The organism is Abiotrophia sp. (assembly GCF_057275535.1).
Genome location: NZ_DBHIRJ010000011.1, coordinates 1 through 57671, shown reverse-complemented (window position 1 = coordinate 57671; position 57671 = coordinate 1). Strand labels below are relative to the sequence as shown.

General features: G+C 45.9%; 53 protein-coding genes, 1 tRNA gene and 1 riboswitch (1 of these 55 running past the window's edge). Of the genes, 45 read left to right on the top strand and 9 right to left on the bottom strand.

Annotated features, from left to right (window positions below):
• From ACO53F_RS08710 to ACO53F_RS08590, 25 genes are all read left to right on the top strand, one after another.
• Positions 1-215, top strand: partial view of a MurT ligase domain-containing protein gene (locus tag ACO53F_RS08710; RefSeq protein WP_485138112.1) — the 3' portion only. It extends 1126 nt beyond the left edge of the window; only the last 215 of its 1341 coding nucleotides appear in the window; its start codon lies off the left edge, out of view; the stop codon is at positions 213-215.
• Between the two features lie 19 nt (positions 216-234).
• Positions 235-906 (top strand): type 1 glutamine amidotransferase, encoded by a 672-nt coding sequence (locus ACO53F_RS08705; RefSeq protein WP_485138111.1) that lies wholly within the window; start codon positions 235-237, stop codon positions 904-906.
• A 264-nt stretch (positions 907-1170) separates the two neighbouring features.
• The gene (locus tag ACO53F_RS08700; protein ID WP_311465576.1) at positions 1171-2262 is read left to right on the top strand and encodes a PTS sugar transporter subunit IIC; all 1092 of its coding nucleotides are present in this window, start codon (positions 1171-1173) and stop codon (positions 2260-2262) included.
• A gap of 28 nt (positions 2263-2290) precedes the next feature.
• The gene (locus ACO53F_RS08695) at positions 2291-3322 is read left to right on the top strand and encodes a branched-chain amino acid aminotransferase (RefSeq protein ID WP_023391101.1); all 1032 of its coding nucleotides are present in this window, start codon (positions 2291-2293) and stop codon (positions 3320-3322) included.
• A 199-nt stretch (positions 3323-3521) separates the two neighbouring features.
• Complete coding sequence (locus ACO53F_RS08690) at positions 3522-4097, top strand: thymidine kinase (protein ID WP_485138110.1); 576 nt, start codon at positions 3522-3524, stop codon at positions 4095-4097.
• An 11-nt stretch (positions 4098-4108) separates the two neighbouring features.
• Entirely contained in the window at positions 4109-5188 is a 1080-nt protein-coding gene (gene prfA / locus ACO53F_RS08685) for a peptide chain release factor 1 (protein WP_485138109.1), read from the top strand.
• Entirely contained in the window at positions 5172-6035 is an 864-nt protein-coding gene (gene prmC, locus ACO53F_RS08680) for a peptide chain release factor N(5)-glutamine methyltransferase (protein WP_485138108.1), read from the top strand. Before prfA ends, prmC begins: the two co-directional genes overlap by 17 nt.
• Before the next feature lie 19 nt (positions 6036-6054).
• Positions 6055-7077 (top strand): L-threonylcarbamoyladenylate synthase, encoded by a 1023-nt coding sequence (locus ACO53F_RS08675; protein ID WP_485138107.1) that lies wholly within the window; start codon positions 6055-6057, stop codon positions 7075-7077.
• Between the two features lie 50 nt (positions 7078-7127).
• Positions 7128-8357 (top strand): serine hydroxymethyltransferase, encoded by a 1230-nt coding sequence (locus ACO53F_RS08670; RefSeq protein ID WP_485138106.1) that lies wholly within the window; start codon positions 7128-7130, stop codon positions 8355-8357.
• Between the two features lie 30 nt (positions 8358-8387).
• A complete protein-coding gene (gene upp, locus ACO53F_RS08665; protein WP_070755235.1) occupies positions 8388-9026 on the top strand; it encodes a uracil phosphoribosyltransferase in 639 nt (212 codons plus the stop codon).
• Positions 9027-9191: 165 nt separating this feature from the next.
• The gene (locus ACO53F_RS08660) at positions 9192-10367 is read left to right on the top strand and encodes an ATP-grasp domain-containing protein (protein WP_485138105.1); all 1176 of its coding nucleotides are present in this window, start codon (positions 9192-9194) and stop codon (positions 10365-10367) included.
• 3 nt (positions 10368-10370) lie between these two features.
• Positions 10371-11111: an esterase family protein gene (locus ACO53F_RS08655; protein WP_070755237.1), complete on the top strand. Its 741-nt coding sequence runs from the start codon at positions 10371-10373 to the stop codon at positions 11109-11111.
• Positions 11112-11413: 302 nt separating this feature from the next.
• On the top strand, positions 11414-12298 hold the full coding sequence (locus ACO53F_RS08650) for an ROK family protein (RefSeq protein WP_485138104.1): 885 nt from the start codon (positions 11414-11416) through the stop codon (positions 12296-12298).
• 12 nt (positions 12299-12310) lie between these two features.
• Entirely contained in the window at positions 12311-13144 is an 834-nt protein-coding gene (locus tag ACO53F_RS08645) for a MurR/RpiR family transcriptional regulator (protein WP_070755239.1), read from the top strand.
• Positions 13141-14439 (top strand): ABC transporter substrate-binding protein, encoded by a 1299-nt coding sequence (locus ACO53F_RS08640; RefSeq protein WP_485138103.1) that lies wholly within the window; start codon positions 13141-13143, stop codon positions 14437-14439. The genes ACO53F_RS08645 and ACO53F_RS08640 overlap by 4 nt, the downstream gene beginning before the upstream one ends.
• 221 nt (positions 14440-14660) lie before the next feature.
• A complete protein-coding gene (locus tag ACO53F_RS08635; RefSeq protein ID WP_070755241.1) occupies positions 14661-15542 on the top strand; it encodes a carbohydrate ABC transporter permease in 882 nt (293 codons plus the stop codon).
• Positions 15543-15561: 19 nt separating this feature from the next.
• Entirely contained in the window at positions 15562-16395 is an 834-nt protein-coding gene (locus ACO53F_RS08630) for a carbohydrate ABC transporter permease (RefSeq protein ID WP_023391088.1), read from the top strand.
• Positions 16396-16403: 8 nt separating this feature from the next.
• On the top strand, positions 16404-17090 hold the full coding sequence (locus tag ACO53F_RS08625; protein WP_023391087.1) for an N-acetylmannosamine-6-phosphate 2-epimerase: 687 nt from the start codon (positions 16404-16406) through the stop codon (positions 17088-17090).
• A gap of 32 nt (positions 17091-17122) precedes the next feature.
• Positions 17123-17446: a hypothetical protein gene (locus tag ACO53F_RS08620; RefSeq protein ID WP_485138102.1), complete on the top strand. Its 324-nt coding sequence runs from the start codon at positions 17123-17125 to the stop codon at positions 17444-17446.
• A 29-nt stretch (positions 17447-17475) separates the two neighbouring features.
• Positions 17476-17919, top strand: coding sequence for a NanQ anomerase/TabA/YiaL family protein (locus ACO53F_RS08615; protein WP_485138101.1), 444 nt, complete (start codon positions 17476-17478; stop codon positions 17917-17919).
• Between the two features lie 17 nt (positions 17920-17936).
• Positions 17937-18854, top strand: a complete 918-nt coding sequence (locus ACO53F_RS08610; RefSeq protein ID WP_485138100.1) for a dihydrodipicolinate synthase family protein — start codon at positions 17937-17939, stop codon at positions 18852-18854.
• A gap of 114 nt (positions 18855-18968) precedes the next feature.
• Positions 18969-22370, top strand: coding sequence for a sialidase domain-containing protein (locus tag ACO53F_RS08605; protein WP_485138099.1), 3402 nt, complete (start codon positions 18969-18971; stop codon positions 22368-22370).
• Positions 22371-22522: 152 nt separating this feature from the next.
• Positions 22523-23170, top strand: a complete 648-nt coding sequence (locus ACO53F_RS08600; RefSeq protein WP_485138098.1) for a hypothetical protein — start codon at positions 22523-22525, stop codon at positions 23168-23170.
• A gap of 16 nt (positions 23171-23186) precedes the next feature.
• Positions 23187-23948, top strand: coding sequence for a purine nucleoside phosphorylase YfiH/LACC1 family protein (locus tag ACO53F_RS08595; protein ID WP_485138097.1), 762 nt, complete (start codon positions 23187-23189; stop codon positions 23946-23948).
• Between the two features lie 16 nt (positions 23949-23964).
• Positions 23965-24549, top strand: coding sequence for a uracil-DNA glycosylase family protein (locus ACO53F_RS08590; protein WP_303885824.1), 585 nt, complete (start codon positions 23965-23967; stop codon positions 24547-24549).
• Positions 24550-24577: 28 nt separating this feature from the next.
• On the opposite strand, the gene ACO53F_RS08585 is transcribed toward ACO53F_RS08590, so the two are convergent.
• The gene (locus ACO53F_RS08585) at positions 24578-25093 is read right to left on the bottom strand and encodes a NusG domain II-containing protein (protein ID WP_485138096.1); all 516 of its coding nucleotides are present in this window, start codon (positions 25091-25093) and stop codon (positions 24578-24580) included.
• A gap of 163 nt (positions 25094-25256) precedes the next feature.
• On the opposite strand from ACO53F_RS08585, the gene ACO53F_RS08580 reads away from it, so the two are divergent.
• The 3 genes from ACO53F_RS08580 to serS all read left to right on the top strand — a co-directional run bounded on the left by ACO53F_RS08580 (position 25257) and on the right by serS (position 27731).
• A complete protein-coding gene (locus ACO53F_RS08580; protein ID WP_070755248.1) occupies positions 25257-25535 on the top strand; it encodes a hypothetical protein in 279 nt (92 codons plus the stop codon).
• 87 nt (positions 25536-25622) lie between these two features.
• On the top strand, positions 25623-26150 hold the full coding sequence (gene trmL, locus ACO53F_RS08575) for a tRNA (uridine(34)/cytosine(34)/5-carboxymethylaminomethyluridine(34)-2'-O)-methyltransferase TrmL (RefSeq protein ID WP_070755249.1): 528 nt from the start codon (positions 25623-25625) through the stop codon (positions 26148-26150).
• A 300-nt stretch (positions 26151-26450) separates the two neighbouring features.
• Entirely contained in the window at positions 26451-27731 is a 1281-nt protein-coding gene (gene serS / locus ACO53F_RS08570) for a serine--tRNA ligase (protein WP_070755250.1), read from the top strand.
• Between the two features lie 100 nt (positions 27732-27831).
• On the opposite strand, the gene ACO53F_RS08565 is transcribed toward serS, so the two are convergent.
• Positions 27832-28338: a PTS sugar transporter subunit IIA gene (locus tag ACO53F_RS08565; RefSeq protein WP_291431221.1), complete on the bottom strand. Its 507-nt coding sequence runs from the start codon at positions 28336-28338 to the stop codon at positions 27832-27834.
• A gap of 131 nt (positions 28339-28469) precedes the next feature.
• On the opposite strand from ACO53F_RS08565, the gene ACO53F_RS08560 reads away from it, so the two are divergent.
• Positions 28470-29312 carry an undecaprenyl-diphosphate phosphatase gene (locus ACO53F_RS08560; protein WP_303885828.1) on the top strand — a complete coding sequence of 281 codons (843 nt, stop codon included), beginning with the start codon at positions 28470-28472 and terminating at the stop codon, positions 29310-29312.
• Positions 29313-29361: 49 nt separating this feature from the next.
• Here ACO53F_RS08560 and ACO53F_RS08555 read toward each other — a convergent pair whose 3' ends face one another.
• Positions 29362-30387, bottom strand: coding sequence for a lactonase family protein (locus ACO53F_RS08555; protein WP_485138095.1), 1026 nt, complete (start codon positions 30385-30387; stop codon positions 29362-29364).
• A gap of 119 nt (positions 30388-30506) precedes the next feature.
• On the opposite strand from ACO53F_RS08555, the gene ACO53F_RS08550 reads away from it, so the two are divergent.
• The 10 genes from ACO53F_RS08550 to ACO53F_RS08505 all read left to right on the top strand — a co-directional run bounded on the left by ACO53F_RS08550 (position 30507) and on the right by ACO53F_RS08505 (position 43101).
• Complete coding sequence (locus tag ACO53F_RS08550; protein WP_485138094.1) at positions 30507-31712, top strand: AI-2E family transporter; 1206 nt, start codon at positions 30507-30509, stop codon at positions 31710-31712.
• 7 nt (positions 31713-31719) lie between these two features.
• Entirely contained in the window at positions 31720-33150 is a 1431-nt protein-coding gene (locus ACO53F_RS08545) for a hypothetical protein (protein WP_485138093.1), read from the top strand.
• 183 nt (positions 33151-33333) lie between these two features.
• Positions 33334-33876, top strand: a complete 543-nt coding sequence (locus tag ACO53F_RS08540; RefSeq protein WP_424617415.1) for a biotin transporter BioY — start codon at positions 33334-33336, stop codon at positions 33874-33876.
• Positions 33877-33972: 96 nt separating this feature from the next.
• On the top strand, positions 33973-35136 hold the full coding sequence (mutY, locus tag ACO53F_RS08535) for an A/G-specific adenine glycosylase (protein ID WP_485138092.1): 1164 nt from the start codon (positions 33973-33975) through the stop codon (positions 35134-35136).
• On the top strand, positions 35133-36824 hold the full coding sequence (locus ACO53F_RS08530) for an ABC transporter ATP-binding protein (protein ID WP_485138091.1): 1692 nt from the start codon (positions 35133-35135) through the stop codon (positions 36822-36824). Before mutY ends, ACO53F_RS08530 begins: the two co-directional genes overlap by 4 nt.
• On the top strand, positions 36821-38539 hold the full coding sequence (locus ACO53F_RS08525; RefSeq protein ID WP_485138090.1) for an ABC transporter ATP-binding protein: 1719 nt from the start codon (positions 36821-36823) through the stop codon (positions 38537-38539). Before ACO53F_RS08530 ends, ACO53F_RS08525 begins: the two co-directional genes overlap by 4 nt.
• 129 nt (positions 38540-38668) lie before the next feature.
• On the top strand, positions 38669-39220 hold the full coding sequence (gene ntdP / locus ACO53F_RS08520; RefSeq protein WP_023391066.1) for a nucleoside tri-diphosphate phosphatase: 552 nt from the start codon (positions 38669-38671) through the stop codon (positions 39218-39220).
• Between the two features lie 657 nt (positions 39221-39877).
• Complete coding sequence (glmS, locus tag ACO53F_RS08515; protein WP_485138089.1) at positions 39878-41683, top strand: glutamine--fructose-6-phosphate transaminase (isomerizing); 1806 nt, start codon at positions 39878-39880, stop codon at positions 41681-41683.
• A gap of 332 nt (positions 41684-42015) precedes the next feature.
• Positions 42016-42522, top strand: a complete 507-nt coding sequence (locus ACO53F_RS08510; protein ID WP_485138088.1) for a hypothetical protein — start codon at positions 42016-42018, stop codon at positions 42520-42522.
• 114 nt (positions 42523-42636) lie between these two features.
• Positions 42637-43101 (top strand): hypothetical protein, encoded by a 465-nt coding sequence (locus ACO53F_RS08505; protein WP_268445006.1) that lies wholly within the window; start codon positions 42637-42639, stop codon positions 43099-43101.
• 69 nt (positions 43102-43170) lie between these two features.
• On the opposite strand, the gene ACO53F_RS08500 is transcribed toward ACO53F_RS08505, so the two are convergent.
• A complete protein-coding gene (locus ACO53F_RS08500) occupies positions 43171-43857 on the bottom strand; it encodes a YggS family pyridoxal phosphate-dependent enzyme (protein ID WP_485138087.1) in 687 nt (228 codons plus the stop codon).
• A 129-nt stretch (positions 43858-43986) separates the two neighbouring features.
• On the opposite strand from ACO53F_RS08500, the gene ACO53F_RS08495 reads away from it, so the two are divergent.
• Both ACO53F_RS08495 and ACO53F_RS08490 read left to right on the top strand, forming a co-directional pair.
• Positions 43987-45264 (top strand): hydroxymethylglutaryl-CoA reductase, degradative, encoded by a 1278-nt coding sequence (locus tag ACO53F_RS08495; protein WP_485138086.1) that lies wholly within the window; start codon positions 43987-43989, stop codon positions 45262-45264.
• 90 nt (positions 45265-45354) lie between these two features.
• Positions 45355-46527: a hydroxymethylglutaryl-CoA synthase gene (locus ACO53F_RS08490; protein ID WP_485138085.1), complete on the top strand. Its 1173-nt coding sequence runs from the start codon at positions 45355-45357 to the stop codon at positions 46525-46527.
• Positions 46528-46573: 46 nt separating this feature from the next.
• Here the strand turns inward: ACO53F_RS08490 and ACO53F_RS08485 are convergent, their stop codons facing one another.
• Positions 46574-46822, bottom strand: a complete 249-nt coding sequence (locus ACO53F_RS08485) for a hypothetical protein (protein WP_485138084.1) — start codon at positions 46820-46822, stop codon at positions 46574-46576.
• Between the two features lie 210 nt (positions 46823-47032).
• Here ACO53F_RS08485 and malQ point away from each other — a divergent pair, with 210 nt between their 5' ends.
• Complete coding sequence (gene malQ / locus ACO53F_RS08480; protein ID WP_485138083.1) at positions 47033-48643, top strand: 4-alpha-glucanotransferase; 1611 nt, start codon at positions 47033-47035, stop codon at positions 48641-48643.
• A 108-nt stretch (positions 48644-48751) separates the two neighbouring features.
• A complete protein-coding gene (locus ACO53F_RS08475; RefSeq protein ID WP_485138082.1) occupies positions 48752-51031 on the top strand; it encodes a glycogen/starch/alpha-glucan phosphorylase in 2280 nt (759 codons plus the stop codon).
• Positions 51032-51113: 82 nt separating this feature from the next.
• Here ACO53F_RS08475 and ACO53F_RS08470 read toward each other — a convergent pair whose 3' ends face one another.
• On the bottom strand, positions 51114-52604 hold the full coding sequence (locus tag ACO53F_RS08470) for an AcpB/EbpR/MafR family transcriptional regulator (protein WP_485138119.1): 1491 nt from the start codon (positions 52602-52604) through the stop codon (positions 51114-51116).
• Between the two features lie 163 nt (positions 52605-52767).
• Entirely contained in the window at positions 52768-54258 is a 1491-nt protein-coding gene (locus ACO53F_RS08465; protein WP_485138081.1) for a flavocytochrome c, read from the bottom strand.
• Positions 54259-54544: 286 nt separating this feature from the next.
• Between ACO53F_RS08465 and ACO53F_RS08460 the strand changes: the two genes are divergently transcribed.
• A complete protein-coding gene (locus ACO53F_RS08460; protein ID WP_485138080.1) occupies positions 54545-55897 on the top strand; it encodes an FAD-dependent oxidoreductase in 1353 nt (450 codons plus the stop codon).
• Between the two features lie 103 nt (positions 55898-56000).
• Here the strand turns inward: ACO53F_RS08460 and ACO53F_RS08455 are convergent, their stop codons facing one another.
• On the bottom strand, positions 56001-56552 hold the full coding sequence (locus tag ACO53F_RS08455; protein WP_485138079.1) for a GNAT family N-acetyltransferase: 552 nt from the start codon (positions 56550-56552) through the stop codon (positions 56001-56003).
• Positions 56553-56632: 80 nt separating this feature from the next.
• A complete protein-coding gene (locus tag ACO53F_RS08450; RefSeq protein ID WP_485138078.1) occupies positions 56633-57196 on the bottom strand; it encodes a folate family ECF transporter S component in 564 nt (187 codons plus the stop codon).
• A gap of 59 nt (positions 57197-57255) precedes the next feature.
• Positions 57256-57357, bottom strand: a riboswitch (THF riboswitch).
• Between the two features lie 138 nt (positions 57358-57495).
• Here ACO53F_RS08450 and ACO53F_RS08445 point away from each other — a divergent pair.
• Positions 57496-57583 (top strand) — tRNA-Ser (locus tag ACO53F_RS08445).
• Positions 57584-57671 lie beyond the last annotated feature (88 nt).

Sequence of the window (57671 nt, the reverse complement as noted above, 5' to 3'; positions counted from 1 at the left end):
AAGTCTATACAGCAGGGATGCGGGTTAAGGATATGACCAAGCGTCTTGAGGTAGCAGGGCTTGATTCAGAACGCATCCATGAGTTAGATAGTCTTGAGGCGGTTGTTGCGGCTATCGAAGCGAGCACGACACCACATATTCATATCTTGGCTACCTATACCGCCATGTTAGATTTACGTAAATTACTAGTAGCCAAGGGCTACCTGAAACAATAAAATGGGAGGGCTAGATTGAATGAAAACTTTACGAATCTGCCATCTCTATGGCAATCTCTTGAATACCTATGGAGATAATGGTAATCTCCTCATGCTGCAATACCATGCCAAACAAGCCGGCTATCAAGTAGAAACAAAATTGGTCAGTCTAGGTGATGATTTTAAGGCGGATGACTACGATATCGTCTTTATCGGTGGTGGTCAGGATTACGAGCAGGGGATTATTGCGCGCGATATTGGCCGTCTAAAGGATGAATTAGAGCGTTATATTGAATCAGATGGTGTCTTGCTTGCCATTTGTGGTGGCTTCCAATTTTTGGGTCAATACTATATGACAGCAGAAGGGCAGAAAATTGAATGCCTAGGTATTTTTCCCCATAAGACAGAACGCCAAGAAGGCACTCGCTTCATCGGGGATATTGAAATCTATGATGAAGTCAATCAAGTGACTTATTATGGCTTTGAAAATCATAATGGGGTGACCACGCTAGGTCCCAATCAAGCACCGCTTGGTCGCGTAGTGACCGGTCATGGGAACAATGGCCAAGACAAAACCGAGGGTATGCACTATCGCAATACTTATGGTAGCTATTTCCACGGCCCGCTTCTAGTACGGAATGAAGGTTTAGCAAAACATTTGGTAGCATTGGCTATTGCCAATCATGAAGCTAAGAAGGCTTCAAAAGTCTGAGCCAGCTATAAAGGATTAAAGAGAGACTAGTTGCCTAGTCTCTTTTCTTGTGCCTTAAGTAAGAGGTGATGGCGGATCTCTGAAGAAATTTCACAAAAATAATCTCAGGATGTAGGTAATTAAATGAGAAGTTCGTGATAACTATTTACTAGCTTTGACTTCTGTGTTTGTCCTTCTAAGGATTATTTTCAGAAAAATGAAAAACTACCTTGCAATAAGATTAGAAATAAGTTAAAATTATGGCATCCTAAAAAGAAACGAGGTATCTCTATGACGAATGAAAAGACCAAATCGTCTGCCTATAATTTTATAAACAATGTATTGAATGGGACAGCCATTGCTATCGTAGTAGCTTTGATTCCTAATGCAGTCTTGAAGGCTGCCCTCACAGCCCTTCAGAGCAATTACCCTGCCATTAAGCCATATTTAGTGGACTACTTAAATATTATTACCATCTTCCAGTTCTTCATTCCTGTTATGGCGGGGTTCTTGATTGCACATCAATTCAATATGAAGCCAATGCAGATGATTGCGGTCGGTGGGGCTACCTTTATCGGGTCCGGTGCTTGGAAAGCGGTAGAAGCTACTATCGGTGACAAGACAGGCCAAATATTCCAACTTGCTGGGACCGGGGACTTAATTAATGCCATGGTAACGGCAGCCCTTGCGGTAGCGGTAATCCAATTAGTGGGTCATCACTTCGGTGCGCTAGAAATTATCCTTTTACCAATTGTAGTAGGTTCCGGGGTAGGTTTACTTGGCTACAAGCTTCTTCCTTATGTTAAACAAGTGACAGATACGATTGGTCACGTAATTGAAACCTTCGTACAATATCAACCATTCGTAATGAGTATCTTAATTTGTATGTCTTTTGCTATCTTAATCTTAACCCCAATTTCAACCGTCGCAATCGGCTTAGCCATTTCATTATCCGGCCTATCAGCTGGGGCGGCCTCTATGGGGGTCGGGACTACGGCTCTGTACTTAGTCTGGGCAACTCATAAGAAGAATAAGCCAGGTGTTCCAACTGCAATTGCTTTAGGTGCTATGAAAATGATGATGCCTAACTATCTGACTCACCCTATTATGTCAGCCGGGCTTCTCTTATCTTCAGCTATTACAGCTGTTTTGGTCCCAGTCTTTAACTTAACAGGGACGCCACAAACCTCTGGTTTCGGTTTAGTTGGTTTGGTTGGTCCAATCGCTTCCTTACCAAGTTTAGGAAATAACTTCTTGCTAATGCTCCTAATCTGGGTGGCTGTGCCAGCAGTTGTGACTTTCCTAGTTCACTTCCTCTTCACCAAAGTCTTGAAACTCTATGATGAAGAAATTTTCGTATTCAAAGGTTCTAACTAATCTCATTATTATATTGGAGGAATAGACAATGACAACACCAGAACAAATGGATTGGAATAACTTAGGTTTTGGCTATACTGATACGGGAAAACGTTACCGTGCGTACTACCGTAATGGTGCTTGGGAAAAGGGTGGCATTACAGAAGATGCCACCATTACCATGAGTGAAGCGGCTAACGTTTTACACTATGGTCAAACATGTTTTGAAGGTTTGAAGGCTTACCGCACCAAATCTGGTGAAATTAACCTTTTCCGCGTTGATCAAAATGCGGCGCGTATGCGCCGTTCTGCTGAGCGTCTTTTGATGCCGGCTTACCCAGAGGATTGGTTTGTTGAAGCAGTTAAAGAAGTGGTAGCAGCTAATGCGGATTGGGTGCCACCTTATGAATCAGGCGCGACACTTTATATCCGTCCTTTCCTCATCGGCTTAGGTGCATCAATTGGGGTTTCACCTGCAGATGAGTACCTCTTCGGAATTTATGTATCTCCTGTAGGTGCCTACTTCAAGGGTGGCTTAACGCCAAGTAACTTTGTTGTATCGGATTATGACCGTGCAGCGCCACAAGGGACAGGGGCTGCTAAGGTAGCAGGTAACTATGCTGCCAGCCTCTATCCAGGTAAGAAGGCTAAATTAGATGGATATACTGACGCTATCTATTTGGACCCAGCAACCAAGACTAAGATTGAGGAGGTTGGGGCAGCTAACTTCTTCGGGATTACTAAAGATAACAAATTCGTTACGCCATTATCTCCTTCAATCTTGCCATCTATTACCAAGTATTCACTCTTATACTTAGCCAAAGAACGCTTGGGCTTGGAAGTAGAAGAAGGCGATGTGTATGTTGATCAATTAGATCAATACGTAGAAGCTGGCGCTTGTGGGACGGCTGCCGTTATCAGCCCAGTTGGCTCAATCACAGTTGGTGATAAGAAGTATGTCTTCCATTCTGAAACAGAAGTGGGGCCAATCACTAAACGTCTTTATGATGAATTAGTGGGCATCCAATACGGAGATGTTGAAGCTCCAGAAGGCTGGATTCAAAAAGTACCAGTTAAATAATCAGGATTAAGGGGCAGGAAGTCAAGTTCCTGTCTTTTTGTTATGGAAAAATTATAGGTTCAGAAGGATAGAATTTTAGATGGGCTGAGCTAGCTAGCTTTGCTGATTCTTTGATTGACTATTGAGCTCTTTTCCCTTATCATTACTAGTTGGGACAGTGAAATTTGCGCTTAAAAATACCCAAGAAAGGATGCTTAGTGTGGCACAGTTTTATTTTAAGTATGGCGCCATGAATAGTGGGAAATCGATTGAGATTATTAAGGTGGCCCATAACTACGAAGAACAAAATAAACCGGTTGAACTTTTTACCAGTGCCATTGATACGCGCGTTGAGGTAGGGATTGTCAATAGTCGGGCTGGTTTCCAACGCCAGGCTACGCCTATTACGGAGGATATGGATCTATTCGAAACCATTAAGTCCTTGACACCTAAGCGTTATTGCATCTTGATTGACGAATCGCAATTTCTCAGCAAAGAACACATTTTGCAGCTAGCGCGAGTAGTGGATGAACTTGATATTCCAGTCATGTGCTTTGGCCTCAAAAATGACTTCACCAATGAACTTTTTGAAGGGTCAAAATATCTCTTGCTCTACGCTGATAAGATTGAAGAAATTAAAACCATCTGTTGGTTCTGCCACCGCAAGGCCATAATGAATTTGCGGATTTCAGATGGCAAGCCTGTTTATCAAGGTGAACAAATTCAAATCGGGGGCAACGAGTCTTACTACCCGGTTTGCCGTCGCTGTTACAAGAATCCTGGATTAATTAAGTAAAGGAGACCACTATGTTTGAACAATTGGATGCCCTCATTTTTCGTTTTGAGGAATTACACGAATTACTCAGTGACCCAGAAGTCATCTCGGACTCCAAACGTTTGCGGGAACTGACCATTGAAGAAGCTGACCTGAGCCCTAAGGTAGCAAAAATTAAACGCTACAAGCAGGTCCAACAAGAAATTAAGGATACTGAAGAGATGCTAGGCGAAGGCCTAGACGCTGATATGGCTGAATTGGCTAAAATGGAATTGGCTGAATTGAAGGCTGAAAAACCTCGTTTAGAAGAAGAAATTAAGGTTATGATGTTGCCTGAAGACCCAAATGATGGCAAAAACATCATCATGGAAATCCGCGGGGCAGCGGGTGGGGACGAAGCCCAGCTCTTTGCTGGTGATCTTCTCAATATGTATACGCGATACGCTGACAGCCAAGGTTGGAAGGTTGAAGTATTAGATGCTAATATTACCGGTATCGGGGGCTATAAGGAAGTCAGCCTCATGATTACCGGGCATAAGGTTTATAGCAAGCTTAAGTTTGAGAACGGAGCCCACCGTGTGCAACGGGTGCCGGAAACAGAATCTCAAGGTCGTGTGCATACCTCTACCGCAACTGTAGTCGTGATGCCTGAAGCTGAAGAAGTCGACTTAGATCTTAAGGATGCTGATATCCGGGTAGATATCTATCATGCTAGTGGGGCCGGCGGTCAGCACGTCAACAAGACTGCCTCAGCAGTTCGTTTGACTCACTTGCCAACTGGGGTAGTCGTTGCGATGCAAGATGAGCGGAGCCAACTTAAGAACCGGGAGAAGGCTATGAAGGTCTTGCGTGCCCGAGTCTATGACATGCTCCAATCAGAAGCCCAAGCAGAATATGATTCTAACCGTAAATTAGCAGTTGGTACTGGTGATCGTTCAGAGCGTATTCGGACCTACAACTACCCACAAAACCGGGTAACTGACCACCGCATTGGTTTAACCATTCAACAACTCGATGCCATTATGTCGGGGAAATTAGATGAAATTATCGACGGGTTAGTTCTCTTCGACCAAACCCAAAAATTGGAGGAGCTCAATGGCTCTCAAATCTAATGCAAGCCTGGCTGAAGTACTCAAGAGTGCTTCAGTTTTTTTGGAAGAAAGAGGTTTTGATGGAAGTCTGGCCCAGTCATATTGGCTGCGAGTCTTTGATTGGACTCTAACTGATTTGGTCAGACAGCTTCAACAGACTCCTAACCAGGAGGTCTATGAGACCTTTCAAGAGGTTTTAGAACGCCTAGTGAGGCATGAGCCCTTGCAGTATATTTTAGGTTATGAAGACTTTGATGGTCGCCGTTTTAAGGTGACACCTGCTGTCTTAATTCCACGGGAAGATACAGCTGGCATCTTAGATTTAGCGGCTTCCTGGTTAGAAAAGCATCCAGAAGCTAGTCAAGCTCTGGATTTAGGGACGGGATCCGGTATTCTAGCCATTAGTTTGGCTTTGCGTTATCCGCAACTTCAATTGACCGCGGGTGATTTATCGCCTGAAGCCTTAGCTATTGCCAAAGAAAATGGCATAAGCCTTCAAGCCGCTGTGGATTGGCTGGTGACGGATGTCTGTCAAGGTTTGCCTCAAGATAGAGCTTATGATTTAGTAGTATCAAATCCACCTTATATTAGTGAGGCAGAATTAGATTTAATGGATGAGTCAGTTAAACGTTATGAGCCGTCTATGGCTTTGTTTGCTGAGCAAGAGGGCTTGGCTTTCTATCGCCAACTGGCTAATCAAATTAGGGCCTATCTCAAGCCATCTGCTTGCTTGATTCTAGAGATTGGTTTCCGGCAAGGACAGGCGGTTGCAGCTATTTTCAGTCAAGCCTTCCCACAAGCCAAGGTTAGCTGCCATCAGGATTTGAATGGGCATGATCGTTATGTCCAAGTAGAGATTAATGAATGAAAGGAGATGATCGCCTAAAATGTTAACCCAGAAATTTCGTTTGGGAGAATTGGATGAAGCGGCCGCTCTCTTAAGAAGAGGTGAGCTAGTCGCCTTTCCTACCGAGACAGTTTATGGTTTAGGCGCCATCGCGACTAAGGAACAAGCAGTTGCTAAGGTCTTTCAAGCTAAAGGTCGTCCTAGTGATAACCCACTCATTGTTCATGTCAAGGATGCCCAACAAGTCTTGGACTATGCGGCAGAGGTGCCTAAATTGGCTAAGGATTTAATGGAGCGCTTTTGGCCGGGTCCTTTGACTATTATTTTGCCTGTCAAAGCAGGTGTCTTTCCGGCAAACGTTAATAATGGCCAAGAAACGGTTGCCTTTCGTATGCCTAACCAGCATTCAGCCTTACGTCTAATAGACTTAGTGGGGGCGCCGCTAGTTGGGCCAAGCGCTAACTTATCTGGTAAGCCTAGTCCAACAAGCGTCGACCATGTCATGCAGGATTTTGATGGAGTCATCGCTGGCGTAGTGGCGGGGGATACGGATCAAGCCCAAATCGGAGTGGAATCGACGGTGGTTCGCCCTATGTCAGACCGCTTAATCATTCTACGGCCAGGTGCTATCACCCAGTCCATGCTGAAGCAAGTATGTCCAAAGGTTCAAGAATTTTCAGTAGCAGAGCAATTAGCTGCTCCTCAGCTCCAATCACCAGGCGTTAAGTATCGCCATTATAGCCCTAAACAAGCTGTGTTTTTGTTTGAGTCTTCTGAAGGTCTCGCCAACCTTCATGCAAAGCTAGTTGCTAAGGGAGGAAGAGTCGGTTTGTTGGCAGATGAGTCTATTATCCAAGCCTTAGGTCAGCAAAGTCCAGTTGTAGCGACCTACTCTTTAGGTCAGCCCAATGATGCGGACAGTGCTACTCGTCAACTATATGCCGGCCTGCGGGCTTTGGAAGCGAGTGATTGTGATTGGATTTTAGCTCAAGCAGTGCTAGAATCAGAAAAATATCACGCCTACATGAATCGTTTGAACAAAGCGGCTACAAGTATGTTATAATAGAAGGCAGAACATAGGTTGGCAGGAGCCAACCAAAAAGGAGGTTACCTATGACTGAAAGTTTACATGATACCTTGGTTTTTGAAACCATCGAGCGTGAAGAACGGCGACAATTAGAAGGAATCGAGTTGATTGCCTCAGAGAACTTTGTTTCACCTGCAGTCCTTAAGGCACAAGGAAGTGTCTTAACCAACAAGTATGCTGAAGGCTATCCTGGCCGACGCTATTATGGTGGCTGTGAATACATTGATGTCATTGAACAAGCAGCGATTGATCGAGCGAAAGAACTTTTTGGTGCGGAATACGCCAACGTACAACCTCACTCTGGTTCATCTGCCAACCTTGCTGTTTACCGGGCTTTCCTCAATGTTGGCGACCGTGTCTTGGGCATGGATTTGTCACAAGGTGGTCACTTAACACATGGTTCGCCTGTTAATTTCTCTGGTCAGTCTTATGAGATGCATGCTTATGGTGTAGACCCTGTTACTGAATTGATTGATTATCAAGCGCTAGAAGCTCAGGCTGAGGCTGTAAAACCTAAGATGATTATTGCAGGGGCATCTGCTTATTCCCGTACTATTGACTTTGAACGTATTGGTCAAATTGCTAAGAAAGTAGGGGCTATCTACTTTGTGGATATGGCCCATATTGCTGGCTTAGTTGCGGCAGGTCTCCATCCTAACCCAGTGCCTTATGCGGATGTGGTAACAACGACGACCCATAAAACCTTACGGGGCCCTCGTGGCGGCTTGATTTTAGCTAAGGCACAGTATGCTAAACAACTCAATATGGCTATTTTCCCAGGCATTCAAGGGGGGCCACTGGAGCATGTAGTAGCCGCTAAGGCGGTTGCCCTCTTGGAAGCCTTGCAACCAAGTTTCAAGACTTATGCAGCGCAGGTGATTAAGAACGCTCAAGCCATGGTGGAGGTTTTCTTAGAAAGTCCTCTGCGTGTCGTATCTGGTGGGACGGATAACCACCTCTTCAATCTTGATGTGACACCACTGGGTGTGACAGGGAAAGAGGCCCAAGAGCGTCTGGATCAAGTAGGGATTACCGTTAACAAGAATTCGATTCCTAACGACAGCCGTTCCTTTATCGATCCAAGTGGTATTCGGATTGGGACATCTGCTATTACGACGCGCGGCATGAAGGAAGCGCAAGCTCAGACTGTTGCCCGTCTGATTCTCAAGACCTTAACAGCTTCTGACGACCAATTGGCGGCTATCCGTCAAGAAGTCAAAGAACTCGTTGCTGGTTTACCACTTTATCAAGCTTAAATTGATTGACTCAGAAAAGGAGAGACTAAGATGGCAAAATGCGTAGTAATTAACCACCCACTGATTCAGCACAAACTAACCATTATTCGTGATAAAAATACCTCTACCAAGGCTTTTCGCGAAGTAACCAACGAAATCTCTATGCTTATGGCTTATGAGATTACACGTGATTTGCCAGTAGAAGATGTGGTCATCGAAACGCCCTTAGTTGAAACCACTCAAAAGCGGATTGCCGGGAAGAAAATGGCGATTATTCCAATCCTAAGAGCTGGCTTGGGCATGGTCGATGGGATTTTGGATTTGGTGCCTGCTGCACGTGTGGGGCATATTGGTCTCTATCGTGACCACGAAACCTTAGAGCCAATTGAGTACTTTGCTAAATTACCTCAAGATATCGAAGAGCGTCATGTCTTTGTGGTGGATCCAATGCTAGCGACAGGAGGCTCAGCAATTGCAGCCTTAGACCTTCTGATGAAAAAGTATGGCGTTAAGCCAGAAAATATCACTTTTTCTTGTTTGGTTGCTGCACCAGAAGGGGTAGCAGCTTTACAAGCGGCGCATCCAGATGTGGATATCTATATGGCGGCGCTAGATGAGCGACTCAATGAACACGGCTATATCTTGCCAGGGCTTGGAGATGCGGGTGATCGTATTTTTGGTACTAAATAAGGAAGAAAGGCTAGGAAGAGATTTCCTGGCCTTTTTATTATGCCATTTGTTACGCGTTCCGAACATTTGGATCAAGAAATTGGCCTTTTCTTACTTTAATACTTGTATTCATTCAAAATACATGATATTCTAATTTATATTTAATAATTATGTTGAGGTGAAACTATGAATTACTTGATGATGTCCCCCCATTTCCCTAAAAACCTCCAGAATTTCGCAATTCGACTTAAAGAGCGTGGTGTGAATGTATTGGGGATTGGCACAGAGCCTTACGACTGGCTCTCACCAGAGTTACGTGAAAGCCTCACTGAATACTACCGTGTCGAGGATATGGAAAACCTTGATGAAGTGAAGCGTGCGGTAGCTTTCTTAATTTATAAGCATGGGCCAATCGATCGTCTGGAATCTAATAACGAATACTGGCTAGAGTTAGACGCTGCCTTGCGCGAGCAATTCAACGTACCTGGGGTCAAACCTCGTGACTTAGAAAAAACCAAGTATAAGTCAAAAATGAAGAAGTTATTTGAGAAAGCTGGCGTTCCAGTGGTGCCAGGTTATCTAATCAAGAATGAAAGTCAACTCAATAAAGCTTTGAAGGAAGCTGGCCTCCCCGCAGTAGCAAAACCTGACCGTGGAGTAGGGACAGCAGCAACTTATCGACTTGAGACCAAAGAAGATGTCGCAACCTTCTTGTCCGAGTGGGACCAATCTATTCCCTATTTTGTGGAGCCTTATGTCTTGGATGCGGAGCTCTGCACATTTGATGGCTTAGTTGATGAAAAAGGACAGATTGTCTTCTCAACGAGCTTTGTCTATTCCTTGCCGACCCTAGAATTGATTGAGGGCCAGTGCGATTATACTAATATTGTTCAAAAGGATGTAGAAGCTCAGTTGGCTGCATACGGCCAAGCGGCAGTCAAGGCCTTTGGTATGAAGGAACGCTTCTTCCATATCGAATTCTTCCGTCGTAAAAAGGGAGACTACGTAGCCATCGAGTATAATAACCGACTGGCTGGCGGTTATACAATCGATCTCTATAACTATGCTTATGGTTGTGATCTCTATGCTATCTACGCCGATATCGTAACTGGGAGGCTAGAAGAAAGCCCAAGCTATGATCGACATTACGGGGTCGGTATCTCACGTCGTGACGAGTTGGCATATGCACATAATATCGATGAAATCCGAGCAAAATACGGTGACCGTGTGAAAATGGTCGATCGCTTGCCAGATGCTTTTTCGGCTATTATGGGGAATGAGTTCTTAGTCATTCTAGCGGATACGCAAGAAGAAGTTGAAGAAGTAAGTCATTATGTACACAAGAAACAAGGAGGACAATAATAAATGCACGTAGAATGGTTAAGTCACTGGAGTGGTCAACTCAATCGCGAAATGCCCCTCAACCGCTATGGTCACGCGGGTTTACCGATTGTGGTTTTTCCTTCATCAGGCGGAACTCACAATGAATATGCCGACTTCGGCATGATTGATGCCTGTCGCGATTCCATTGAAGCAGGACGGGTTCAATTTTTTACCTTGGCTAGTGTGGACAGTGAGAGCTGGTTGGCTGACTGGAAATACCCTCACGATCGGGCTGAAATGCATCGGGCTTATGAGCGTTATGTTATTAGCGAGGCGATTCCTTTTATTAAGCATAAAACGGGCTGGTTTGATCCAATGATGACGACAGGTTGTAGCATGGGTGCCTACCATGCGCTTAACTTCTTCTTACAGCATCCAGATGTTTTCCGCGGGGTGATTGCCTTGAGTGGGGTCTATGATGCACGTTTCTTTGTAGGGGAATATGGCGATGACGTGGCAATCTATTCTAATTCGCCAAGTGACTATGTCTTCAATCAGCACGATCCTTGGTTCCTAGATCAATATCGTCAATCCAATATTATCGTCTGTACCGGGCATGGGCCTTGGGAACACGATGGTCTGCCATCCTTCTATAAGGTAAAGGAAGCCCTAGAAATGAAGGGAGTGCCAGCTTGGTTTGACGAGTGGGGCGGCGATGTGGCCCATGACTGGCCATGGTGGCGCGTGCAGATGCCATATTTCTTGAGCCGTTTAGGTTTATAAGATAAATGAGGCTAGGAGTCTTTCCTAGCCTTTTTAGTTTGCCTCTTAATTCTAAAAAATAGGGTAGTCAATCGGCTGATTCTGGAAAAGGAAGATAAAAACAGCTAGAATAACGGATGTAAATCAATGAAAAATAGGTGACGATTTCATGTAAATGCCATGGCTACAATATCTAAAAATGGAGCTGTTAGAAAATCAGGCATGAAAATAATTTTCTTAATAAAAACACTTGAAAAATATTTTCTTTGGTGTATAATGAAAGCGTAATCAGTTGGAAGACAGAAAGAGAGGTGACAAATTGGATGAATTACTTGTGCTTTGATATTGGCGGGACCTTCATTAAATATGGTCTCTTCAATGAAAAGGGGGAAGCGCTGGGCCAGACTCAGAAGGTCAAAACTAGCATTGACCAGTATTCTAACCAGATATTGCAACAAGTTCTTTCGATTACCAAGCAGGTTCAATCCCAGGAAAGCCTATCGGGCGTGGCGATTTCAACTGCTGGAGTGGTTGATTCTCGTGACGGGTCTATACGATTTGCAGGGCCCACTATCCCAGGTTATACGGGGACACCACTCAAGGTTGAAGTGGAAGCACTCACTAGTCTGCCTTGCTATGTGGTAAATGATGTGAACGCAGCTTGTTTGGGTGAATACTGGCAAGCTAGTCGAACAGGCCAGCCACCTAAGTCCATGATATGTTTTACCATTGGCACAGGTGTAGGGGGAGCCATTGTTTTAGATGGACAACTGCTAACCGGTGTGAGCGACATGGCCGGAGAGGTTGGTTACTTACCTATTGGCAAAGCGGCCTTTCAGGAATTAGCCTCAACAACCGCTTTGTTAGAACAGGCGGCTCAAGCGACAGGCGAAAATCTCAGTGGGGAAGCCTTCTTTGACCGCTTGGAAGCAACAGGAGATCCAGTCTTAAGCCAAGTACTCGACCAATTTCTAAATCATTTAGCCACCGGACTTTTATCAGCGATTTATCTGCTGAATCCAGAAGTCCTTGTCCTAGGGGGAGGAATTCTAGCACGTGCTGATCTCATTATGCCACGTCTAATGGCAATCTTGGAGCGACGTGTGATTGATCCTCGCTTCCTCACAACAGAGATTCGACCAGCCCAGTCAGGTAACGATGCTGGGATGTTAGGGGCGCTATCTCAACTCATTAAGCTAACTCAATAAGGATGTGATCCCATGGGAGTATTAGAGCGAATTGAAGCCAACTTCGTTCATCTATCACCAAAGGAACAGCTCCTTGCAACCTATATTATGCAAGAAAGTCCCTACTTTACTAACATTACCATTAGCGAGATGGCCAAAGAAACAGGTGTTTCAGCCGCAACCATTACACGCTTTTGTCGTAAAGTAGGGTGTGAGAGCTTTGTCGATTTGAAAATTCAACTGCAAGCTAGTGAAGGGGAGTCGGCAAGTAATCACCAGAAACATGATATGTTCGATACGGTTAGTGAATTCTATAATCGTATCATTCAACGAACGTCAGAATTACAATCAGAATATCAGCTCCGTCAGTTAATTCAAGTTCTCTCTCAGGCTAACCGAATCATGGTTTATGGGATGGGATCCTCGGGGTTAACGGCTCGGGAATTGGCTATTCGCCTTTCGCGTATGGGACTACCAGCCACGAGCGAGACGGACTCACATATGATGATTATCTCCAGTACGGTGACACGTTCCAGTGACGTGGTGATTGCCATTAGTAATTCTGGTGAAACAAAGGATGTGATTGATGCTTTAGGAAATGCCAAGCAAAATGGCGCCATTTTGGTGGCCATAACTAGCATGAAGGGAAGTAGTTTGGCTAAGCTAGCTGATGAGACCCTTCTGGTACATAACAGCCGTTTTGTCAATAGTGAGTTTTTTGTTAATACTCAACTACCAATTTTTTTCCTGATCGACATCATTACCCTAATGATGTTGGAAGAACCAGTCTTCAATCAGAATATGCAGAAGACCATTCAAGAAATTACTTCTATCAATCAAAAATTACAAATGGGGGAACCATCATGAAATTATCAAAAGTTTTTGCAGCTGCCTTATCTTGCGGGATTTTATTAAACACAGTTGTGACAGCGGTACCAGCCGATGTGCGTGCTGAAGAGACAGTAACCATCAAATACTGGAACTTCCCTAACTTTACCAGCGACTCAGAATTCAAGACTTCTGAAGAATACGATGCAGCTTTGATTAAAGCCTTTGAAGCTAAGAACCCAGGTATCAAAGTAGAATACCAAAAAATCGACTTCACAGACGGTCCAGCTAAAATTGAAACAGCAATCCAATCTAAGACCAACCCTGACGTAATCTATGATGCACCAGGTCGTATCATCGACTGGGCAAGCAAGGGTTACTTGGCACCATTCAAAGACGTTGACACTTCAAAATTAAATGAATCAGCTGTTAAGGCTAGCTCCTTCGAAAACGAATTATATCTCTACCCTCAAGGGATTGCGCCATTCTTGATGGCCGTTAACACTAAGTTGACTGATAAATTAGGCGTGACAGATCTCTTGCCATTCGAAAAAGAAGGTCGTAACTGGACACCTGAGGAATTCCAAAAATTCTTAGAAGCAGTTCATGAAAAAGACAAAGACCTAATTCCAACCGTTGTATATGCTAAATCTGCAGCTGGTGACCAAGGTCCTCGCGCCTTTGTTTCAAACTTATACGGTTCTTGGATTACTAACGATGAAGTAAATAAATACACCATCAATGACGAAAATGGGGTAAAAGCCCTTCAATGGATTCGCGAACAAGCACCTAAAGGCATTATCGGTCAAGGGGCCGCTTTAGAAGCAAAAGATGCTTTGGAATACTTCAAGTCTGGTAAGTCTCCGTTAAGTATCTTGGCAAGTCCAGGTCTCTACGCTCAATGGAAATCAGTAGAAGACTTAAACGTGCGCTTCTTACCATTCCCTAATGCTAACAAATCACCTAAGTATGAATACTTAGTAGCAGGTCCTGCAGTCTTCGATAACGGCGACGACAAGAAGATTGAAGCCGCTCAAAAATTTGTAGACTTCATGATCAACGATCCAGAATGGGGTACTCGTACCTTGAAGGCAACTGGTAACTTCTCTGCTCAAAAAGGCGTGAAAGGCCTCTACGACAACGAAGAGTTGAAGTTTGCTGAAGGCTTATCAGATCACTTCGGTGCTTACTACAACACCATTCCAGGTTACGCTAAAATGCGTCCACTTTGGTTCCCAATGCTCCAAGGGGTATTGTCTGGCCAAGGTGATGTAAAAGAATTAGTGGACAGCTACGTAGAACAAGCGCAAGCAACCTACGAAGAAGCAAAATAATCCACACTATAATCTGAATTCAGAGAGTGCTCGATTTACTGGGACAAATCTAGCGCTACCCGGACTAGGTTCTCGCGTGCGACTAATATAAACATCCTACTCCCAAGCGCCCAATATTTTGGACTAGCGGGAGTTTGGGAGTAGTCGTTTATAGTGATCGCGACCTAGGGTAGCCGATTTGTCCCTTTTATTATGAATTATTCTCTCGAAAGGAGATCTCTATGTTAGCCAAATTAAGAAGAAAGTACGACTTTAGCGCCTATCTTTTCATTGCACCTGCTATGGCCTTCTTCCTGACTTTCGTACTCTATCCAATGTTACGCGGGATTTACATGTCCTTGCTCAAGTATAGAGGGCGGAGAGTTAGCTTTGTAGGCTTAGATAACTACACCAAGCTCTTAGGCGATCAGACTTTTATCAAGTCTTTAAGTAACACTATTTTCATTGTAGCAATTGCAGTGCCAATTGTAGTAGTCTTATCGCTCTTCATCGCCATTAACATCTATAACAAATCAGCTCATGTACGGAGCTTCTTCCGTGGCGTCTTCTACTTGCCAGCTGTATCCTCAGTTGTTTCGATTACAGTGGTATGGTTGTGGATTTATAACCCAGACTTTGGGATTCTCAATTATATTCTCAAATCCATGAATGTCATTGAAGGTAATGTTCAATGGTTAGGGAACGCCTCTACTGCTATTTACGCAGTCATTGCCGTTCTAATTACGACCAGTATTGGTCAGCCGATTATTCTCTATATTGCAGCTTTAGGGAACGTTCCAGTGGAACTGCTCGAGTCTGCTAAGATTGACGGTGCCAACAACTGGACCATCTTCAAAAACATTATTTGGCCATTGATTATGCCAACGACCCTTTATATCGTGGTGACAACCACCATCAACAGTTTCCAAATCTTTGCCTTAATTCAATTGATGACTTCTGGTGGTCCTAACTATGCGACAAGCACCATCATGTACCAAGTCTATGAAATGGGGATTAAGCAGCAATCCTTTGGCCAAGCCTCTGCATGGGGTGTTGTGCTAGCCTTGATTATTGCTTTAATCTCGGCTGTTCAATACAAATACTTCAACCGCGATATTGATTAGGAAGAGGTGACGATTTAACATGGAATTCAAAAAATTCGGTCTCTACAACATTATTTCCTTCACATTGTTGGCATTCTTGACCATTTTCTTCATCTTCCCATTCTATTGGATTGCAACAGGTGCCTTTAAGGTTCAAGACGTCGCCATTGCCATCCCACCAGAATGGTTCCCGATGAGCCCAACTTTAGATAACTTCAAATCACTCCTAGTGCCACTGACTGCACGTTGGTTCTTCAACTCTGTATTCGTTTCAGTGGTAACAACCATCTTGGTCTGCACGACGGCTTCCTTAGCAGGCTATGCCTTAGCTAAGAAACGTTTCCCAGGCGCTGGCTTACTCTTTGCCGTATTTATCGCGGCCATGGCCTTGCCAAAACAAGTTATCTTGATTCCTTTGCTTCAATTGATTACGGATCTTAAACTCATGGATACCTACCGCGCCTTGATTTTGCCGGCTGTAGGTTGGCCATTCGGGATCTTCCTCATGAAGCAATTCTCCCACTCTGTACCTGATTCTCTCTTAGAATCTGCAGACATTGACGGATGTGGCGAAATCAAGAAATTCGTCAATATCGTCTTACCAATTGTTAAACCAGGTATTGGTGCCTTGGCTATCTTCACCTTCATTTCCTCTTGGAATGACTATTTCTCTCAATTGGTATTCACTAACTCAGAAACAATGAAGACTTTGCCTTTAGGTTTGGCGTCTATGGCTCAATCTGCTGAGTTCTCTCTTAACTATGGGGTCCTCATGGCTGGTGCGCTCTTAGCTTCCTTGCCAATGATTATTGTCTTCCTGATGTTCCAAAGCTTCTTTGCCCAAGGTATTACAGTCGGGGCGGTGAAAGGATAGTGACTACAATGCATCCAACAATTGAAAGATTAAAAGGAAAACTGATTATTTCCTGTCAGGCTTTACCTGGCGAACCGCTCTACCGAGAAGAAGGTGGAGTCATGGTTCTCATGGCCAAAGCAGCTATTGAGGCTGGAGCCGTCGGTATCCGGGCCCAAGGGGTTACAGATATTGCCCAGATTAAGGAAGCCTTTGATGTGCCAGTGATTGGAATTATTAAGCGAGCTTATCCAGGTTATGGTTCCTACATCACCGCCACCATGCAAGAAGTGGATGAGCTAGTAGCAGTTGGTTCCGATATTATTGCCCTCGATGCTACCTTACGTGAGCGGGCAGGGGAGACCTTGGATGAGTTCATCGCTCAAATCAAGGCAAAATACCCGAATCAATTGCTGATGGCCGATATTTCCACTTTGGAAGAGGGACTGAATGCTGAACGCCTAGGTTTTGACTTGATTGGGACTACCATGAATGGTTATACGCCGTATACGGAAGGTCAAACAACCGGTCCTAACTTTGAGTTAATGAAAGCCTTAGTGGAACAAACCCATACTCCAATTGTGGCTGAAGGTAAGATTCATACACCAGAAGACCTAGCAACAGCTTTCGCCCAAGGGATTCACACAGCTGTTGTAGGCGGCGCTATTACGCGACCACTAGAAATTGCTAAACGCTTCGTTAGTGTAGTAAACTAAAGAAATGCAAGAAAGAGAAAGGAGTGCCTGATATGACCCTGGAGCAACTGATTATTGGTTGGTTCTTCTATGGAATCTTCTTCATGGGCTTGTCGGTTTTGGCAACCTACCTGATTAACCGAGTAGCCAAGCGTTACTATACGGCGCCACTCATTATCAATGCGGTAGCCATTATTCTTCTCATGGGGATGGTCGCCTTAAAACAATTTACGGCAGACATGTTCCTACAGAATTACCTCTTTACCTATATGCCAATTGTGGCGGCTAGTGTCACCTATAATCTGGTACTCTTTCTCATTCGACGCGGGCGACCTCTGCACGATCCTCGCGAAGAAGCCTTAGATACAGATAAATAAGCAATTGTCGGCAAAGAGGAGGTGAAAAGATGATTGTAGATCACTTACAAGGTCTTCAAGAATACAGCGACCGAATTCCCCATATTAAAGCAGCACTCGATACATTCAATGGCTTAGCTCAAGAAGCTATCGGCCGGTATGATTTCGAGGGTGGTTACTTCTTCATCCAAGATGGCGAGCTAGGTGCAGTTGATGAATCGCATTATGAAGCCCATCAGAAATGGTTAGACATCCATGTCCCGCTTGAAGGACATGAATATCTCATTGTGGCCCCTACATGTCAGCTGAATGAAGTCACAGCCTACGATGCCGAAAAGGACATTGCCTTTTTGGATGGTCCCATCCAGACCATTGTCAAACTCTATCCTGGACAAGCTTGTGTAGTTTTTCCAGAAGATGCACATAAGCCTGCCCGCCATTTGGGCCAGGTTAGTGCTTATAAAAAGTTAGTTATTAAATTACCGGTTGCATAACCAAAGGAGTCTTAAACGTGTCAAAATTCGATAAGTACAAAGGAATTATCCCTGCCTTCTATGCCTGCTATGACGATGAAGGCAATATCAGTCCAGAACGCACCCAAGCCCTAGCTAAGCATTACCTAGAAGTAGGGGTCAAAGGTCTCTACGTTGGCGGTTCGTCTGGCGAGTGTATCTACCAAAATGTAGAAGAACGTAAACTAGTCTTAGAACATGTTATGAAGGCAGTTGGTGGCAAGATGACCATCATTGCCCATGTCGCAGCTGCCTCCACGCGTGATTCAGTTGAGTTAGCTAAGCATGCGGAAAGCCTAGGGGTAGATGCCTTAGCAGCCATTCCACCAATTTACTTCCGCTTGCCAGAACATTCCATTAAGGACTACTGGAATGCTATGATTGATGCCACAGAACTTGACTTCATCATTTACAACATTCCGCAACTGTCAGGCTATGCCTTAACTCCTAGCATGTTCAAGTCAATGTTGGAAAATCCTAAAGTGATTGGGGTTAAGAACTCTTCTATGCCAGTCCAAGACTTAATCACTTGGAAGTTGACAGCTGGTGACCGCGAAGTAGTCGTCTTCAACGGTCCAGATGAGCAATTCATCGGTGGTCGTGTCATGGGGGCTGATGGGGGAATCGGTGGTACCTATGGGGTAATGCCAGAACTCTTCCTAGCAGCTAATGCAGCCCTAGAAGCAGGCGATTTAGCTCTAGCATTTACGATTCAAGGTCGCATTGATGAAATCATCTTCACCTTGGTAAGTGGTAAAGCTAACCTTTATGCCGTACAGAAAGAAATCCTCAAGCGTGAAGGCCTCAACTGTGGTTCTGTTCGCCCACCATTAACAGGTGTTGGGCCAGAAGACCTGGCCGTTGTTGACAAGGCGCACGCCATGATCCAAGCCGCTCGTACGGAATTTGTTAAATAAGCACTCACACTATGCAAGACCTGACTACTAGGGTGCTAGCTTTATGCTAGAGACCCTAGTAGCCAGATTTTGTCGTATCAGCAACCCAAAATCCCTATAATTTGGAGGCTTAACATGAGTAAACAAGCAAAAAATCTTTTCAATCGTCGGTCTCGCTTCGCTATTCGTAAATTAGCGACGGGAGTCTTCTCAGTTGTCATTGGGCATGTCCTATTTTTATCACCTCAAACGAGTGTTGCGGCTCAAGAAATCCCCCAGACAAGCCCAACAGAGGCTATTAGCCAACCTGAAAATGTAAACGTTTCCGAAAAAGTGAATGAGCTTTCTGAAACTAGCAAGTCTGAAGAAGTCCCAGCATCTGACGCAAGCTCCCCCAAAGCAGAGGAAGAAAGCTCGGTCTCAAGCTCTGAGAAAAACGAAGAGTCCAGCCAACCTCAACGGGATGAAATCGTGCGAGAAGTGGGGCGTGAAAACCAAGTGTTAGACCAAAATGATGTCGCAACCAATCAAGAAAATAATCAACGGGTGGATTTATCTAAGCATCTTGATAGTCTGAAAAAGTTGACTAATGCCACCATCCATATGGAATTCAAACCGAGTGAGCAGGCGCCACAATTCTACAGTCTATTCTCAGCTTCTAGCAATAAATTTGTGAATGAGTATTTCACCTTAGCCGTTCATAATGGGACTGCATTGGTGGAAGCTCGTGGTCGCCAAGGTGAGCAGTTTTATGGAAGTTATAGTGATGCTCCCCTAAAAGTAACGCCAGGCCAATGGAATTCAGTGACTTTCACAGTGGAACGTCCAGATCCTAACAAAGAAACAGGCCAAGTTCGCCTCTATGTCAATGGGGTCTTGTCACGGACTAGCCCAGTTTCAGGTAAATTTTTAAGTGATATGCCTGATTTGACAGATATACAAATTGGTAAAACACGTAGAGGATCTGACTTACGTTGGGGTAGTGATTTAACAGTACGTAACTTATCCATTTACAATCGCGCCTTATCACAAGAAGAAGTGGGAGAACGCAGCCAACTATTCAAGCGTCAACCTTTACAGTTAGAGCCTGCTCCGGGAGCAGAGATTTCTGATAAAAAGGACGTTTTCGAGAGCGGGCATAGTGGTCAACCGAATGCTGACGGCATTGCCAGCTATCGTATTCCTGCTTTGCTTAAAACTGATAAAGGCACTTTAATTGCTGCCGCCGATGAGCGTCGTCTTCACGCTTCTGACTGGGGCGATATCGGGATGGTGGTACGACGTAGTGAGGATGGCGGTAAGACTTGGGGTGACCGTATTCATATTGCTAACCTACGCGATAATCCTAACCCTGAACGAGCAGACCAAGCCTCTCCTGTGACAATCGACCAAGTGCTAGTTCAAGATCCAAAAACTAAACGTATTTTCTCAATTTATGATATGTTCCCAGAAGGCCGAGGTATCTTCGGTATGTCAGAACATAAGGAAACTATGTATCAGACCATTGATGGTAAGACCTATCAAGTTCTCTATCGAGAAGGGGAGCAAGGTCTCTACACTATTCGCGAGCAAGGGTATGTCTATGCACCTGATGGAACCAAGACAGACTATCGAGTAGTAGTGGATCCAGTTAAACCAAAATATGAGGATAAAGGGGATCTCTACCAAGGTCAGAATCTTTTAGGTAATGTCTACTTCACTAGCAATAAGACCTCACCTTTCCGAGTAGCTAAAGACAACTATCTCTGGTTATCATACAGTGATGATGATGGCAAGACCTGGTCAGCGCCTCGTGATATTACGCCAATGGTAAAAGCTGATTGGATGAAATTCTTAGGCGTAGGACCAGGGACGGGAACAGTACTTCGGACTGGGCCACATGCTGGTCGCATTATCGTGCCAACCTATTCGACTAACTTTGTCTCTCACCTTAGCGGCTCCCAATCAGCTCGTGTCATCTATTCTGATGACCATGGGGAAACCTGGCACATGGGAGAGGCCGTCAATGATAATTTGCCAATTGAAGACGGCACATTACACTCAAGCACCATGGATGATTACTGGTATCAAAATACAGAGGCTTCAGCCGTTCAACTTGATAATGGGCAGGTGAAACTCTTCATGCGTGGCTTGTTTGGCCAGTTGCAAGTGGCTACTAGCTATGACGGTGGCCAGACATGGGCCAAACAATTGGATTACTATCCAGATGTCCACGATTCATACGTTCAATTAGCGGCCATTTCAACCCACCATCAAGGACAAGAGTATATCGTGCTTTCTAATGCTAACGGGGAAGGTAATTCTAGAAGTGAAGGGACCATTCGTCTGGCTCGAGTTGAATCGGATGGAAGCTTGACTTGGCTTCACCATCGCTTGATTCAGCCAGGATCCTATGCCTACAACTCACTTCAAGAGGTGTCGCCAGGTGTTTATGGGATTCTCTATGAACACAAGGAAGGGACTCAAAATGACTTTACCCTATCCTACAAGACAGTTAATTGGGACTTCATTACCAAGGACCCAGTTCAAGCAAATGAAGTCAAGGCTTTGAATACCGAGCACTATGACAGCAAGATTTTTGCAGTGAATTTTGACCACGAAGTGCTAGTAAATGATTCGCCAGTTTTAACCTTATCTAATGGTAAGACGGCACGATTCTATACACAGTTTTCTAACAAAACCCTACTCTTTAGTGCTGAATCAGTGCATGACAAGGTAAGTGTAACGGGTTTAGAGTCAGGCCATATTGAAAGCCTTCATGGCCTACCAGTCAATGTTGAAGGTGTTACCTTGCCGATTAGTCCGGCAGATCCAGTGACGCCAGAACCTGACCATCCAACTGATCCTGTGGTACCTGAGCCAGATAAACCAACTAATCCGTCAGACTCTGACGTGACAGTGCCACTCTATCGTAGCCAAGGAGTCAATGTTACCTACAATCCAGATGGTACTGTGACCTTTGAAGATAATGACAAGGATACGGGGGTTAGTGTCACCATCCCACCAGAAGGTTTAGGCAAGCAAGTAGTGTCTTTACATGTGGGACGTGTTAAGGTGCCTGGGTTGCCTGATAATGTCTTAGTCTACGAAATCCATTTCCAAGACAAGGAGGGCCAAGGCGTTCAAATCCAACGGCCAGCCCAAGTATCCATTCCAGTAGATGGGACGGTAGCTAAGGCCTATCATTTAGATGACCAGGGTAAGCCAGGACAAGCGGTAGACTTCCGTATGTCAGAAGATGGACGCAAAGTTATCTTGACTGCGCCTCACTTCTCACTCTATGCGGTTGAGCTTGGATCAAGTCAGCAAGAACCTAGTCAAACAACTCAATCACAAGCACAAAATCAATTACAGCCAACACCTACTAGCTCGATAATTGCTTCAGTCAATCAAAATCCCGAGGCTTCGTCGAATATGGCTAAACAGGGGCAATTGCCAGCTGCTGGGGAAGAGAGTAATTTCTTCTTTAGTGCTGCAGCACTCAGCCTATTAACTGGTTTAGGGCTTGCAAGCTATAAGCCAAAAGAAACAGAATAATCTTGATAGCTCGGGGGTAGGCTCACCCTTTGGAGCATAACGAATTAAAGACACGACCTTTTCTCCTTTGGTCGTGTCTTTTGTCATTTTGAAGCGCCAAGCTAGGGGGACTAAGTCATAATTTGATATAATAGGGTAAAAGGGGGAGTGAGATGATGAAGTGGGAACAGTCGCTGACAGACTATCTGACCTATCAAGGTCAGCACTATCGTAATCCGGCTAAATTAGATAATCCAGTAGAAATTGAGGACATGGAATGCCTCAAAAGAAGTGGCCAGGCAGCTCGGCAGGCTTTTTCGAAATTGGCGACTGCCTTCGGGCAAGCTTTTCCAGATTGGACTCAGGGGCGAGTAAGTGCCTGGATGAATCAAGCGCAAGTGGCTCGACCTCATTTTTGGGTCTATTATTTTCCACCAGAAAATCGGCCGGCTAGTCCAAGCTTTGCCTTGAGACTAGTATCGGATCAAGGGGCACTCACCGTCTGCTTGGAGTTAAGTTTCATTGAACGAAGTCGCCAAGAGGAGACGCTAGCCCAACAGGCGCGAATCTTAGAAGTGCCAGCACCACAAGAGGCCTATTACTGGGTTCAGGATTCAGATAAGCAAACACGACGCGTGACCACAAGTGAAAGTCACCGGCAAGAGCTGGTACAAGCCTATGAGGCGGGGCAGGTACGCAAGGTACTATTGCGTCAAGATATGCAACCATTGGCGGACTATAGCGACATAGAGGCTTTGGTTCAGGACTTAGTTAAGGCAGTAGCTGGCTTTTGGCCACTTTATCAAGTGACCCAAAGCTAGGGAAGGAGACATGAAAATGGATTATGAGCATATAAAGGGACCTGACTACGATTACTACACGGTGCCGGCTTTGCTTGAAGCGGGCTTGGAGCATCGTTTTATTGGTAAGCCGCTTAATTTCAAACCTGATTTTAAGGAGGCGTCCGTAGAAGTTGTCAATCGAACTTTTCTAAAAGCGGATGTGCCCCTGGCGGAGGTACACCAGGTTCACGGTGCTGACATCTGCCAAGTAAGGGCTGGCCAATTGGGGACAGGATGGGGCTTACGCTCTCTAGGCGACTACGATGGCTTGGTAACAGAGGCAAGCGATTTGGCCCTAATGGTCAAGATTGCGGACTGTATTCCCATTATTCTTTTCGACCCGGTTAAAAAGGTGTTTGCCCTAGTTCATTCTGGCTGGCCGGGCACACTCCAATCGATTGGCCAAAAAGCCTTAGAAGTTATGATAAGCCAATATGATGTGACGCCATCTAATCTGCTGATTGCCTATGGGCCCGCCCTTAGCATGGAAGATTTTCAAGTTCAGGAAGATGTCTATTGTCGCTTCCAACCCTTAGAAGCAAGTCATCCCCAGGCCTTCAAGCAGGAGGATGAGCATCACTGGCTCATAGACACCAAAGGAATTAATAAGGAGCGTTTCCTCGCTATGGGGGTTCCTTTGGAACAACAATATGATGTGGCTGTGTCGACCAAACAAGCCTTAGGCTGTCATTCTTATCGGCGCGATGGAAGAGATGGCTATGGCCTGAATGCAGTTGTCGCCTATCTGAAATCCTAAGAGGAGGGAATAGAATATGGCCAAAGAAAATTTAAAGATTCGCGATGCCATCATGCAAGCGCCAGAAAACCAGATTTATAGCAAGGCGGGGATTGAACCGCTTTTTACCGCACCTAAGGCTGCCCGCCTGGTGATTGTGGGTCAAGCCCCGGGTTTAGCTACTCAAGAAGCCGGTCGCCCTTGGGATGATCGCTCTGGCGATCGCTTGCGGGAATGGTTGGGGATGGATCGTTCGACTTTCTATGATTCGGATCTTTTGGCAATTCTCCCCATGGATTTCTATTATCCTGGCAAGGGTAAATCAGGCGATTTGCCACCACGCAAGGGCTTCGCAGCTAAGTGGCATCCTCAGATCTTAGCTCAATTACCAGAGGTTAGATTGACTCTATTGGTCGGTCGTTATGCCCAGGACTATTATTTGGCTAAGAGCAAAAGAAGCAATCTGACAGAAACAGTCGCCCATTATCAGGACTATTTGCCGGACTATTTTCCCTTAGTCCATCCTTCACCTCTCAACCAACGTTGGTTGAAACAACACCCCTGGTTTGAGCAAGAAGTGGTGCCGGATTTACAAAAACTAGTCCAGGCTATCCTCAAGTAGACAAAAAGGACTGGAAAATTTCCAGTCCTTATTTTGGTAAAACTAATTCTTCCTCTTGGCTTGAACTGGCGTTACTTGATTGACTAGTGTCAGTGCGACCACCGGTTGAACGTTCGCCGTGAATCTCGATAATGAGTCCATGGGGCAGGCAGATGGAAACCTGACCTGGTCGACCCACCCAACTGGTTTTAACCGCAATTTGGTCAGGGCTGTTGTCTTCGCGCACGCGAATTCGTTTGCCATCACGCTCAATAATGTTATATTGACCCGGATGCGGGTAGTAGGTTTTCTCTTCATGGGGGGCATCCTCAGAGAGGTCGAATCGGTCCACTTCCTTGCCGTCAATTTTAATGAGGGCATAGGTGGAGGAAGATGCGGGTGCTTCCTTAGTGCTAGACCATTCAGTAGCTTGGCTGACTACCTCCGATTTATTCAAGCCTTGATAGTGGTAGAAGGTCAGGATATTGGGCAAGAAGGATAGGCCAATGACTCCTAAAATAATCAGGTAATCAAAAGGTTTTAATAAGCTAAATAGCCGTTTCATTGAGGAATCACCACCTTGTCAGAGCACAAAACTAGTACTATTGTATAAAAAAAGGGTAGAATAAGCTAGCAATTTGTGCCGTTTTTTGGTAAGATACCATTATGCCAATAAAAAGCGCTAGTCGCTTTATAAAAAAATGCAAGCAAAAGGAGTTTTAAATACCATGTCATTAAAAGCAGAATTACGCGAAAAAGTGGGCTCTGGCTCAGCTAAAAAAGTACGTGAAGCTGGTTTAGTTCCAGCAACTTTATACGGGAAAGGTTCAGAAGCTGTTTCTTTAACAGTTAACCGTCGTGAACTCGATGTTGTCTTGAAAACTCAAGGTTTGAGCCAAGCTTTTGAATTAGAATTCGACGGCAAAAAAGAAAATGTTGTCGTTAAAGCTGTTAACAAGGCTGCTTTGGCAGACGAAATCTACAGCGTAGACTTCAAACTCGCTTAATTTTAAATGATAAGTCCCGCTAGTCAATTCTTGGCAGCGGGATTTTTTGTGGGACCCTCTGCAGGCGACCACTAAGAAGGAGAGCCTATGAAAAATCATATTGCCTTATATCAACCGCTAATGCCGGCTAACACGGGGAATATTTCCAGAACTTGTGCGGCCACCAATACCCCGCTTCATCTAATCAAGCCCTTGGGTTTTTCGACCGATGATAAGATGCTCAAGCGTGCAGGTCTAGATTACTGGGAGCATGTGGAAGTTCACTACCATGAAAGTCTGGAGGATTTCTTAGCTTATGTGGGTGAGCGACCACTCTACTTGATTACCAAGTTTGCGCCCCGCATTTATTGTCAAGCGGACCTAGCTCAAAATAGTGCAGGCGAGCAATTCTTCCTCTTCGGTAAGGAAACAACCGGCTTGCCGGCTGACTTGATGGAAGAGCGCAAGGCAGACTGCTTGCGTATTCCAATGAACGATCAGCATGTTAGGAGTTTGAATTTGTCCAATACAGCCAATATCGTCATTTATGAAGCCTTGAGACAACAAGCATTTGAGGGGTTGGATGTCACTCATCACTATCGTGACACGGACAAGGCTCGCGATCTCAACTGGTAGACTTGCACCCCTTACGGATTCGTGATAGTATAGAAGCAGATAAATGATGCGACGGTTTTGACTAGTACAGGATAGGACGTCTTCAGAGAGATGATGGCTGGTGTGAATCATCACGGACTAGCCCTGGAATCCACCAGAACCCTGCAGCCTATGACTCAAGTAGTGCCGGTTGCCCCCGTTACAGGCCTTAAGTGCAGGAATAATGTCCTGAAATCGGGTGGTACCGCGAAACCAAGAAGAGCCTTTCGTCCCAATAAGACGAAGGCTCTTTTTGTTATTTGACCAAAAGGAGGAAATGAAATGTTAGATCGTAAATTATTGCGTGAACAATTTGAATGGGTGGTAGAGAAATTAGCTACTCGTGGTGTAGACCGGGAGGTATTAGAGAATTACCGCCGCCTAGATAGTGAGCGTCGTGAACTTTTGATTGACGTTGAAGGGGCTAAACAATACCGTAACCAAGTATCTGGAGAAATCGCCCAACTCAAACGTAACAAGGAAAATGCAGATGATAAGATTGCTGAAATGAAAGAAATCGGTGATCGCATTAAGCGTGACGACGAGCGTTTGGCTCAAATCGAAGCAGATTTAGAGGCCATCGAGCATCGTTTGCCTAACCTTCCAGCTGAAGGGGTACCAGTGGGGGCCGATGAAGAGGATAACGTGGAAGTACGTCGTTGGGGCACGCCGCGCAAGTTCGACTTTACGCCACTTAATCACTGGGAAATCGCTGAAAAATTAGATATTATCGACTTTGAACGTGGTGCCAAGGTGTCTGGTAGTCGCTTTGTCTTCTACAAGGGCTTGGGGGCGCGTTTGGAGAGGGCCATCTATAACTTTATGTTGGATACTCATACCCAACACAATGGCTACCAAGAAATTATCCCGCCATACATGGTGAATGACCAATCTATGTTCGGGACAGGTCAATATCCTAAATTCGTGGAAGACACCTTCCGGGTTAATGACGAACGCGGTTTGACCCTGATTCCAACAGCTGAAGTCCCATTGACCAACTATTATGCTAACGAAATCTTACCACTTGAGAACTTGCCAATTAAATTCACTGCCTTGAGTCCTTCTTTCCGTTCTGAAGCGGGGAGTGCGGGTCGTGATACACGTGGTCTTATTCGTTTGCATCAATTTAACAAGGTGGAAATGGTTAAATATGCTCATCCAGATCATTCTTTCGAAGAATTAGAGAGCATGACCCAAAATGCTGAAGGTATTTTACAAGCCTTAGGGTTGCCATACCGTGTCATTACCTTATGTACTGGCGACATGGGCTTCTCAGCAACTAAGACCTATGACTTAGAAGTTTGGATTCCAGGCCAAGATACTTATCGTGAAATTTCATCTTGCTCAAACTGTGGCGACTTCCAAGCTCGTCGTGCTAAGATTCGCTTCCGCAATGCTGATGACAAGGTGGAATATGTTCACACCTTGAATGGCTCTGGTTTGGCAGTAGGGCGGACCTTCGTTGCCATCCTAGAAAACTACCAACAAGCGGACGGGTCTGTTAAGATTCCTGAAGCCTTGGTACCTTACATGAACGGTATTACCGAAATTCCAGCTAAATAATAAATAGTAAGAGGCTAAAACAAAAGTTTTAGCCTCTTTTCTGATAATCAACAAATCAAAAAAGAGCTAGAGATTATCCCTAGCTCCTAATAGCTTGCGCTTATTTTAAGATTAATTTACCAATTTCTTGGCCACGGCTTACTTGACCTGAAGCAGTGAGTTCGAAGCTTTCTACTAAATCATTACCATTAGTGAAAATCACGATCATGGCATTGTCTTTGCCTTCAGCTGCTAATTGGTCTAAGTCAACGCTAGATACTAAGGTGTTAGCATCAACCTGTTGAGCGTCAGAAACCTTGGTGTCGAATGGACCACCGTTAAGTGCTACAGTATCAATCCCCATGTGGAGCAATACTTCTAAGGCACCAGACTTGAAGCCAACTGCGTGTTTAGTAGGGAAGACATTGACCACTTCACCTGCAACAGGCGCAGAAATTTCACCATTAGAAGGGACGATTGCGAAGCCATCACCCATCATTTTTTGCGCGAAGACGATGTCGTTTACTTCTTCGATGTTGATTAATTGACCATCAGCGACAGCGTAGAGTGTTACTTCTTTTGAAACGGGAGCCGCTTCTTCTTTTTTCTTTTTGAAAAATCCAAACATGATCCTATCTCCTTTGTGTTTGAAATTTATTTCTTGTCCTTATCATACCACATTCTTTGCGATAAGTTCAATGCATTTAATGCCAAGATGGTGTATAATGGATGATAGCTTATAGAGAAAGGACCTAAAATATGAATGGAATTATAGAATTAGTGAAGGTAATCATCCTTGGGATTGTTGAGGGGATTACCGAATGGCTACCGATTTCTTCGACTGGCCATATGCGTTTAGTGGATGCTTTTATGCCACTACAATTAAACAAAGCCTTTACGGACATGTTTTTCGTGGTCATTCAGCTGGGGGCTATCTTGGCAGTGATGGTGGTCTTCTTCCACAAACTTAATCCGCTGTCGCCAAGCAAGTCAGCAGCAGAAAAGAAAAACACCTGGCTTTTATGGTCTAAGGTGATTGTGGCAACTATGCCAGCCTTTGTTCTGGGTTTCCTCTTAGATGACTTAATGGACCAATACTTCGACAAGCCATGGGTCTATGCTATTACTTTTACCGTCTACGGTTTAGCCTTTATCTGGGTTGAATCCGGCAAGCGTAAAGCTAAAGCAAGCCGTATCAATAGTTTAGAAGCTATTAGCTATAAAGATGCTGCCCTCATGGGTCTATGGCAGTGCTTGGCTTTGGTGCCAGGGACTTCTCGTTCTGGGGCTACTATTATCGGGGCGCTCTTAATGGGAACCAAACGCTATGTAGCGACTGAATTCTCCTTCTTCATGAGTATCCCAGTCATGTTTGGAGCAAGTTTCCTCAAGTTAGTGAAGTTTGGCTTCCACTATACAGCAGCTGAAGCGACTTATCTAATCTTAGGGATGTTGATTGCCTTCGGGGTATCACTCTTAGTCATTAACTTCCTCTTGGGTTATATCAAGAAACACGACTTCAAAGTCTTCGGTTACTACCGCGTAGCCTTGGGGATTTTAGTTGCAGTGCTCTACTTCTTAGGTGTATTTAAAGGTAAATAAAAAATGTCTGGGACCTATTAAGGGTTCCAGACATTTTTTATTATCAACATTAGATAGGATAGATACAAACGCATTCAGGTGCCTGGGTCTCTGCCTCAATGAAACTGACAAGACCACTGTCAGCATCGCGACTGAAGACAGCGATATGGTCACTATCTTGGTGGGGCACAAGGAGGTAAGTCTGGTCTTGGCTTAGGACGAAGTCCCGTGGAATCTGTCCACCACTGGCAATTTCTTGAATTTTAAGGGGCTGCTGAGGGTCGGCCAGGGAAAAGACGCAGATGACATCATGGAAGCGGCTGGAAGTATAGAGAAAACGACCGTCCTGGCTGATGCGAATGGCAGCGCTAGCGGCAGATTCTAGATATTCAGAATCTAGAAGGGCCTGCTGATGGACCAAGCTAAGATGACCGCTTGGATCAAGGGCTAGGGTTAGAAGGCTATTAGCCAGCTCGCCAATGACATAGACTAGATTTTGACTCGGATGAAAGACTAGGTGACGAGGACCAGTTCCCGGTGGACAAGTAAAGGTCTGAACCAAGCTGAGGGCACCAGAGCTAGGGGTTACGTCATAGACATAAATTTTGTCACTGCCCAAATCGCAGACATAGAGCAGGTCGCCCTCAGGATTTAAGCCCACAAAATGGATATGGGCACTGGCCTGATTAGGGTGGACGCTAGAGCCCACATGCTCGTGGCGTTCGAAAGGACTTAAGACAGCCTGATCATAATGGTAGCTGTCAACGGAGCCTTCATGGTAATTAGCGACATAGACGGTCTGACTAGCTTCATGGACTGCTAGGTGGCAGCCAGGGATTTTGGTGTTGAGTAGGCGGCTGACTTCCTGCCAGTCCTTACCTTGGCGTTTAAAGGCTACCAAACCGCTCTCTTCCTCACCGCGGTGAATGACCAAGAGAGTGTCAGTTTCTTTGGCATAGGCTACAAAAGTCGGTTGATTGAGTTTGGCAATCAGCTGTGGCTGGGTTAAATGGCCAGTGACAGGGTCCAAGTCAAGGCTTGAAATCCCTAGGTTGCGCCCCTTGGTGTAGCCACCTAGGATATAGGTTTCAGTCATGAAATCAGGTCCTTTCGCTAATAAATTGAGTTTTATTGCCTTGGCCGTGCATAAATCTAAGACAAGGCACCTATCCTTATGGTAGAATAAGATGACAGAAATTTCAAGGAGGGAGTTCTATGCAAGAACACACACCAAAACGCCAGTCGTCTTGGTTTACCCGTCAATTCCTAAATAGCCAGATGGTAGTCAGTCTCCTGATTTTACTCTTGGTTTTATTAATTATTTGGGTTTTTACTAGAATTACACATGTTTTCGCGCCAATTGGGGTGGTCATTGATGTGGCGGCTTTCCCAATTATTACCTCAGGGGTTCTCTATTATTTGCTCTATCCTCTAGTGGATAAGCTGGAAGCGCGGGGAATGAATCGCCAGTGGGCCATTTGGGCTATCTTTATTGGTTTAATTGTATTGTCGACATGGGGGATTGCCTCTCTTGTCCCGACCTTACAGACCCAAATTCTGAGCTTTGCTCGTAGTCTACCTAAATACTATGATGAAATCTATCATATGTTGTATCAGTCACCTTTTCTGACTGAGAATAAGGAAGTCACCCAACGTCTGCAGTCCTTCCTAGATGGTTTCGATTTCCGCAGTATGGCAGAGCAACTAAGTCGTTTCGCTTCTTCTACCTTCGGTAGTTTAGGATCCGTGGTTGGGGCAGTGACCTCCGTCATTATGGGGCTCCTGACCGTGCCAATTATTCTCTATTATCTCTTGGCAGATGGTCAACGTTTGGGCGATTATATCCTGAAATTCGTGCCGACCAAGCACCGTGCCATGGCATCTCGTATGATGTATCAAGGGCACTATCAAGTGGCCCAATATATTCGGGGCCAAATCATTGTGGCAATCTGTGTAGCCATTATGTTCTCTATTGGTTATAGTATTGTCGGGCTAGACTATGCAATTGCCCTTGGGGTCGTGTCTGGTTTCCTTAATATTATTCCCTTCCTAGGATCCTTCATCGCAGTGATTCCGGCCTTTATCATTGCCTTGATTACCAGTCCCGTTATGGTCCTGAAGGTGGCCATTGTCATGATGGTCGAGCAAACCATCGAAGGGCGTTTTATTGCCCCACAAGTTCTGGGGAATAACCTCAAGATTCATCCGGTAACCATTTTGATTGTGCTCTTATCAGCTGGTAAGGCCTTCGGTTTAGTAGGGGTCATCCTAGGGGTGCCTGGTTACGCCGTTATCAAGGTAATCGTGGGTGAGTTTTATGAATTATATCGTGAGCGTTCTGGGGCATATGGTCCCAAAGAAGCTATCCAAGCTCCAACAGACCAAACTAGCCAAGAACTTGCTAGCAATGAAAGAAAGTAGTGATAGGATGTCAGTAAAACAAGTATTCAAACGTGTGACCCTATTGGGTCTAGCCCTAGCGACCGGCTTGAGCCAAGGAGCACTCTTAGTCAGTGCTCAGACTGAGTCGTCTTCCAGTGGCCAAGTCAAGATGGTAGACCCTGCCGAGTCTAGCTCTTCCTACCAAGAGGCAGATACCTCAGTTAGCCGTGAGGCCTACAATCAATTAGAAGAATTGCTTAAGCAAAGTAGCCAGGTTAAAATTAATCCCCAAGCCTTTTATCAAACAGATGATGATTTTAAGGCAGACCAACAGAATTTTGCCGTGACAGTGGATATGTTGCGACTCTACACAGTTAATAGTTTTGCCAAAGAATTAGAGAATGAGTTCAACTTTGAAGAAGGTGGCGGGGGATTGGTGGTTATGCACGTCTCTATCACCAATAAGACCAAAGAAACCGTGCATTATCCGATTGAGGAGCTTAAGTTATCTTATAACGAAGCTAGTTTAGAAGTATCGCCAAGTTATCAACTCTATCCAGCAGAAGATGGCAACCTAGCCCAAACCTTATCTGACAACAAGGGGACTATTGATGCTGGTCAAACAGTTTCTGGCTACCTAGTCTTTGGTTTAAGCGCTAGTTCAGTCAAACGTGTTCAGGAAGATGGCTACTTCTATATCAAGGTGGTTTCTCCTAAGCGAAGTGAATCTGATATTACCGGGATTAGCGTTAATAGCTTAGGTGACGAGCAGTTACTTTATCTGCCAGCCAAGGATGAAGCAGCTAAATCGCTCAAAGAATCTGCCACTCATGTGCCCGACCGTCTAACCACAGAATACTGGGGGACTAAGAAGGTCTTGGCTGACGATAAGCCCAAGCTTAAGGAAAGTGATGAAGGTATCGATGTGACGATTACGCGTTTGGAAGTCAGTGATTTCCAACCAAATAGCTACAACGAAGAATCCTTCCGTAACTTTAAATATGGGGCCGTGATTGTTTCCGTCGAATATGATGTGACCAACAAGTCCCAGAAGACGCTCTTGCCAGTTGACGGCAATACAGTCTTAACCATTAATGGGGATCCGATTAACAGTGACTATGTCTTAACCAACCAAGTTTATGGCAAGGAATTGGCGCCGGGTCAAACCTACCATGTTATCAAGACTTTCGCCTTGGACAAGAGTCGCTACCAGGAACGCTGGCAAGGTCATGACTATAGCCTAACCATTTCCGTTCCTGAAAAGAAACCAGTAGTAGATTCTGCTAGCTCAAGCCAAGAGGGTCAAGAAGGTCAAGAAACTCAAGAGACTCAAATGCAAGGACAGGCAGCCAACCCAGCGCCTGAAGTGACCACCTATAGCGTTACCTTCACTTTGGTGCCTAAGTTGATTCAGACGCTTAGCGAAGACCTGAAGCTTCAACCTGCTAATAGCACAAGCAACAGTCAAAACCCATAGTAGGGAAGGGCTGGGATCTAGGTCTCAGCCTTTTTCTTATGGTTAGGATGGGTGGCCTGTTCTTTTTTTGTTTTTGCGTTAACCTTACCCTATCGATAGGTTGACATTAAAGGGCGAATTGCCTATACTCATAACATAGCTATTATTATAGGGGCCCTAGCCCCAAATAAAGGAGATTTACTAATGTTCAATGATTTTAAAGATGTTCGTGTCTTAACCCGCATGGCCTTAGGCTTGGCAGTTTTAATCGTCTGCTCCTATTTGTCCTTCCCCTTGTGGGGTTTCCCAGCACCTATTACCATGCAGACTTTTGCCCTCTGCTTGATTGGTTTGGTCTATAAACCTAAACAAGCCTTGGCGATTATCTTACTCTACCTATTGCTAGGGGCTGTAGGCTTACCGGTATTTGCTGGTGGTCGCGGTGGATTTGCTTCTTTTGTAGGACCATCAGGGGGTTACCTCTTCTCCTTCCCAATTGCCTATACCTTGTTGTCTATCTTCAAGGGCAAGAAGCCAAGCTTTGTCTCCTACGCTTTGCGGACCCTTATCATCACCGTTCCAATTGTAACGGTCATGGGGATTTGGGGTTTCGTGCAATTCGCGCATATGGATTTGACCAAAGCAGTGACGGTTGCCTTGACCTTTGTACCAGGTGACATCCTCAAAGCAGTCGTATCGGGCTTCTTAGCAGATCGCCTTCAGGTGGTAACCCGTCATTTTAACTAAGCATCTTCCTGCCCGGGAAACAAGTGATTGAACTTGGTTCCCGGGCTTTTTTTGGTTATAATAAATGAGAATGTTAGTAGGAAGGAACGTCTCTATATGACTAATTCTAGAAGTAGCTGGCCTCAAGCTATGGCAGCTTGGGATCAGACCCGTGTCCAGGCCTTTCGGAAAGACCTCCTAGCCTGGTACGATAAAAATAAGCGTGATTTGCCCTGGCGTAAGAGTCAGGATCCCTATGCCATCTGGGTCAGCGAGATTATGTTGCAACAAACCCAGGTGGCTACTGTTATTCCCTATTATCAACGTTTTATGGCGGCCTTGCCCACAGTGTCCGACTTAGCTCAAGCACCAGAAGAGACCCTGCTCAATCTCTGGCAGGGCCTGGGCTACTATAGCCGAGTCCGCAATATGCAGGCGGCTGCCCAACAAGTTATGGCTGACTTTGGCGGTCAGATGCCTGACCAAGTTGACAGTCTCTTAAGTCTCAAAGGGATTGGTCCCTATACGGCAGCTGCCATCGCCTCCATGGCCTTTGGTCGGGTGGCGCCGGCTTTGGACGGCAACCTCTTCCGGATTGTAGCCCGTCTCTTCCGCCTTAAAGATGACATTGCCCTGCCTAAAAGTCGTAAGGTCTTTATGGAAATTCTGGATATTTTGATTGACCCAGATCGGCCAGGAGATTTTAACCAGGCCATGATGGATTTGGGAGCCTGCGTCATGACGCCAAGCAATCCCCGGCCAGATAATCATCCCTTGGCGACATATGATGCTTCCTATCAAGTTGGGGATTCTGACCAGTATCCGGTCAAGAGCAAAAAAGTCAAACAAACTCGGCATGATTTGACCGCCTACTTTCTTGTGGATAGCCAAGGCAATTGGCTCCTGCGCCGTCATGGGGAGAATGAACTCCTGACAGGCCTTTGGCATTTCCCAATGCTGGAACAAAGCATGGTCTATGAAGAAGTGACGGCGGCCGAATTGACTGAGCCACTCTTAGATTGGTTAAGGGGAGAGGCTCTGGTAGAGGGTGATAGCTCCATAAGTAGCCAAGTGGTCAGCCCAGCCCTGGGTCAGGTTAAACATGTCTTTAGCCACCGAATTTGGCAGGTGCAGTTGGTAGGCTTGTGGCTGGATACGACTAGTCCCCTCCAAGAAGGCTGGTGCTGGGTGGCGCCAGAGGCTGTTGGCCAGCTACCTCTGTCTACCTTGCAGGAAAAACTCATGCAGGTCCTAGTCCATGAAAGGGAGGCCGTCCGATGAAATCATTATGGTCTTTTTTTAAGGGCTACCGTGGAGTCGCCCTTTTGGGGCCCTTGCTTAAGTTGGCGGAAGCCCTACTTGAATTAGCGGTACCCTTGGTAGTGGCCCAAATTATTGACCGTATCTTGATGGGTGACGGTGCCATTTGGGGATCCATTGTCTTCTTGTTGGGGCTGGCCCTGGCGGGTGTCCTCATGGCTATTACGGCCCAGTATTTTTCGGCCAAGGCGGCCATTGGCTATACCCGGCAATTGACCCAGGCCCTCTATCAAAAGATTAGTCGCCTGTCCGAGTCCCAGCGTCAGAGTCTAGGGGAATCCAGCTTGATTACGCGAGTGACCAATGACACTTATCAAGTGCAGACGGGGCTTAATATCTTCTTCCGTCTCTTCTTGCGATCACCTTTTATTGTCTTCGGGGCGGTCTATATGGCCTGGCAACTCAATGCCCAGTTGGCCAGCTATCTCTTAGTCATGATTCTGGTTCTATATCTGATTTTGGCGGTCTTAATGGGGCTGACAGCGCCTGGATATGTTAAGATTCGCCAAGCTACTGACCAGATAGTGCAAGTCACGCAAGAAGGCATGGCGGGTTATCGGGTCATCCGGAGTTTTAATCAGGTAGAGGGCTATCTGACTACCTATAACCAGGTTAATCAAAACTTGCTTGGCCATCAATTAAAGACCGGCTTCCTGGCAGCTCTAACTAATCCGCTGACTTACCTAGTCGTTAATGTCACCACAGTCTTAGTCCTCTGGCAAGGGGATTGGGCTCTGGGTCAAGGGCTCCTAGCTAAAGGGGCGCTAGTGGCTCTGGTCAACTATCTGACCTTGATTTTGGGTGAGTTGATTAAAACAACCATTGTCCTAGGTAACCTCAACAAGGCCTGGATTAGTGCTCAGAGAATTCAAGCAGTCCTGGCTATGCCAGAAGAGGATTTAGACCAGAAAACAAGCAGCCAAGTGACAGGGGAAAGCTCTGATTCAATCTGGCGAGCTCAGTCTCTGACCTACACCTATCCAGGTAGTCCCATGCCGACCATTAAGCAGGTTAGCTTGCAACTTCAAGAAGGTCAATGGCTGGGCCTGACCGGGGTAACCGGGGCAGGTAAGACTAGTCTAATCAAACTCCTACTGGGCATCTTACCGGCTGACCAGGGTAGCCTAGCGGGGCCAGAGGCTGAAGATTTAGCCTGGGTGCCTCAACAAGCCCAACTTTTTAAGGGGACCATTCGCTCTAATCTGCTCTTGGCTCAAGACCGGGCTAGTGACCAGGACTTATGGCAGGCCTTGGCCCTGGCTCAAGCAGCAGACTTTGTTGCCGAAAAGGGCGGACTGGATGCCCAAGTCACGGCCTTTGGTCGTAATTTCTCGGGTGGCCAACGGCAAAGACTGACCGTGGCCCGAGCCTTACTCAAAGCCAAAAAAGGTCTGATCCTAGATGATGCGACTTCAGCCCTGGACTATGCTACCGAAAGTCGCCTCCTGTCTGGCCTAAAGGCGGCGCGGCCTGACCTCATGGTCATCATGGTTTCGCAGCGTTTGAATGCCTTGCGTTTTGCTGACCAAATCTTGGTCTTAGAAGATGGCCAGGCTACAGGATATGGGCCGGCCCAAGAATTAGCCCAATCCAATCCTTACTACCGGACGCTAGTCCAGACCCAAAGCCAGGGAGGTGACCGCCAATGAGACAAGGTCAAGTCATGAAACGCCTACTTAAAGGCTTGGCGAGTCGACCATGGCTCATGATCCTAGCCTTGCTATCCACCTTAGTTCAGGCCGGTCTCGTCCTCTATTTACCCGTTCTGATTGGTCGAGCCATTGACTGGATTGGGACAGGGCAGCAAGGAGTCTTGCAAGATTTGCTGGTCCAAATGTTAGTGCTGATTGCCCTAACCATTGCCTTCCAGTGGCTCAATCCATGGCTCTACAATCAACTGGTCTATGGCCATATGGCAGATCTAAGACAAAAGGTAATGGCCCAGCTTCAAGTTAGTCCGGTGCCTACCCTTGATGGTTTTGGCCTGGGAGACTTGGTCAGTCGCCTGACCAATGACTTGGAGCAATTAACGGATGGCCTGATGATGCTCTTCACTCAACTCATGAGTGGCCTCTTCACGATTGGTGTGACCCTTTATCTCATGGCGGGCATGGACCTGGTCCTCTTTGGCTTGGTAGTCATTCTGACCCCAGTCTCCCTCTTCATTGCCCGTTTTATCGCCAAACAAAGCTATCACCGCTATCGGGATCAAGCTCATACCCGGAGTGACCAGGCTCAGCGGGTAGAGGAGACCATTCGCCAAATGACCTTGCTGCAGCAACTAGATACCCAGGAATTCCTAGCTGACGAGTTCCAAACCTTGAACCAGGCCTATAGCCAGGCAAGCTTGGGGGCGACTTTCTATTCTTCAACGGTAAATCCGATGACCCGCTTCGTCAATGCCTTGATTTATGCCCTCTTAATTGGGGTGGGGGCTAGTCGGGTAGTGGGCGGCCAGTTTACGGTAGGGGAATTGGTGACTTTTCTGGCCTATGCCACCCAGTACACCAAACCCTTCAATGATATCTCCTCTGTCTTATCGGAACTTCAGGGTGCCATTGCCTGTGCCGAACGTCTCTACCAAATTCTGGATTTGCCAAGCTTAGTTGAAAATGCCACGCTTGATCTAGCAGGAGACCAGGTTCAAGGCGCTGTTGACTTTGTCGACATGGCCTTCTCCTATGACCCAGCCCAACCCCTGATCCAAGACTTCAATCTGCATGTGCCGCCTGGCAGTATGGTAGCCGTAGTGGGGCCAACTGGTGCCGGTAAATCCACCATGATTAACCTGCTCATGCGCTATTATGAGCCAAGCTCTGGGGCCATTGAGTTAGACGGCCAAGCTATTGCCACCTATCGGCGACAATCTTGGCGCGATCAACTTGGCTTGGTGCCCCAGGAAACCTGGCTCTTCACAGGGACGGTCCATGACAATATTGCTTTTGGCCGACCAGAGGCCAGTCGCCAGGAGGTAGTTGCTGCGGCCAAGGCGGCTAAGGCTCATCACTTTATTGAACTCCTGCCCCAGGGCTATGACACTATCCTGTCAGGACAGGGTGGGGGACTGTCGCAAGGTCAGGCCCAACTGCTAGCCTTGGCTCGAATTTTCATTAAGCCCCCTAAGGTCTTATTGCTGGATGAGGCGACCTCGTCCATCGACGCATATACCGAACTCAAGGTCCAAGAAGCCTTCAACCAGCTTATGGCCGGCCGGACTAGCTTTGTCATTGCCCACCGCTTGGCTACTATTCGCAGCGCGGACCTGATTATTGTTATGAATCATGGGGCCATTGTGGAGCAAGGGACTCACGACCAACTCATGGCCAAGCGCCAACTTTACTACCAAATGCAAGAAGAAGTCTAAGTCTTTTCAGAAAAATTTGCTAAGTCCGCATAAAGCCTTAGCATAATAGGTGAAATTGTGCTATAATATCGGAGTATTGGTTAACGGTCGAAGTACCGGTTCAATTTGGAACGGAAAGTAGGTTCAGTGATGAAACAACCCAAGGAAGGCGAGTTCATCACGATTAAAAGTTATAAGCATGATGGGTCTTTGCATCGGACCTGGCGCGATACCATGGTATTGAAGACCAGCGATCAATCCATCATTGGGTGTAACGATCATACTTTAGTAACGGAATCGGACGGTCGTCGCTGGGTAACCCGGGAAGCAGCCTTACTCTATTATCACCAGCATTTCTGGTTTAATATTGTAGCCATGATTCGCAAACGCGGCGTTACTTATTACTGTAACTTGGCTTCTCCTTATCTGATTGATAATGAGGCGCTCAAGTATATCGACTATGATTTAGATATTAAGGTATTTCCTGATGGGGAAAAGCGGCTGCTGGACTTGGACGAGTACGAGCTCCACAGCAAGCGATACCGCTATCCGGAAGAAATCGATCGTATCCTCAAATATAATATCCAAGAACTGGTCCGCTGGATCGAAGAGAAGAAAGGTCCCTTCGCACCAGAATTCGTGGATATCTGGTATGAGCGGTATTGTCAACTGACTCATCGACGTAAATCTAAGCATAACTGATTAATCGTGATGCCAATTGATTAAAGAAGAGGCTGGGAAAACTCCCAGCCTCTTCTTTTCTTAGGTCTTCAGCCCCAAATCTTTCAGATTTGGGGGCAGGCCTTTGCTTGCACTAGCCTATGAACTTACTAGTCTTGCCTATTTATAGGTTACACCTATAAATAGGGTTTGAGCGCGACTTTTTTACGGGGGAATTTGGCTGTTTTCACATAGTCGGGCCAATTTCACAAGAACGTTCGTGTTTTTAGCCAAGAAGGCTGATTTAAAGGGATTTTTTTTGAATCAATTATGAAAATGCCCTTATATAACAAATGTATATTTGGCTATAAATTTTGTTAGCTTGAGCTTTTAAGTGAGCTCAAGCCCGGTCTAATCAGGAGTTGAGAATTTTTGACATTACAAATACTTTATAGTAAAGTATAAGGAGCTTTTAGAAAATTCAAAGTCAAGGAGGATAGTTGTAGACCAATGGATAGCGCCAGCCCTTCACATGAGAAGGGGACGAGGAGCGGGTTTATCGAATTTTCGGCGGATGACCCGGGGCCGTGCAGTCCACAAGAGAGAGCATAAAACTGGGGATGCAAATCCCAGGACAGAGGCTCTGTCTAAGCACCTAAAAGCAACTTAATTTATGATAATAAAGGAGTTGTTACCCCCATGTGTGGAGTAGTAGGAATGATCGGCGCGGGCAAGGTTCAAGAAACCTTGATTACCGGCCTAGAAAAGTTAGAATATCGTGGTTATGATTCAGCAGGTATCTTTGTGCGCAACAATGAGACCGTGGGCTTCTTCAAGGAAGTAGGGCGCATTGCTCAACTCAAGGAAATTGTGGATTTTGATTTACCTGCCACCGTTGGGATTGGCCACACCCGTTGGGCTACCCACGGGCCAGCTACCCAATACAATGCCCATCCACATTTATCCGCTAGCGGTCGTTTTGCCTTAGTGCACAATGGTGTGATTGAGAACTTTGCTGACCTTAAGGCTAACTATCTGCAAGACGTCGACTTCAAGTCTGATACTGACACAGAAGTCGTAGTTCAATTGATTGAGCACTTTGCCTTAAAAGATGGTTTGTCTGGCAAAGAAGCCTTCAAGAAAGCCTTGAGCTTGATTCACGGTTCTTACGCCTTCGGTTTAATCGATAGTGAGACCCCAGATACCCTCTATGCAGCGAAGAATAAATCACCACTCTTAGTAGGCTTAGGCCAAGGCTACAACCTGATTGCGTCAGATGCCATGGCAACCATTCACTTAACTTCTGACTACCTAGAAATCAAGGACAAGGAATTCGTGACCTTGACCCCATCTGCTGTGACCATCGAAACCTATGCTGGTCAAGTGGTAGAGCGTGCTGCCTTCAAAGCAGAATTAGACGCGGCAGATTTAGAGAAGGGCGCTTACCCTTACTACATGATCAAAGAAATCGACGAGCAACCAACCGTTATGCGTCGTCTGATCCAAGAATATCAAGGCGACAAGGGCCACTTCCACGTGTCTGAAGATCTGTTGGCTGCCTTAACGGAAGCGGACCGCCTCTATGTGGTGGCCTGCGGGACCAGCTACCATGCAGGTTGGGTCGGCAAGAACTTGATTGAGAAGATGGCTGGCAAACCAGTTGATGTCCTCTTAGCCAGTGAATTTGCCTATGACCTACCAATCTTTAGCAGTAAACCGCTCTTTATCTTCTTGACCCAGTCTGGGGAAACGGCAGACAGCCGTCAGGCCTTGGTTCGTGTCAATGAGTTGGGTTACCCATCCTTGACCATTACCAACGTTAAGGGCTCTACCTTATCTCGTGAAGCAAGCCATACCCTCTTGCTACACGCAGGGCCAGAAATCGCAGTAGCCTCTACCAAGGCTTATACTGCTCAAATCGCGGTCATGGCCATCTTGGCAGACTGCCTAGCCCGCCACTTAGGTAAGGAAACAGACTTCGATATGGCACATGAGCTGAGCTTAGTGGCTAGCGCCATGGAATCTATCTTGGCAGAGAAAGACCAGCTTGAAGCATGGTGTAACGCCAACTTGATGGAACCTCGCAATGCCTTCTATATCGGCCGTCTCTTGGACTATTATGTGTCCATGGAAGCTGCCCTCAAGCTCAAGGAGATTACCTATATTCAGACCGAAGCCTTTGCAGCGGGTGAATTGAAGCACGGGACCATTGCCTTAATTGAGGAAGGGACTCCTGTCTTGGCCTTAATCAGCGACCCAAGCGTAGCCGCTCATACCCGCGGTAACGTGGAAGAAGTCAAGGCACGTGGCGCCCAAGCCGTTGTGATTGCAAGCCAAGAAGTAGCCAAGGAAGACGACTTTTTCGTGGTACCAAATGTAACCAAATTATTGAGCCCACTGGCCATGGTTGTCGTGACTCAATTGATTGCTTACTATACTGCCCTAGGCCGTGGCCTAGACGTGGACAAACCACGTAACTTGGCTAAGTCCGTTACAGTTGAATAAAAGATTAAAAGGTTGGGATTGTCGTCCCAGCCTTTTTCTAATGATGGGTAAAATGAGTGGCCTATTGACAGGCAAGGTAGGGAGGCGTATACTATCTGCAAGCACTTACATGAAGTTGAAGGCAGGTATAAGTAGCCTAGCCCTAGACCAAGAAATAGCCGAATATTTGAAAGAAGAGAGCGTGAAAGTAAACCAGTGATAGAACTTGATATGACTTGTTTAGTAGGAGGCCTTGCCTGTTAAAGACTCTATGTTGGTGCCTAATCGTCCTTTTAGCCAGCATCAGTCAATCTTAAGGAGAGACTGACACACAGAATGTGGAGGTGTCCGAGATGAAAGCACTCAAACAATTTCTCATTCCTTTTCTAGCTATTCTGGTTAGCTTGGTCACTTGGACTTCGGCGGCAGCCAGTCCGCGCCAAGTGGTCTTTCGCAATGATAGGGCCGACAGCAGTCTAGTGGCCATTGAAATCAAGGACACGACGGTCCGTCTCTACCTGCCAGAGACCTATCGCTTTAACCGCGACAGTCAGACCGACCAAGTGCTAGATGATTTTTATCAACTAACCCAGAACCCCCAAAGAACTTCCTTGGCTGATCCAAGTAAGAAGCAGGAGGCCAGCCAGGAAAGGCTGGACTATGTCGAGCATAGTGACTATGACCAAGACATCACACCGCGTTACTTTGAGTTTAAGAATGTGGAAATAGTAGAAGAGCCATCTTCTATTAAGGTCCTATATGATAAGACCACGGTCACGCGTTTAGTGGCTCAAATTCTGACCGGCAAGGCCCTGGATTTACAGGGTAACCAATTTTCTATTCAAGAAGTCAAGCCATAAGACCATAGCCGACTACTTAGCAGTGACTTGCCAAAGTAGTCGGCTTTTTCATTGCTATTTCATAAGGCTATGCTATAATAAGATTATGGAAACGCTTAACAAGGAGGTTCTTATATGGAAAAAGTTGTGTACACGAACTATTGGGTAGACCGCTATACAGATGCCCGCAAGGAGCATGGATCCTACCTGACGGAGGAAGAAGCCCTCAACGCTATTTACACCTGGTGGCGCATCCACAAGGAACACCATCGGGATGTCAAGGAGACGCGGACTAATACCGGGGCCTTGGAAATCACCTATGATGATGACCGTTACGTCTACCGGATTGAAAAACGCAAATTCCAAGGCAATTTGCCAAGTCGTAGCTATCAACTCTGGACTCAAGGACAAATTGAGGCCCAACGTCAACAACTGCAACTGTCTGATGATGAGTTCCTCTTCGACGAGTTGGCTGAGCCTTACCGCGACCGTCTCATTGAAGTGATGGCTGATGCTAGCAAGGTACGCAACTTCTGCTATACCCAAGATGGCCGCCTAGTGGTGAAACTGTCTGACCTCAAGGCAGCCCGTCAACGTTAAAAACAATAAAATAAGCCCCTGAAGCCATTTGGAATCCTGGCTTCAGGGGTCTTTTCTTGATAGCATAACTTAATAGCCTTCAGGCGCGAATAGGGCACTGCCCACACGCAGGAAGCTAGCACCTTCCTCGGTGGCCATGGTATAGTCTTGGCTCATGCCCATGCTGAGCTCAGTACAAGGAGCATGAGGATAGCCGGCTTCTTGGACTAGGAGTTGGAGATGTTTGAGAGTCTTGAAGAAGAAGTGGAGCTCGCCTTCTAGGGCATCGGCTGGCGCCATGGTCATCAGGCCTACGATTTCAATCTTGTCGTAAGGAGCTAGTTGCTCGATGGCTGCAAAGACTTGTTCGGGCTCATAGCCTGTCTTGCTCTCTTCACCCGAGACATTGACTTGGAGGAAGCACTTGATGGGGTGGTCAGCCCGCTTTTGAATTTCCTTGGCTAAGTCAAAGCGGTCTAGGGCATGGAGATAGTCAATTTGATTGATAAACTCCTTGACCTGGCGGGTTTGGACCCGGCCGATGAAGTGCCAGACAATGTCTGGAGCAGTTTGGGCTAGGGCGGCCTGCTTTTCTAAGAGGGCAGGATAGCGATTCTCGCCAAAATGCCGTTGGCCTAAACCATAGAGGGCTTGAATTTGGTCGGCGCCCACGGTCTTGCTGACGGCAATTAGCTGAGGGGCCTTGCCTTCTGGGCTATGTTTTTGGATACAGTCTAAGACCGCCTGGTAGCGATCCTGGATGAGCTTCTGAGTCATGGAATATTCCTCCTACTTAATGGCTGTAGTATAGCACGCTAGCTAACTTTTTGCAAAAGTCCCGCGTTCCCAAGTGGCGTGGGACATGCTATACTAAGGAGGTAGAATACGTCTTGAGGAGGATCTAAGATGCCAGCAGATTTTGGAGCTTTCTATCAGAAAGAAATCGGCCAGCGCCGGGCCATTTTGGCGACTTATTTAGAAGAGAGAGGGCAAGGCCAAGCCCTAGAAACAGCCCTTGCCTTGCCAGAGTCAGTGGCCAACCAGTTGATTGAGAACTATGTGGGCAATTATAGTCTGCCTTTTGGTCTGGCTCCGACCTTCAAAATTAATGGGCGAGACTATGTGGTGCCAATGGCTATTGAAGAGCCTAGTGTGGTGGCGGCCGCCAGCAACGGGGGCAAACGTCTGGGCAATATCCAGTCTCAGGTTTTGAGTCGCCAATTAATCGGTCAGATTGTGCTAACCGATATTGAAGACCTGGCTAGCGGGCTTGAGCAAGTTTTGGTTCAAAAAGACCACTGGCTGAACCTAGCTCGGGCAGCCTGTCCTAGCATGGTGGCTCGTGGTGGCGGCCCCTGCGATTTATGGGCCGATAGCTACGGGGATGACCAGGGCGATTTTCTTTGTGTCTATTTGAGTCTGGATCCCTGCGATGCCATGGGCGCCAATGTCATGAATACGGTCCTAGAGGCGCTAGCACCTGAAGTTGAAGCAAGCCTGGGTGGTCAAGCCCTCCTGCGGATTCTTTCTAATCATGGTGACAAGCTCCTAGTCAAAGCCCAGGTTAGCCTACCTGTTTCCCAGCTTCACGCCAATCCAGAGCAGGCCTTGACTTTGGCCAAACGTTTGAGTCAAGCCAGTCGTGTGGCCCAGTTGGATCCACGTCGGGCGGTGACCCACAATAAGGGTATTATGAATGGGGTAGATGCGGTCTTGCTTGCCACAGGCAATGACTGGCGAGCGGTGGAAGCCGGTGTCCACGCCCATGCGGCTCGGGATGGTCAATATCGGGGCCTCAGTCAATGGACCCTTTCCGCTGACCAAGCAAGACTAGAAGGGGAATTAACCCTGCCCTTGTCCCTTGCGACCGTTGGCGGGACCCTAGCTGTCCATCCAACGGCCCAATTGGCCCTGGCTATTTTAGGCAAGCCCAATGCCCGTGAGCTGGCTCAAATCATTGCAGCAGTCGGCCTAGCCCAGAACTTTGCTGCCTTGAGAGCCCTAGTGACTGACGGCATTCAAAAGGGCCATATGGCCTTGCAAGCCCGGTCCTTGGCCCTTCAAGTCGGTGCCAGCCTAGAGGAAGTGCCTGCTCTGGTAAAGGCCTTGCGTCAGGCCCCTACCATGAACCGGACTTTAGCAGAGCAAGTCTTGGCCCAGCTACGCAGCCAAGAGGGAAGTTAAAAAATTTATTAAGTTAGCGCGCCTTTAAGATAAAGGCGCCTTTTTCGTGGTACAATAAGCGTGACAAATTAGGAATATAGGTGATAAAAGATGACCGTAACTGTCGGTATAGACAAAATCGGGCTCTATGTGCCCCAATACTATATTGAAATGACCGAATTAGCTCAAGCCCGTGGTGTTGAGCCAAGTAAATACACGATTGGTATTGGCCAAGACAAGATGGCCGTGCCACCTCTGGACCAAGATGTAGTTGCGATGGCAGCCAATGCAGCAGCTAGCATCTTAGATGAGCATGACCGTTTAGCTATTGACCAAGTCATTGTCGGGACAGAGTCGGCCTTCGACTATTCCAAATCAGTGGCCAGCTACTTACATGAATTATTGGCCCTTCAACCTTACTGTAAGGCCTATGAAATCAAGCAAGCTTGCTACGGGGCGACCGCTGGGCTCCAGTCGGCCTGTGACTACGTTCGCCTACGACCAGACCGTAAGGTACTAGTAGTGGCCACCGACATCGCCCGCTACGGTCTTGGCACGCCAGGTGAGCCTACGCAAGGAGCTGGGGCAGTAGCCCTCCTCATCTCTGCTAATCCGCGGATTTTGGCCTTGGATAGCCAATCTATTTCTTATACTGATAACCAATTTGATTTCTGGCGTCCATCTTATTCTGACGTGGCGCTAGTAGATGGCAAATTCTCGACTGAACTCTACCAAGATTGCTTCTGTCAGGTCATGGCGTCAGCTAAACAAGCAGGGTTATCGCCTGAAAATTGGCGCAATGTGGTCTTCCATCTGCCATTTACCAAGATGGGCAAGAAGGCCTTGGATGCCTTGGCTCAAAAAGGAAGCCTGGATGCCAATCTGATTGAGCGTTGGCAGGCAGCCTATGAACCGGCTACACGTTTGGGGCGTCAGGTAGGCAATATTTACACCGGATCCCTCTATCTCAGCCTCCTGTCCTATTTGACAGAAGTAGAGGATTTAGTAGCAGGGGACAGTCTGGGACTCTTCTCCTATGGTTCAGGCGCGGTCGCCGAACTTTTTTCTGGGACGCTACAAGAAGGCTTTAGACAGGCTCTGGATCTGGCAGCCTTAAAGGCTCACCTGGAGCGCCGCCAAGCCCTATCTGTCCAGGACTACGAGCGGATTTTCGCTCAGCGCTTGCCACAAGAAGCGGACTATCAAGTAGCTCGCCAAAGCCAAGAAGCAGGCTTTGTCTTAGATAAAATCGACGGCCACCGCCGTTACTATGGCAAACACTAAAAAACCAGGACCTAAGTCCCAGTTTCTTTTTTGATATAGGGCTAGCTTAAAGGCTGTCTAAGCTAAAATGAAGGCTGCCATCTTCCTTAAGCAAGACAGGAACCCCAACTCTAGCGCCATCCTTAACAGCTTGAAACTCTGGTCGGCTATCACGCAAGTGGAGAAAGGCCTTGAGTTCCCGCATGGAATTCGTAATATTGACTGCATCATAGCGGATACCACGAGCTTCAAGTCCAGCTACAAAAGGTTGGGTATCGGGGCACTTGTCACTAAAAAATAGGGTAGGGTGAGTCATGAAAAAATCCTCCTTAAACTAATGGTCTTTAGACTCATTTTAAGCCTGATATGACTAGGAAACAAGGGATTTGCTTGTAAGTTTTGAAACCAGTTCTAATGACTGATATTCTGATACCGAGAACATCAGGAAAAGGCATTGCACTTGCAAACCGTTTGCGTATAATTAGAGTTGTCAAAAAAAAAGAAAATATGCAAAGGAGGTTTGGGTATGCAACGTACGAGTGGCGTACTCCTTCATATATCATCTCTCCCATCTAAGTTTGGGATTGGGTCTTTCGGGCAATCTGCCTATGATTTTGTCGATTTCCTGGCAAAAACAGGCCAACAATACTGGCAAATTTTGCCTCTAGGGACCACGTCTTATGGAGACTCCCCTTATCAATCATTCTCTGCCTTTGCCGGCAACACTCACTTCATCGACTTGGATCTCCTAGTTGAAGCAGGCTGGCTGACAGAAGCTGATTATGCTGGGGTAGACTTCGGTGACCATCCAGAATATGTGGACTATGCCAAGGTCTATACAGAACGTCGTCCAATCTTGGAGAAGGCAGTCGCTAACTTCTTGGCTAAAGCTGACAAGAAGGACTACCAACAATTCTTGGCGGACAACTATGAATGGTTGGAGCCATACTGTGAATACATGGCAATCAAGGAGCACTATGATCTCAAGCCATGGTTCCAATGGGATCCAAAAGCTACCTTGCGCGATGAAGCGACTATCGTTCATTTGCGTCAACAATTAGCGGATGTCTTGACCTACCACCGTGTAGTGCAATACTTCTTCAACATCCAATGGCAAGCACTTAAGAAATATGCCAATGCTCAACACATTGAGATTATTGGGGACATGCCAATCTATGTTGCAGCGGATAGTGTTGAAATGTGGATGACCCCACATTACTTCAAGACATCTGAAGATCACCAACCAAGCGTAGTGGCTGGTTGCCCACCAGATGCCTTTACTGCTGATGGCCAACTATGGGGTAACCCAATCTATAACTGGGATGCTATGAAGGCTGACGGTTATGCTTGGTGGATTACTCGTCTTAAGGAAAGCTTCAAGCTCTACGATGTGGTTCGGATTGACCACTTCCGTGGCTTCGAGTCCTACTGGGAAATTCCATTTGGCGACACCACTGCTATTAATGGTGAGTGGGTCAAAGGCCCAGGTAGCGACCTCTTCCGTGCTATTCGCAAGGAACTAGGCGACGTGAAGATTATTGCTGAAGATTTAGGCTTCATGACCCAGGAAGTAATTGATATGCGGGATGAAACCGGCTTCCCAGGTATGAAGATCATGCAATTTGGTTTTGGCGGAGGGGATTCAGTTGATTTACCTCACAATTACGTCTATAATTCTGTATGTTATGTGGGAACCCACGATAACGAAACTGGTTTAGGCTGGTTCCAAGACTCAGCTGATGAGGCATCACGTGAATTCTTCAATGCCTACATGAGACGTGGGGAAAATGAAACAGTTTCTCATGCCCTCAACCGCGGGATTGCTGCTGCTGTCAGCAAGATGGCAATCTACACCATGCAAGACTTGTTGAACTTAGGTAACGAAGCGCGTATGAACGTGCCATCTACCTTAGGTAACAACTGGAAATGGCGTATGAAGTCAGATGCTCTGACTGACCAATTAGCGGAAGAATTATTGGAGTTGACAACTACCTACTGCCGTTTGAATCCTGCCTTCAAAGTAGCAAGTGAAGAGGCTGAAGTAGCGGAAGAGACTAAGTCAACTAAGACTACTGAAGTTCAAAAGGCCAAAAAGCCAAAAAGCCCGCAACTAAGTAATACCCAGCAAGACCCGTAAATAAATGTGGCCGGTGTTAGGAGATTTCTTCTAACACCTCTTGCTTGCCTACCTGTTAATCAGAAAGATCTTTGAGGCTTACGGCCTAATCAATATAAGGAGTTAAACATGACTATTTTAGAAAACTACACTAACAAGCTTTTCAATAAATCAATTGATGCTTGTAACGATGCAGAACTTTACAAAGCCCTTTTAGATATTACGCGTGACAAATCTCGCGAATTACCAACTCACGATGACAAGAAAAAACTCTACTACTTCTCTGCAGAGTTCTTAATCGGGAAACTTTTGAGCAACAACCTCTTGAACTTAGGTATCTACGATGAAGTGAACGCTGAGTTACAAGCTCACGGCAAATCTATCATGGATATCGAACAAGCTGAAAATGAACCTTCCTTAGGTAACGGGGGCTTGGGTCGTTTGGCTGCCTGCTTCGTTGACTCTATCACCAAATTAGGGATCAACGGGGACGGGGTTGGTTTGAACTACCACTTCGGGCTCTTCCGTCAAGTATTCAAAGACAACCAACAAACGACTATTCCAGATGCTTGGTTGACTGGCGATGACTGGACTATCCAAAGCAAGAAGGCTTATACTGTTCCTTTCCGCAAGTTCTCCTTGCATTCTACCCTTTATGATATCGACGTATTAGGTTACAAACAAACTAAGCGTAACCGTCTCCGTCTCTTCGACTTAGACAGCGTGACTTCTGACATTATTGAAGATGGCATTTCCTTCGACAAACACGACATCGAGAAGAACTTGACCCTCTTCCTCTACCCAGATGACTCTGACCACGCAGGTGAAGTATTACGTATTTACCAACAATACTTCATGGTATCTAACGGGGCTCAATTGATCTTGGAAGAAGCAGTCGCTAAGGGCAGCAACTTACACGACTTGGCAGACTACGCAGTGATCCAAATTAACGACACTCACCCAGCCTTAGTTATCCCAGAAATGATTCGTCTCTTGGGCGAACGCGGGATTGAGTTCGATGAAGCAGTAGAAATCGTTCGTTCCATGACTGCCTTCACTAACCACACAATCTTGGCTGAAGCCTTAGAAAAATGGCCTGTATCCTTCTTGGAAGAAGTAATTCCTAACGTGATGGCCATTATCCGTAACTTGGATGCTCGTATTAAAGCACAATTCCCAGATAACGACGCAGTACAAATCATCGACCAATTTGACCGTGTTCACATGGCTCACTTGTCAATCCACTACGGTTTCTCTGTAAACGGGGTTGCAGCTCTGCATACTGATATCTTGAAGAAGTCAGAATTACATGCCTTCTACGAAATCTACCCAGAAAAATTCAACAACAAGACTAACGGGATTACCTTCCGTCGTTGGATTATGGATGCTAACAAGGAATTGTCTGACTACATCGACTCCTTGATTGGCCGTAAATGGCACCACACTGCTGAGTTAGAAGGCTTACTCAACTATGTCAACGACCAAGCAGTCTTAGATAAGTTAGAGTCTATCAAGTTCAATAACAAGCTCCGCCTCAAACACTACCTCAAGGAAGTACAAGGCGTAGACATTAACGAGCACTCTATTTTTGACATCCAAATCAAACGTATGCACGAGTACAAGCGTCAACAAATGAACGCTCTCTACGTAATTAACAAGTACTTAGACATTAAAGCCGGCAACATTCCAGCAACTCCATTGACTGTTTTCTTCGGTGGGAAGGCTGCACCAGCTTATACAATCGCTCAAGACGTTATTCACTTAATCTTGACCTTGTCTCAAGTAATTGCTAATGATCCAGAAGTAAGCCCACACTTACAATTGGTAATGGTTGAAAACTATAACGTAGAACGTGCTCAATACTTGATTCCAGCATGTAACATTTCCGAGCAAATCTCCTTGGCTTCTAAGGAAGCAAGTGGTACTGGTAACATGAAGTTCATGTTGAACGGTGCTTTGACCTTAGGGACTGAAGATGGTGCTAACGTGGAAATCCACGAATTAGTTGGTGATGACAATATCTACATCTTCGGTAAGCACAGTGATGAAATCATCAAGCTCTACGAAACTCAAGGTTATGTAGCACGTGACTACTACGAGCATGACGCGATTCGTCCATTAGTTGACTTCATCGTGAGCGATAAGATGTTAGCAGCAGGGAACGAAGAGCGCCTCAACCGTCTACATCATGAATTAATCAGCAAAGACTGGTTCATGACCTTAATTGACTTGGAAGAATACATCCAAGTGAAGGAAAAGATGTTAGCTGACTACGAAAACCGTACTGAATGGAACAAGAAAGCCTTGATTAACATTGCTAAGGCTGGCTTCTTCTCATCTGACCGGACCATTGCAGAATACAACCGCGATATCTGGCACTTGAAAGAAAACCGTGTAGAAATCGACTAATCGATTAATTAGAAAGCTGGGTTTATCCCGGCTTTCTTTTATATAACAAAATAGCCGGAGGACTTAGTCTTCCGGCTATTTATTAACTTTCTTGAGAGCACTGAGCAAGCTCATTGCCAATATTATTAAGTCGTTCAATCAGCGTTTCAATGGAAATGGCATTGATATTGATGAATAATTTAGAATGCAATTGTGGGATAGGCACATTGCTGAGAATAACGTCATATTCAGAACGAATCACTTCCCGGACATTCTGATAGAGAACCTGCGGGGCATGGAATTCAAGTTGCTGGGAGCAAGAACAAGCCAAGAGGTCACGAATCATCAAGGAGTGGGAAGAGTTAATATTACTGAAAATCCCCACGCGAATCTTCTTCTGGCATTTCATGAGCTGAGGAATTAATTCAGACCAAGTAGAGAAGATGGTGTAGATTAAGTATCGAACAATTTCAGGGCCTGTATGAAGCTTATTGGCTTGACGGTATTGAATAACAGATTTCTCAATATAATTGTAGAAGTCTGGAAAATCTTCGTAGAGATGGCTCATCCAAGTTGCCCGACGTCGGAAAATTTCAGATTTAGCGAATACCTCGTAACATTCAACAGAAGAGGCGTTGTGGAAGAGGATGGTCAGAACTTCTGGGTTGCTGATTTCAAGATTGAAATGCTGGCGAATATCCTCAATCATAAGCTGAGCCTGAGTCAGTGAAGTATGGATGGAGGCTTGTAGGCGCGACGCCTTTAGCATATCTTGATAGGTGTAGAAGAAATCATCCCGCAAGAATGGGTAGAGTAGGTTAGACAGCACGATGTCTCCCAAAGGTTCTCCCACATAGTCAGATAAAGATCGAATAAATTCCTGGTCTGCTTTTTGCTCTAATGCCTGAGCAAAACGACTCGAAACATTGGTTATGTGGAGTGGAAGGTCCCGTTTGAAGTGGTGACGCTTGATGTTAATAATAGTTGCGCGCTTAATCAGGTAGTAGAGGGAGAAATCCAGTGGCCGATCCAAAATCTTGATGAAGGTGGCCACGAATTTGTCTACATGGGCTTCTTTGATATCTTCAAACGGCCAAGTAGTTGAGGGATAGCGCTCAGCGAAGTACTGGCCAAAGAAGAAGCGAATCTCATTCTCATTACCTATGATGGCTAGCGGTTTGGTAGATACCTGAATATTATAGAGGCCATTAAACCAACGGTTAATACGACGAATGGTTCGGTAGAAGGTAGGGTAACTCATGAAAAAGTGTTCTAGGACCTCTTCCATTTCAGTTTGGGGGTGGAAGAAGAGGTATTCTAAAACTTGGAAGTGGACAGAGTTAGCCAGGTAGAATTGGTAGGCTAGGTTGATGTCGACCGTGAAGCGATTGACCATTTTAGCGCCATCAGGCTGGACTGAAATCTCATACTGTGGCAGATTACTGGCAATTTGCTGGAGGTCTTCCTTCAAGATACGAGTAGAACAGTCGAGGGTATCAGCCAGTTGGTCTAATGGCAGAGCGTCATCAGAAGCGTGGAGGATATTTAATAACTGGAGTTGACGCTTATGCGTCTTAGAAAGTAACTTTTCGATGATGATGGCCCCCTTAAATTTGTACTGACGAATTCTTATTAATTATATCATAAAAATGTTTGTTTGCGGAAAAAAGATGACCCAAAATCACAAAAAAACAAGACAATTTGACAGCTTCTAACCATACAAAAAACACCTCCCAAAAGGGAGGTGTGACTTGTCCTTATTCTTTGACAAAGGCAGCAGATTGTTCACCAGCTTGGCGACCGAAGATAATGATGTCGGCAACGGCGTTACCACCGATACGGTTAGCACCGTGAACCCCACCAGTTACTTCACCAGAAGCGTACAAACCTTTGATTGGTTGGTTTTCCTTGTTGAGGACTTGTGCGTTAGTGTTAATCTTAAGACCACCCATGGTGTGGTGAATCCCAGGAGCAATTTTAATCGCGTAGTATGGTGCTTGTGACAAGTCGTTGTCCATCCCGGTTGTCCGGCCGAATTCGTCGTCCTTCTTATCAGCAACAGCCTTGTTCCAAGTTTCCAGGCTAGCTTTTAAGTTAGCTGGGTCAACACCAATTTCTTTAGCTAAGTCTTCAATAGTGTCACCTTTGACCACTAAGCCTTTAGATTCGTATTGGTTGATGGCTTTAACGCGTCCCTTAAGGGCTTCGTCGAAGACTACGTAAGCTGCTTTTCCTTCTTGGCCGATAATGGCAGCAGAAACCTTATCACGGGTTTCTAATTCGTTGAAGAAACGTTTACCTTCTTGGTTGATTAAGATCGCACCTTCACCACGAACGGCTTCAGTGATTAAGTAAGAAGTCTTTTGTTCAACAGAAGGGTGGATTTGGATTTGATCCATATCAACGGTTTGTGCGCCCAATTTTTCGGCCATCTTGATACCGTCCCCTTGGGAACCTTCTTGGTTAGTTGTAACAAAGCCTTTGAGTTCTGGCTTAAGTTGGCTGACCATGTCTAAGTTAGCCCCGAAACCACCTGTAGCTAAGACAACAGCCTTAGATTTGATAGTTTTTTCTTGGCCTTCAACGGTCACTTTAACGCCAGAAACAGCGCCATTTTCTTCCGTAATTTCTGTTACATCAGAGTTAACAAAGGTTGGAATCTTACGCTCAGTTACGTTAGCGTAGAGGCCTTCTACTAAGTAGCCCCCAATTGCAGAACCATCTGATGGACGGTGTGTACGCTTAACGCTCATCCCACCGGTAGTGGTTAAGTTATCTAGCTTAATGTTCATAGAGTCTAACCAATCAATGGCGCTAGCAGAGTGATCTACTAAGAAGCGAAGCAATTCTGGATCGTTCTTTTCTTTCCCGCCCTTGAAGGTTTCTTCGTAGAACTTGTCGTTAGAGTCTTCAATGCCAGCTTCCTTTTGGAATTTGGTTTCGCTGGCGTTCATCCCAGCAGAAGACTTGCTAGTATTCCCACCCACGATTGGCATTTTCTCGAAGATTACAACGTTGGCTCCAGCGTCATGGGCTGCGATTGCTGCGGCCATACCGCCACCACCGGAACCGACAACGACTACGTCATAGCTTTCCTTGAGTTCAGCTGGGTCCGTATATTTTTTCTCGGACGCCCCTGAAGTTGTATCGGGCTTGGAAGAATCTTGGGCTAAGACAGACAAGGTGTGACCGAGGCTAGCAAAGACCAAGAACAAAGCTGCGAAAAGGATAGATAATTTTTTACGCATGTGAACTGACATCTCCTTTTGTGATTTAATTATCTTATTATATTATACAGAATTTTGGCTTAAATTTCAATCTTTTGCCGGAAAAAGACAGAAAAAGATACCTTTTCTAGTGGACAGGGAAAAATGAAAAAACTTTGTGAAAGCAAGGTGGATAAGAGTCTTGTTAAATCAGGGATGTAAACGCTCAAAAAACTTGCTTTAAAGAGCTTAAAAAGCTACCTTTTTTACTGTATATATGGTATGATGTATCTGTTGCTAAGCAATATCTTAAGGAGGAAGAAAAAATATGAAAGTAGTAGTAGTTGGCTGTACTCATGCAGGAACAGCATCTGTTAAAACTATTTTAAATGATCACCCAGAAGCGGAAGTTGTTGTTTACGAACGTAATGACAACGTATCCTTCTTGTCTTGTGGGATTGCTTTATACGTCGGTGGGGTTGTGAAAGATCCTCAAGGGCTCTTCTACTCAAGCCCAGAAGAATTAGCTTCTTTAGGTGCTAAAGTCAACATGGAACACGATGTTTTAGAGGCTGACTTGAAAGCCAAGACCTTACGCGTTAAAAACCTCAAAACTGGTGAAGAATTCGAAGAAACTTATGACAAGTTAGTGGTAACGACTGGTTCTTGGCCAATCATCCCACCATTAGAAGGTTTAGACTTAGAAAACGTTCAACTCTGCAAGAACTACAACCAAGCAAAAGAAATCTTCGCTAAGAAGACTGACAAGCAAAAAGTGGTAGTTATCGGTGGGGGTTACATCGGGATTGAACTCGTTGAAGCTTTCAACTTAGAAGGTAAAGACGTTACCTTGCTTGACGGTTTAGACCGTATCTTGAACAAATACTTAGACCCAGAATTCACGGATATCTTAGAAGAAGACTTGCGTAACCGTGGCGTTGAAGTACGCCTTAACGAAATGGTTCAAGGCTTCAAAGGCGAAAATGGCGTCGTGAAGAAAGTGGTAACCACTGGTGGCGAATACGAAGCTGACATGGTAATCCTCTGTGTAGGTTTCCGTCCAAACACTGACTTAGTTAAAGACCAAGTTGAAACCATGCCTAACGGTGCTATCATTGTTGACGACTACATGAAGACTAGCCATCCAGATGTCTTTGCAGCGGGTGACTCCTGTGCGGTTAACTACAACCCTAACGGTGGCCATGCTTACATTCCATTAGCAACTAACGCTGTGCGTATGGGTGCTTTGGTTGGTAAGAACATCGCGGGCGACAAAGTTCGTTACCGTGGGACTCAATCAACTTCTGGTCTCCACCTCTTCGGTTGGAACATTGGCTCAACTGGGGTTAATGAAGGTTCTGCTAAGCACTTCGGTTTAGACACTCGTTCAGTATACGTGGTGGACAACTACCGTCCAGAATTCATGCCAACAAACGAGAAAATCTACATGAAGTTAGTTTACGAAGTAGGGACCAACCGTATCGTAGGTGGGCAAGTAATGTCTAAATACGACTGTACCGCTTCTGCTAACACCTTGTCCTTGGCTATCCAAAACAAGATGACCATTGAAGACTTGGCTTATGTTGACTTCTTCTTCCAACCTGTCTTTGACCGTCCTTGGAACTACCTCAACATCTTAGCTCAAGCTGCAGTTGAACAAGAACGCAAACTTAACGCTTAATAGCAAATGGGACTGGCCTTGCCAGTCTCTTTTTTTATGGATACACGGGGTAAATTAAAAATCCCATTATATCATATATGATATAATGGGATTTTTGTCTGGCCTATAAATCAGATTTGAGCAGGCTATAGTGGGCGATATCCACAATGCCTTGGTTGTTGTGCCCGGCTTGGCGTAGAATGCCTTCAAAGTGGAAGCCTGCCTTTTGCATGACGCGACCAGATCCAGGATTGGCAGTATCATGGGTGGTACTAAGTCGATTGAGGTCTGCTTCTTGCAAGAGGAAACGGCTGACCGCAATGAGGGCTTGGGTCATGTAGCCTTTGCCCCAGTAATCTCGTCCTAAGACATAGCCTATGGTCATGGAATTGGTGCCAGGCACATAGTCGAGGGCACTAATATCGCCAATGACTTGGTCAGGCTGGGATTTGAGAGTGATGGCCCATTTAAAGGAATCTCCGTCTTGATAGGAGGCTACCCAACGCTCTAGGATGGCTTGAGTGACGCTTAAGTCGGCGTGAGCCGGCCAGATCAGGTAGGTGACATTGTCGGGACGGCCCGCCCAGTTGTTGAACATGGCAGGCGCATCTGATAGTTCAAATCGTCGTAAAATAAGGTCTTCTGTGATGAGAGTTTGGGTTCCAATGGCTTTCATAAGCAAGCCTCCTTTCTTTGACCTTGATTATACGCCCAAGAAAGAAAAAAGCCAAGACAGACGGACTGTCTTGGCTAGTTTTATTTTTTGCTCAAAAGGCTAGGGAATTGAATCTGTTCCATGATTCGTTTGATTGGCGCATTATTGAATAAGTAATAGAGGACGACGGAATTGACCACTAGGGAAGCCATGTTTTTGTAGAAGCGTACAGGCAAGATGGCCATAATGGCTTTTTGCTGAACCATCATGGTCCAGAGGGTATTGAGCCCCAAGTTACAGATGAAGGTGATAGCCAAGACAGTCAGGAAGATTCGAAGAGGGGTCTTAGCTTGGCGGTGAAGGCCAAGCCCGTAAATTAGCCCACCGACAATGGCAGTTAGGGTGTAGCCTGGGAAGTAGTCCCCCTTAGCACCGCCTAAAGCGAACTTAAGAATATCGTGGGCAGCGCCAAGAATCATGGCAGGGATTGGGCCGGCAATTGCGCCAGTCAAGGCAGCCCCCACAAAGCCAAAACCCATTTTGGTAACGCCTAAATTGACTTCAGGTAGGTAATCCAAGGCGAAGCGGATAGCCAACAAGATGGCCAGGGTGGTTAATTGTAGGGTGGTGACGGCGCCTTTACGGCGGTATACTTGATTTTCCATTTTAATAGCATCTCCTTAATTTAGCGAGCTGCTTCATTTAACTGACAGAACCAATTAAATGCAGCGAATGCAGAAAAGAAACCGCAAAATGTCCAGCATTTTTTCGTATAGGAGCAACATTCCATCTCGCTATCACTTAACGCTTCTTTTCTTACTCTGGTGTTAGTTGGTGTCAGCGCCCTTCTTGCCTTAACCTCCTTCTTCTAGATTAGGGTTCTAACCTCCTAAGCATAGGGATAAAAGGAGGCTTTGTCAAGCCTTGCAGACTAAGAATTCCGGTGCTATAATAAGCTTGTTCCGGAGACGTACCGAAGAGGCCGTAACGGGAATGACTCGAAATCATTTTGTCGGGCAACCGGCACGTGGGTTCGAATCCCACCGTCTCCGTTATATCAGATAAAAAAAGCCATCCCACGTAAGTGTACTGCACCCCATAAGTTGGACAATAAAAATCCAACTTATGGGGTGTTTTCAA

Coding starts and splice junctions, on each gene's coding strand:
- ACO53F_RS08530 (WP_485138091.1), top strand. CDS start 35,133: ATGAAATCATTATGGTCTTTTTTTAAGGGCTACCGTGGAGTCGCCCTT.
- ACO53F_RS08695 (WP_023391101.1), top strand. CDS start 2,291: ATGACAACACCAGAACAAATGGATTGGAATAACTTAGGTTTTGGCTAT.
- ACO53F_RS08465 (WP_485138081.1), bottom strand. CDS start 54,258: ATGCGTAAAAAATTATCTATCCTTTTCGCAGCTTTGTTCTTGGTCTTT.
- ACO53F_RS08460 (WP_485138080.1), top strand. CDS start 54,545: ATGAAAGTAGTAGTAGTTGGCTGTACTCATGCAGGAACAGCATCTGTT.
- ACO53F_RS08540 (WP_424617415.1), top strand. CDS start 33,334: ATGTTCAATGATTTTAAAGATGTTCGTGTCTTAACCCGCATGGCCTTA.
- ACO53F_RS08550 (WP_485138094.1), top strand. CDS start 30,507: ATGCAAGAACACACACCAAAACGCCAGTCGTCTTGGTTTACCCGTCAA.
- ACO53F_RS08650 (WP_485138104.1), top strand. CDS start 11,414: ATGAATTACTTGTGCTTTGATATTGGCGGGACCTTCATTAAATATGGT.
- ACO53F_RS08595 (WP_485138097.1), top strand. CDS start 23,187: ATGGATTATGAGCATATAAAGGGACCTGACTACGATTACTACACGGTG.
- ACO53F_RS08455 (WP_485138079.1), bottom strand. CDS start 56,552: ATGAAAGCCATTGGAACCCAAACTCTCATCACAGAAGACCTTATTTTA.
- ACO53F_RS08475 (WP_485138082.1), top strand. CDS start 48,752: ATGACTATTTTAGAAAACTACACTAACAAGCTTTTCAATAAATCAATT.
- prfA (WP_485138109.1), top strand. CDS start 4,109: ATGTTTGAACAATTGGATGCCCTCATTTTTCGTTTTGAGGAATTACAC.
- ACO53F_RS08485 (WP_485138084.1), bottom strand. CDS start 46,822: ATGACTCACCCTACCCTATTTTTTAGTGACAAGTGCCCCGATACCCAA.
- ACO53F_RS08450 (WP_485138078.1), bottom strand. CDS start 57,196: ATGGAAAATCAAGTATACCGCCGTAAAGGCGCCGTCACCACCCTACAA.
- ACO53F_RS08490 (WP_485138085.1), top strand. CDS start 45,355: ATGACCGTAACTGTCGGTATAGACAAAATCGGGCTCTATGTGCCCCAA.
- ACO53F_RS08670 (WP_485138106.1), top strand. CDS start 7,128: ATGACTGAAAGTTTACATGATACCTTGGTTTTTGAAACCATCGAGCGT.
- trmL (WP_070755249.1), top strand. CDS start 25,623: ATGAAAAATCATATTGCCTTATATCAACCGCTAATGCCGGCTAACACG.
- ACO53F_RS08625 (WP_023391087.1), top strand. CDS start 16,404: ATGCATCCAACAATTGAAAGATTAAAAGGAAAACTGATTATTTCCTGT.
- ACO53F_RS08590 (WP_303885824.1), top strand. CDS start 23,965: ATGGCCAAAGAAAATTTAAAGATTCGCGATGCCATCATGCAAGCGCCA.
- ACO53F_RS08645 (WP_070755239.1), top strand. CDS start 12,311: ATGGGAGTATTAGAGCGAATTGAAGCCAACTTCGTTCATCTATCACCA.
- ACO53F_RS08675 (WP_485138107.1), top strand. CDS start 6,055: ATGTTAACCCAGAAATTTCGTTTGGGAGAATTGGATGAAGCGGCCGCT.
- ACO53F_RS08630 (WP_023391088.1), top strand. CDS start 15,562: ATGGAATTCAAAAAATTCGGTCTCTACAACATTATTTCCTTCACATTG.
- glmS (WP_485138089.1), top strand. CDS start 39,878: ATGTGTGGAGTAGTAGGAATGATCGGCGCGGGCAAGGTTCAAGAAACC.
- mutY (WP_485138092.1), top strand. CDS start 33,973: ATGACTAATTCTAGAAGTAGCTGGCCTCAAGCTATGGCAGCTTGGGAT.
- malQ (WP_485138083.1), top strand. CDS start 47,033: ATGCAACGTACGAGTGGCGTACTCCTTCATATATCATCTCTCCCATCT.
- ACO53F_RS08510 (WP_485138088.1), top strand. CDS start 42,016: ATGAAAGCACTCAAACAATTTCTCATTCCTTTTCTAGCTATTCTGGTT.
- ACO53F_RS08555 (WP_485138095.1), bottom strand. CDS start 30,387: ATGACTGAAACCTATATCCTAGGTGGCTACACCAAGGGGCGCAACCTA.
- ntdP (WP_023391066.1), top strand. CDS start 38,669: ATGAAACAACCCAAGGAAGGCGAGTTCATCACGATTAAAAGTTATAAG.
- ACO53F_RS08495 (WP_485138086.1), top strand. CDS start 43,987: ATGCCAGCAGATTTTGGAGCTTTCTATCAGAAAGAAATCGGCCAGCGC.
- ACO53F_RS08545 (WP_485138093.1), top strand. CDS start 31,720: ATGTCAGTAAAACAAGTATTCAAACGTGTGACCCTATTGGGTCTAGCC.
- ACO53F_RS08605 (WP_485138099.1), top strand. CDS start 18,969: ATGAGTAAACAAGCAAAAAATCTTTTCAATCGTCGGTCTCGCTTCGCT.
- ACO53F_RS08505 (WP_268445006.1), top strand. CDS start 42,637: ATGGAAAAAGTTGTGTACACGAACTATTGGGTAGACCGCTATACAGAT.
- ACO53F_RS08580 (WP_070755248.1), top strand. CDS start 25,257: ATGTCATTAAAAGCAGAATTACGCGAAAAAGTGGGCTCTGGCTCAGCT.
- ACO53F_RS08635 (WP_070755241.1), top strand. CDS start 14,661: ATGTTAGCCAAATTAAGAAGAAAGTACGACTTTAGCGCCTATCTTTTC.
- ACO53F_RS08620 (WP_485138102.1), top strand. CDS start 17,123: ATGACCCTGGAGCAACTGATTATTGGTTGGTTCTTCTATGGAATCTTC.
- ACO53F_RS08525 (WP_485138090.1), top strand. CDS start 36,821: ATGAGACAAGGTCAAGTCATGAAACGCCTACTTAAAGGCTTGGCGAGT.
- ACO53F_RS08565 (WP_291431221.1), bottom strand. CDS start 28,338: ATGTTTGGATTTTTCAAAAAGAAAAAAGAAGAAGCGGCTCCCGTTTCA.
- ACO53F_RS08600 (WP_485138098.1), top strand. CDS start 22,523: ATGATGAAGTGGGAACAGTCGCTGACAGACTATCTGACCTATCAAGGT.
- ACO53F_RS08560 (WP_303885828.1), top strand. CDS start 28,470: ATGAATGGAATTATAGAATTAGTGAAGGTAATCATCCTTGGGATTGTT.
- ACO53F_RS08615 (WP_485138101.1), top strand. CDS start 17,476: ATGATTGTAGATCACTTACAAGGTCTTCAAGAATACAGCGACCGAATT.
- serS (WP_070755250.1), top strand. CDS start 26,451: ATGTTAGATCGTAAATTATTGCGTGAACAATTTGAATGGGTGGTAGAG.
- ACO53F_RS08660 (WP_485138105.1), top strand. CDS start 9,192: ATGAATTACTTGATGATGTCCCCCCATTTCCCTAAAAACCTCCAGAAT.
- prmC (WP_485138108.1), top strand. CDS start 5,172: ATGGCTCTCAAATCTAATGCAAGCCTGGCTGAAGTACTCAAGAGTGCT.
- ACO53F_RS08640 (WP_485138103.1), top strand. CDS start 13,141: ATGAAATTATCAAAAGTTTTTGCAGCTGCCTTATCTTGCGGGATTTTA.
- ACO53F_RS08655 (WP_070755237.1), top strand. CDS start 10,371: ATGCACGTAGAATGGTTAAGTCACTGGAGTGGTCAACTCAATCGCGAA.
- ACO53F_RS08500 (WP_485138087.1), bottom strand. CDS start 43,857: ATGACTCAGAAGCTCATCCAGGATCGCTACCAGGCGGTCTTAGACTGT.
- ACO53F_RS08585 (WP_485138096.1), bottom strand. CDS start 25,093: ATGAAACGGCTATTTAGCTTATTAAAACCTTTTGATTACCTGATTATT.
- ACO53F_RS08705 (WP_485138111.1), top strand. CDS start 235: ATGAAAACTTTACGAATCTGCCATCTCTATGGCAATCTCTTGAATACC.
- upp (WP_070755235.1), top strand. CDS start 8,388: ATGGCAAAATGCGTAGTAATTAACCACCCACTGATTCAGCACAAACTA.